Source organism: Tumidithrix elongata BACA0141 (genome assembly GCF_036349135.1).
Taxonomy (GTDB): Bacteria; Cyanobacteriota; Cyanobacteriia; order Pseudanabaenales; family Pseudanabaenaceae; genus Tumidithrix; species Tumidithrix elongata.
Map to the genome: position 1 here is coordinate 1 of NZ_JAZBJZ010000026.1, position 49,611 is coordinate 49,611.

The window sequence follows — 49,611 nt, forward strand, 5'->3', positions numbered from 1 at the left end:
CTTGTGGCTTTGAACCCCCTCGAAGCATTATTTCCTCTAAGTTGAGCAATTACCTGTTTTAAATGAGTTGTACGGACAAATGTTGGTCAACTCGACCGAACGATCGCTTCTAAAAACAAGTTCTTAATGGAACCTAAGAAAACTCTCAATTGTACTGTCTGCAACTGCCACAAATCAGCATAGATGGGATTCTTAAGTACTCCGCCAGATAATTGCATTCCATTCTATAAATGCAATATTGTTAAATTTATGGATGAGAATTGGAACTTCCGTAAATCAAACCTCTGGGAAGCGATCGCTAGGAGAATGGAAGCAACAACTTATTTCAAAGTAGGTGGCTGCGATCGGTGACTATTTTTTCTGGAAACTTAACGTCTTAAAATCTAAAGCCCCGAGTCTAGAGATCTTGATGTGATTGCTCAAGTACTTGGAAATTATTGGATAGCTTGACTTTTGTGACGCGATCTCCGAGGGATGGGCAGCGAGTAATTCGACGCGATCGTTAACTTTGATCGAACTATGTCTTAAAATGCAAGTTGCAAGCTACGCACATAAAAAGTATGGAGAATTAAATTTTGGGCATAGATCTGCGTAGTTATGTTTATTTGGACTATCTACAACGTCAACACGCCGCCTATCTTGGCACAGTGGCAATGGGCTTTTTGCCCCTGCCGGGCGATACTTCCCTTTGGATTGAGATTTCCCCAGGGATTGAAATTAACCGCATTACGGACGTGGCGCTAAAGTCCACATCGGTACGTCCTGGGGTGCAAATCGTCGAACGGTTATATGGTTTATTAGAAATTCACTCTAGTAGCCAAGGTGAGACCCAAGCCGCTGGTCAGGCGATTTTACAAATGCTGGGTGTGACGGCAGATATGCGGCTAAAACCCCGCGTTCTATCAAGTCAGATTATTCGCAACATTGACGCACACCAAACACAGTTGATCAACCGCTTTCGACGGGGACAAATGTTATTGGCAGGGCAAACCCTTTACATTTTAGAAGTAGAACCTGCTGCCTATGCCGCACTTGCTGCCAACGAAGCCGAGAAAGCCGCTCATATCAATATTCTAGAAGTGCAAGCCGTGGGAAGTTTTGGGCGTTTGTACCTAGGTGGCGAGGAGCAAGACATCATGGCTGGATATGCGGCGGCAATTCAAGCGATCGAAAATGTTTCAGGAAGAGAAAACCCTGGGATTGCGATCGCAGGACGAAAAGAATAATTCCCATTCTGGTAAAGGTTAATGCTTCACCCTACGTCAAAAGCCACGCATTGCGTGGCTTTTGAATGTTTTCTCGGTTATGGCTGTAGCCGGACTGAACTAAAACTTGGCTACCAAAAGCAGCGCTGCGATCGCTAGGCAGATAATTCCACCAACCAAAGACCAAAATGCTGGATGGCTCGAATGCTTTTTACCACTGTCTGTCGTAATCAGTTCTAAATCCATCCATGGGGCAACCCCACGACGGAACCAGCCCTTGGTTGTGGTCTGCGTTCCAATTAGATCTTTGACTTTATTCATGCCTGCCAAAAAGTTGCCAATGGGGCCCCAACGAGAGGCATACAACAGATAAATCATGCCTGTTTGGTCTTGCAGTTTCATATCAGAGCCAAATACATACCCTGCATCACCTCGCCCTATGACCTTGCCCTTAAGCGTCACAGGTTTTCCCCGCAATGGACTGGCATAGGGATCGGACATCAGCGTCATAATGTCTGATGTCGGAGCATTTTTAGAGCTGGGGAACATGACTGTACGCTTGACCAAAAGGGCAATGCCCAAACATAGGAGCGGAATTGCCACGAAGGCTTTGCCTGCATTCATGCCACCATGGGCAAGAATTGCACCCACAATCAAGCCCACGACAATCGCCAAAAATTCAGCACAATAGAAGAGGAGATCCGTAAAGAAACTGCCATACAGACGTTGCTTACTGAGTTGATTGCCTTCGGCGATTACCCGCCCCATATCAAACTCCATATCGAGTCCTAACTGCTCGGCATAGTTACTTAAAGCTCTCACCCGCTTACCCGTCAAAGGATGGGTCGAACTTAGTTCCAGCCACCATCCCCAAGGGTTGAACAAATCCCATAAAAACACGCGGCCTACTTTTTCAGGTTGCGAAGAAATGCGGTATGAAGAGCCAGTAGATACGGCAGCTTTGGCATCATAAATCCCCAATGCTCTTGTGCCTTGGATCAAGCGACTTGGTTCTTTGGCTTTCTCGCTTTCTTCGAGGATGCCATAGGCAATTTTGACCAAAGCCCGTGATAAAGCGTTAGGGTTACCCGTTGTTTCCGCCGCAAAATGATCGGCAAAGTATTCCCGCGTGCGAGACAAGTACAACAACAGATAGGTACCAACCAGATAAAACACATAGGCAGTCATCGCCACAACTGCAGCAGCAGACTCAGCTTTATCATCAAGCTTTCTACCAACTTCCCGAACGCCAATGTAAATCAAGTACATGATTTGAATCAACGTCGAAGCCATCGTCATGACTGCAAAATCCCAGTGGACGATATGACCTAGCTCGTGGGCATAAACCGTTGCAACTTCATCATCATCTAGGTAGGTGAATAATCCCGCACTAACCACAAGTCGGGCACTATCGGGTAAGGCTCCATAGGTAAAAGCTGTGGGGTTCTGATCGTCAATGATCCCAATGCGAGGTTGCTTAATTTTTTTCAAACTGCAAACGCGTCGAATCACATGGGCTGACTCTGGGCTACGTCTTTCCAGCTCCTCAATCGATACCCATTTGGTGTGATAGAGCCAGTTTTGCACCAAATCCATGATCCAAGGGGACACGAAAAAAGCGATCGCGTTAAAGGCGATCGTAATTACTAGAGCTATCCCCAGTCCTAAGGCAGGATTGCCACTTTTAACGATCAGCAAGAGTGCAGAACATAACGCCAGCACCATGCCAAAGAGCAAAGCGATCGTCACACCAGAGGCAAGAGCAAGATTTCCTGCGACTTTGGCGATCGCTAAAACGCCCCCTGCTTGTTGTGCGCGTCCTGCCTTATGCGGAAATTCTGATGGTTGTGTTGACATAAAAGTTATGGAAGCGAAGGTTAACTTTTGAATATGGACAACTAGCGGCGTTGCATAATTAGCTCGGTCTTACTACTATATAACTCCCTAAAAAATGCCTTGAAGTCCATTTTACTACTCGAAAATAATCGGCATAGATAATGCCAACAAAGCTTCAACATTTAGGTCACAATCTTGAGAGCTGAGCAATTTGTATGACACCTAACGCGGTTTGGACAATGGAAGGAAATATTTTATTTCCGACTCCAGTTTTTAGCTTTAAGTTACAGGATTATCAAGCGCTGAACCAGCAACTTTTAGAGACAATCTATCAACTCAAAGAAACCGAAAAAGGAGCAATGCGAACCTCTGCACCCTTGGGTTGGCAGAGCGAGACAAATTTATTCTCTTTACCGCAGCTACAGGGCTTCAAGCAACTCATCGATGCCGCTGTGTTAGAAACCGCTAAAGCCATTGGGTACGGTGAGGTAAAAATGCAAGCCGATCGCTGCTGGGCGAACGTCAACCCGCAATATGCGGGCAATGTCGTTCACGATCATGCCAACTGTCTGTTTAGCGGTGTTTACTACGTGCAAACGCCGCCCAACTCAGGCAACCTCACGTTTCACGATCCGCGCAATGCCAGAGTGTTTATGCAGCCCAGAGTCTCAAGCTACACGCCTTACATTGCCGATGCGATCGATATCGAAGTTCAACAAGGCGTAATTGTTATCTTTCCAAGTTGGCTTAAGCATGGGGTTGCACCCAATCTCAGCGACAGCGATCGCGTCAGCCTCAGCTTTAACTACATTTTTGTTCGTCCTTTATGAGCTGATTTCAGAAAAACTAGAAACGCCTTTGGGCGAGAGGAGAATCATCTGTTATTTCTGGAAATTGATTAGGGACGAGATTATTATTAGAGTCCTGAGTGAACTGGAATGTGGGGAAGGTAGGTGAAGGTGTGACTGGAGATGTAATATCTGAGGCTGGGATACTGATATTAAAGTTGCTAAAGTCACCTACAACCGTAAATGGAACTTCAGGAACATCCGCAACAGTGTAGATGCTGAAAATCGGATTTGTAACTCTAGCATTAGCTTGAAATGTGACAAGGCGATTATTGATATTGGCTGTACGTCCATCATTAAGCGCAATGGTGCCATTCGCGACAACGCTAATATCTGCAGGGCTAGCAATAGGAATGAAAGATCCGCACTGGCATGGGACGGACGCAGGAAATGTAAAGGTAAGATTGGCAGTTCCTAGGGGGGTGATGACACTATTGAAGGTAATCACTGGAAATGCGGCTTGGTTCTCAGGAATATTGAGCGTGAACGTTCCATTGGTGATTGGAATTACAACTTGTGGCGATGGCAATGCACTAAAAGCTGATTGCGGTACATTGAGCGAACCACTTTGAAACTTTGCTGTAATGTCAGTGACTGTGAAACTAGGTAACTCTTCAGGGAGAACAGGTTCTACCCCTTGAGTCACTCTGGCAAGTGCTTGCAAAAATGCTTGGTTGTTAACAAGTGTCGCATTTCTACCGTCATTGAGCGAAATACTGCCATTGATGTTATTGATATTTACACCAATTGGGGTATCAGTTAAATCAATCGTAATTCCAGGTTGCCAAACAGGAAGACTAGGAGTGCCAGTTACCGCAATTGTCCCAACTGGGGTAACAAAGGTTGGCGTAGTAACATAGGAGGCATTGAAGCCCTCAGTAGTATCATACCGAACGACAAATCCACCACCAGTGACTGGAACTGCTATGGTCTGGGCTTCAGCAGATGGCATTTGCATTACAGCCGCACCCGCAGCCGCTGCAACGGTCGAAATTTTGAGCATTAATGAATTAGACATCATTCCCTCTGTTAGAACGTAAAAGTAGTCCGTAAAGTGCCAACCGTGATCGTGTCACTACTACTGGTATGCACAGGGTTAAGCAAGAACAAGATCCCTGGGGTGATACTGATGTGATTAGAAACGCGAAAACGGTAAAAAAGCTCGACGTGGGTTGTACTAGCGGGTTGCGATCCAAAAACGCCACCTGTACCTGAGATTGCGCTGGGCAGATTTAAAGCGGGTATACCATTTAAGCTAATCGTGCTACTGGTAATTTTGGGTGGTTGCCCCACGTAAATTCCTGCTAAATCTCCTTGAGAAAACAGGTCAGGCATATTCAAATATACCATCCAGTTTGTGGTCTCAACTGTACCCGATAAGCCTGCTCCTAGTACATTGGTGGTCGTGTAGCCACCCCAAGTCCCAAGTGTGAGGTGACGACTAGCCCGCCACCCAAGATTCGCTCCAAACGCATTGGTAGATAGGCGAGAGCCCAGCGAACCAATAATGTTGTCACCCACGCCAGTGCCCAAGAGTGCGTTGGTAGAGTAGGCGTTGAGATAATAGAGCGTGACATCAAGGCGATCGACAGGAATCATCGCCAACTGTACGCCGATTGTAGAGGACCCATTAAATAAGCCGCCACTTTCTGTAGGATTTGCAGCACTGTTAAAGCCGTTCCCTGCCGAATAGACTGCCTGTAAGCTGACGCGATCGCTGATTTGCCAGTCAATGCCAAGCCCTGCCTGTGTACTACCAAGCCCAAGGATTGGGTTACGTTGGGCAAAAGCCGAAATTGCACCTTGCCCAGCACTTTCATAGCGATTTGGCCCTCGAAATACGGCGATCGGATTGACGCCCTGCGCGCCGACAATTACAGCAAGTTTATCGCCCACAAGGAAGCGATAAGACAGATCGCTCAACAGGATTCTATTACTGGTATCCGATTCGTAGCCTAAGCGGGTAAAGGTATCGTTGAGAAAGTACGGAGCATTGCTAAACCCTGCACCCGTATTGAGGTTTCCAGACTGCAAGCCTGTGATTAAATAACTGCGATCGCTAAACTGAGTCAGAAGCGTCAGTTGTAAATTGTAGCCATAGGTTAGAGCCGCAGCAGGATCGCGCGTCTCTTTAACCCCATCACGAGGATTTAAATCTGCCGTGTTGCCAAAGCGTCCCTGTAAGCCAAAAATGGCTTGCCCGAATAGTTTAGTCGTGGTGGAAAACTGTTGGGATTCAAGTTTCGCTGTCTTTGCTTCTAAGGCATCGACTCGTCCCCTGAGGGCTGCTAGCTCAGCAGCAAATTCTTCTTGCAGTTTTTGGAGGGCGGCGAGATCTTCCTTGCTGACTTTGTCTGCTAGTCCCGCCGAAATGATTTCGTTGATTTTATCTAAACAAGCATTCACCCCTGCGGCAAATTCATAACGAGACATGGCACGCTGACCGCGATAGGTGCGATCGGGGTAGCCTGCAATGCAGCCATACCGCTCAACTAGGGATTGCAAGGCTGTAAATGCCCAATCGGTTGGACGCACATCTGAGAACTGCGAGACCGAGGTGACATTCTGGGCTGTAGGCTGGGTTTTGTTTTGAGGGATATTGGTCGTTGGGTTGCTGCGATCGCGATAGTTAGAACGATTCAACTTTTGTTCATCGATCTCATCGAGCAGTTTCTGTGTTTCCGTTGGAGCTGCGATCGCTGAAGGAAGTGAGGATTTTATAACTGGATTTCCTGAAACTTCGTCGATCTCTACAGGGTTCTGAATAGGTGTTTGGGGCGATCGATCTGCGATCGTTAACGTAGGACTTGTTTTGAGATGAGGTTGAGGAGCTGTTTGTGAAATCAATCTAGAAGTAGTTGAAGGTGAGGCGATCGGTTCAGCCATGACTGCGCCGACACAAACCGTTGGTAGACCCAATAAAACTAGGTATAAAAAATTTTTCATAAATGCTCCTCACAGAAAGCAAACGGATTTTATGCCGTTTTCATACGGGCATCACAATATACCGCTTGTTGACGGTGAGCAAGCCTTATTTAGTCATTCAGGTTTTTACAGGTCGATTTACATCCAGACATTTACATCAATAATCTGGTGAATCTACGAGTTTATCTAAACCAGCGCAAGGATAACGAACTAACTACTACACTCACAGAGCTAAATGCCATTGCCAGTCCAGCAATCATGGGATTTAAAGAAATTCCCAAGCTGGGATATAGTACGCCTGCGGCGATCGGGATACTGAGCGTGTTGTAGGCAAATGCCCAGAATAGATTTTGACGAATTTTGCTAAATGTGGCACGACTGAGTTGAATCGCTACGACGACATCTTGAATTCCTTGATGCCGATCTTGGTTTGTTCCCTGTCGCATTAGCACGATATCAGCGGTTTCCATGGCTACATCTGTACCCGAACTCAGGGCGATCCCCACCGTGGCATTGGCGAGGGCAGGGGCATCATTGACGCCATCCCCCACCATAGCTATCCGCTGTCCTTGTTGCTGGAGTTGTTGAATCACTGCCGCTTTGCCATCGGGTTTCACCTCGGCGATCGCTTGGGATGGGTCAATGCCCAGTTGAGCCGCGATCGCTTGTGCTGTTTCCCTGCGATCTCCCGTCAGCATCCACACCTGTAAGCCCATATTCTGTAAGGTTTTTACCACTTCGGGTGCTTCAGGCTTAATTCGATCTTGAATGGCGATCATACCCGCAAAGGCAATGGGGGAATTCGATCCTGCTTGAACTGCCACGAATACGGGAGTTTTACCTGCTTGGGCAAAGCGATCGCCCAGTTCCAGAGCCATCTGTGGAATTTTGACGTTATGTTCGGTCAGCCAAGTTTGATTGCCGACATAGATTGTTTGTCCGTCGCTATTTTGCTCAGCGCGATCTTGCTTGAGAATCGCCTTAACCCCACTGCCCGTAAACGATTCTGAGGTTTGGGCTGGGAGTGTGTTTAACCCAAGGCTTTGGGCTTTTGCCAGAATTGCCGTTCCTAAAATGTGATTTGCGCCCGCTTCGGCACTGGCGGCAAGTTGGAGGAGTTGGCGATCGGCAGTCTCGTCTGCGAATGCACCCGTCCATCCGATCGCTAGTTCTTGAAACGGAAACTCTAGATCGGCGATCGCATCGGTTACTTCAGGTTTGCCCGTTGTGAGCGTACCTGTTTTATCAAACACCACGGCAGTGAGGCTATGTACCTTTTCTAGGCTAGCGCCACCCTTAATCAAAATGCCCCTTTCTGCGCCCATGCCCGTACCCACCATAATTGCGGTGGGCGTTGCAAGCCCCAAAGCACAGGGACAGGCTACCACCAAAACTGCGATCGCCAATTTAAGGCTAAAAATCAAGTCGCTATGCCAAATTCCCCACCAAAACAGGAAGGTCAGGGTCGCGATCGCCATTACCCCATAGGCAAAATATCCCGCAACCTTGTCCGCCAGTTGTTGAATCGGCGCTTTGCTAGCTTGAGCGGCCTCGACCAAGGCGACAATGCGGGCAAATGTCGTTTTTTCGCCCGTTTGCATCACCTCTACGGTGATTGCCCCCGTTAAATTGAGCGTTGCACCTGTGACCCTTGTGCCCACCTGCTTAGCGACAGGCAGAGACTCACCTGTCAGCATCGACTCGTCTACGCTAGAAACCCCTGCAATTACTACGCCATCCACAGGGACTTTTTCGCCCGGCAGCACCACAATCCGATCGCCTACCTGCAAATCTTCCACAGCGGTGGGCAGTTGCACGTTCCCCACCAGTAACCTCGCCGTTGGTGGCTGTAAATTCATTAAGGTGCGAATGGCGTCAGAAGCACGTCCCTTGGCTCGGGTCAGTAGCGACTGCCCCAGCAACACAAACCCCAACATCATCACGGGTTCTTCAAAAAAGCAGTGCCAGCCTAACTCAGGCTTAAACAGTGCCACCACACTGGCGATATAGGCAGAAATCGTCCCTAGACTCACCAAAGAGTTCATATTGGGCGATCGGTACCAAAGACACTTTGCCCCATCCCACCAGATCTCTCGCCCCAAGGTTAATAACGCCAAGGTTGCGATCGCCCAGTGAGCGTACATATTGCTGAGAATGGGCAGATGTAAAATTCCCATGGGACCTAAATGCCCCACCAATGCCAGACCGATCAAAGCGATCGGCGGAACCATGTCCCACTTTGCCAGATTTCGCTGAAAATTTAGCAGGATATTAGAAACCCGTGACTGCGAGGCTTCTACAGATGCCGCTAGAGATGCCTGTTGGGGCGTTGGTTTGGCTGCTTGGGGTTGCGCTGCAAACCCTGCTGATGCGATCGCTTTGACCAAATGCTCTACGAGTTCGGTGCGATCGATCTCACTTTCATAGACAACCGTTGCTCTCTCTGTGAGTAGGTTGACGCTCGCCGCACGCACACCCTCACAATCTGAGAGACGTTTTTCTACCACGGCGACACAACCTGCACATTTCATGCCCTGTACAGAGAGGGTTACTGAATTTGGGGCTGAGATGGTTTGAGTAACTGTCACAACTTTTGCACTCTATAAATCTTTGACTTTCATGAGGCTTTTGCTTTCATCATGGCATGGCTAACGAAAGTCTTCTCCTAAATCTGATTGAATGAGCGAGTTTAGGCTTACTTTCTACAAAGACTTCTATGGTGTTTGCGCGATCGGGTAGCCATACTAGTGAAATAATGGTAAATAGTATAAATTCTTGGTTTACTCCTGATAGCGTTGATGCATAGACAACTGCTAAACTTAGGCAAACTGAACTACATACGACTTATGTCAGTATAGTATCAACCCAGCAATTGAATATTCTCTTGAGACGTAAGACACAATGGCTCAAAATTAACTTAACCTTAATTTACCCATGTCCATTTCTGACAGCCAATTTTCAATCCATTTCTGGGGTGTAAGAGGAAGTATCGCAACTCCTGGAGTTAGCACGGTGCGCTATGGCGGTAATACGCCCTGTGTTGAGATGCGATGTCACGGTAAACGACTTATTTTTGACGGGGGAACGGGTTTAAGAGTATTAGGGCAACATTTGCTTAAGGAAATGCCCATTGATGCTCATTTGTTCTTTACGCATAGCCATTGGGATCACATACAAGGATTTCCCTTTTTTACCCCAGCTTTTATTAAGGGCAATACGTTTCATATCTATGGCAAGGTTGCACCCAACGGGCAAACCATGCAAGACCGTTTAGAAGAGCAGATGCTACATCCTAACTTCCCCGTGCCTCTCAGAATTATGGGTGCAGCCATGCATTTCCGTGATGTAGAAGTGCCTAGCAAAATCGATCTCGGCAATGGGGTAACGGTGGAGCCGGGCATGTTAAATCACCCAGGCGAAGCAACGGGTTATCGCGTGAGTTGGGGCAATGAGTCCGCTGTCTATGCGACCGATACAGAGCACTTTGCCGATCGCATTGATGAAAGCCTCGTTCACCTAGCGCGGGATGCTGATGTTTTGATTATTGATGCTACCTACAGCGACGAACAATATTGGTCGAAAACCTCTCCTAAGGTAGGTTGGGGGCATTCAACATGGCAAGAAGCTGTCAAATTAGCGGAAGCCGCAAACGTCAAAACCCTCGTGATTTTCCATCACGATCCCGTGCATAGCGATGATTATTTGGATGAGATCGGTCGTCAAGTGCAAGAAAAGTTTCCTAGTGCCGTGATGGCAAGAGAAGGTATGGCGATCTCAATTCCTACCCATAGCTCGATCGCAATTACCTAGGAATTTTGAATTCGGGTTAAGGACTTCGGAGCAAAGTAAGCCAACTTGTTAGAACCGAAAATTAGGGTTTCCAATAGATTCCAAATAAGCCATAGTCAAAAAAAGGTGCCATGGAAGCAATGCCTGTGATGTCTATATTGGCAAATAGGAAGGTGAGGACAACCCCACTATAGGCGTAGTAACTCTTGATGGAACGATCCGCGATCGCCGCTAGAGCGATCGTAAAAATTGGATAGGTATAGAAAGTCAGCCTTGGTAGTGTGCCTGTTGGACTCCAGCGATCTGCTTCAGGAGCCACGATAGCCACTGAGAGGAAGACGAGGGCTATGATGGCGATGGAAATGGTCAGGGGTAAGCGGCTATTCAGATCTTGCTTAGATCGATAACGGTTCCATAAATCCATCAAGTAAATGACTGCTGCTAAAGCACCAACAATCATGCCCCCATAGATTACTGCTTCTGCACCTCGCCAAATAAACTTGAGAAGCCAACCAATATCTAAACGAGCAAATTTTGTCAGCCATGCATGGATGCTCAGGGTAATAAAATCTATATTTTCTTGCCATCCAATGGTTCCTAAAACTAGTTTTAAAAATATCTCTGTCCAAATAATTGCAATCAAAATTTGTATGGTCAGAGTTACGATCGCTACTACCTTTTTTCTAAATATAAAGAGGGTCAATAAACAAGCGATGGTGAGGTGATAAATGTCATAAATTAGAGAGCCTGTGAGAATTAGCATGCTCATAAGCATTATCTTTGCAAGATTGTTGCTCTCGATAATTTCTAGTGTTGCCCATATCATGATTGCAGAAATAGCATAGGACGCTACGTACATACCTGACTGCCCAATAAAGCTTATAAAACCCCAACTGGAAGCACAGGATAGAATTGCGATCGCTGCACCTCGTTCGCTGAGCTTAAAGGTTAGGCAAGTTTTATACAATGCCGAACAGGCAAACAACCAAAACAATAAATTTAGCGAGAAACTGGCAATCCAACGATGTCCATCAAATCCAATTAAAGAGCTTAAATAACCAAAAAAGAATCTTCTGAGTGTTTTTGAATAACTAGCATCAAAATTGGGCTCCACAAAAATTCTTTCTAAGGCAGTAAAGTGATTGAGATCGCAGTTGACCATGAATTCTGGATGCTCGTGGGGGCAGGCAAATGGATAATTTACGGCAATGCCTGGGACATAGGTGTAGGGTGAGTTTGAGGAAATATGAGCCAGCGAGTTATATACAATCAATACACTTGTGAGAATGATTAAAGCTAGTTTTTGTCTAACCTTAAAGTAACTCACTAATTTGAACAGAATTAAGCCAATTACCGCAAAATAAATAACCCAGTTAAAAGGTTCTAAATTGCGTGAAATGGTTGCTGGAAATCTTAAGGTTAGGATGAATACAAGTAAGAAAATCTGCCAAAAATATTTTGTAAAGGGTTGGGTATTGAATTCAACTTTGATGAAGAAATACCAGATTGCTAAAACTAAGAAAGTGGGAATTAAATTTAATAGACCGACTTTTAAGGAAGTAAAGAGCGTCATCCAAACTGCTTGCAGGAGGGTAAACCCTAAAATGATTCCTAGGTCTTGGCTCAATTGTTGAATTGAGTGGGAACCTTGGAAATCATGGTTGAATTGCTCAAACCAAGTTTTTAAATTTTTAATAACCCCATCGATAAAGCGATGACCTTGGATATGCGTTCCGTTATAACGGAATTTTTGATTGAGGCTATCTTTTAAAAAATTGACTTCAGGGAAGAAAAATTCACGGCTCGGACTATTTGGGGGTGACTCTTCAGTGAAATCATCTGTGAAAATTGCATGGCAAGCAGCACACTCGTAAATTTTCTTGCCCTGTCTTTTTTTCTCGTATTTGACTTGCCCATGATTGACAAATTTTGTGTGACCACACAAAGGACATTCCATAATTTGTTTTAGCCGTTGTTTTGAAGTTCTTAGATTTACTTCCAATAGAGACCGATCGCACCGTAATCAAAAATTTGTGACATCGATGCTAAACCAGTCAAATCTAAATTAGAAATATAAAATGTGCCCACCGCAATAGCATAGGTATATTGTTTGAGCAACCAATTGGCGATCGCGGCGATGGCAATAATATTGACTGGATAAACAAAGGCTGCCAACCTCGGTTGCATACCCGTTCCGCTCCAAATATGTGCTTGCGGGGTGGTGAAAATTGTGGCTAAGAGCATCACAGTCGTCAGAGAAAGGCAGATCGAAAGCAATAATCGATGGGAACGATCGGGTTGTTTTAATTGCTTTCTAATTAAATAAACTACAAAAATTAGGGTTGCGATCGCGCCAACGATATAGCTTCCATAGATGTAAGATTGCATCCCTTTGGCAATAAAGTAAAAACCTTTGTACCAGTCAAATTTCCAGAAAATATCTAGCCAAGTTTGCAAGCTATAGGTCAGATTTTTGATGCCACTACTTTGACTTTCAACATTGCCGAGTGTACCCAAAAACTTCGCAAGAGATACTTCCTTCCACAGGATAACTAGGCAGATTTGCGTTGCCGCGATCGCGATCGCTAAGAACCTCTGGCGATAAACGATCAGCAGGATTGCGCTGACTAGGGTTAACGGATAGATCTCATAAGCAAGTCCACCAGAAATAATGATTAAAGCAAGAAGTGTAATTAGCGCGTTTTTTTGTCCTAGCGCCGTTTCGGAGTCAAGTACTTGACTTGCCGTTAGATTCTTTTCGATACTGCTCTCTTCGGGAGCAATGGCTTCGGGCTGGTTGATATGGATAATTTCTACGGTTGCCCAGATCGCGATCGCCGCAAAAGCATAGGCGGTGAGTTGGGGGGATGGTTGTCCGACAAAGCTGACAAACTCCCAGCCAGACGCACAGCAAAGCATAGCGGTTAAGGCAATTCGGCGATCAAGTCCTGTCAAAATGCAGGTTCTAAATAGGGCTGCACAGGCACCAAACCAAAGGAATAGATTGAGGCTGAAACTCGCAAACCAGCGATGTCCTTCTACGCCAACCAGAGAACTGACATAGCCGTAAAAAAATCTGCTCATGAAGACCGAGAAACTAGCATCGTAGTTCGGTTCCGTAAATATCCGTTCTGGTGAGATAAAGTGGCGCATATCGCAACTTACTGCCAAGTTGGGCATTTCATAGGGACATTCCCATGATTGGTTGTTTTCAACGCCAGGCGTGAAGTTGGAAGCGACGTGATGAATGGTACGAAAGGAATAGGTAAATGGAGAGTTGAGGGAAAGATGCCCGATCGCGTTAAAGCCAACGATCGCGATCGCCGCGATCGCAAAAACCAGTGATTGCTTAGCTTTAAAGTAATCAAAAATTTTCCGTAAGACCAATCCTGTCATGGCAAGATAGATCGTCCAATCGATCGGTTCTAAGAACTTCGTGAGGGTAATGGGAAGTCTTAGGGTCAGCACAAATCCCAAGCCAAAACATAACCAAAAGTATTTTGGATTGGCTACCACTTTGACGCAAAAATACCAAATTGCCAGAAATAAGGCTGTGGGGAGTAAATTTACCAATCCCACTTTCACTGAGGTAAACTGGCACATCCAGAGGCATTGTGCCAGTGTGGCTCCCAAGATTATGCCAATATCAAAAAGGAATCTAATCTTTGGGCTTTGAGTTAGCCCGATTCCACCGATCGATGCATTTGCATCAGACTTTGCTGTTGGATTGATTGGAGCCATTTCTAGTTAAAGACCTTCTTGCTTGGGTTTAAAATCTCGATCGCTCTACTTCTCCATCACGCTCGGCTCATCTTACTCGCACCTGCGTACTTGTAAAAGCGGATGTGATGGAGTGGGTTAACGCTGAATATCAGGAAAACTCCATTCGTAGTGATTGGGAAATAATAGGTTTGTGAATGAAAGCGAGATGCTGATGTCCAGCGATCGCACGTGATGCCACCAACCAACAGGTACAAAAATGACTTCCCCCGGCTCTAATAACACATCGAGTATTTTGACCTGTTTGAATAATGGATAGCGATCGTAATCAGGGTTGTCTAAATCAACTTCGCTAAAAACTCCCTTGTAGTTATAGATTAAATGGTTGTAATAGGGAGGGATCATCTTCCATTGTTTGCGTCCATAAACCTGTGCCATCATTAAATTGACGGGATCGTGATGCAGGGGTGTAATCGTACCCGCAGGCCCAAGCCAAAAGTAGGTTTTGCCTTTTGTATCGTTTGGATCGAGATATTCGGGAAAGAATTCAATCTGTTCGATCAGACTTCTCATTTCTTCGCGATCGAGATTGTGGTTGTTGGCAACCATATAAAAATCATTGGTTGAACTCGCACTGACGATCATGTCAACGTAGTCGCGCATGAGCAGATTCTTGCGATGGCGATCGACATTAATTTCATATAAGGCATCGGCATTTCTGTTGGTTTGTACTTCAATTTCGATGTCCCCATAGTTAGCCTTTAGGTATTCAGGACTCCATAGAGATAACGCCGGCCAGTTATCCATCAGTCCAGTCAAAATCACGGGGGTACTGGTGGCGTAATAATTTTCTAAAAACTCCTGTCGCGTGAGTTTGTCTCGACGCTCTATTTGCTGTTGTTTGGGCGATAGTTCCGCTAGCTTAATGCTGACATTGGCGTGAGATTCGAGCTTTCTAAGGGCGTCGGCAAAGTTTCTGCCTGCTTGAAAATAGGGATGAGTTATAACAATTTGTAACTCTTTACGCGCTGCAGTGGCATCAATGCCATGCTGAACTAGAGTTTGAATCAATGAATCATCATCCGCCCCTAACAGTTTATTCTCCACAATCCATCGTTTCCAGTCATCGGTCAGAGGCTTAGAGGTGACGACAAAGGGATTATATTTGAGGGGACTAAATTCTTGAGTGCTCAATTGATTGAAATAAGTCATAGTCTTTAGCGCTGCTAACTAACTGTTACTTTAATTCACTAATTCAAAAGATTTTGAAAAGATTATGTATATCAAAATCAAAGGTATTTTTATCCGAGTCATCCTACTGGTTCAGCTAGCAGTTTTGTTACTGGGCTACGGTTTTCTCGGCTATTACTTACGCTTTTTGTTTCGTGAGAGTCGTTTCCTTGACTGCCTGCTTTTGCTCAGTATATCCCTAGCAGCAACCTGGGCGATCGCCTTTAATCTAGGGGGCTTGATCGCAATAGCAGCAACGGCTCTAATCGCTTTTCTCTATGGTGGGCTTGTTCCTAGTGCGATCGCGACGGGTGCTGCCAGTGCATTTCTGGTTTTTTGCCTTTGGGGAGACGATTATGAGGAGCCCGATCGCAAAGATGAAAACTTAAATAAGCTCGATTGGTTGGTAACAATCATCACGATCGCTTTTGCCGCCATATTTGCCCTACTCCTGGTTGATTCTGCCCCGACGGTCTGGATTTCCTATCTATTGGCTGGAGGCGTGGCAGGGGCTGCTGCTACGGTGGGGTTGCAGACAAAATCTGTAAATTTATCTAGATGGAAAACGGTTGTGCTTTTGCTGGTTTTGGCTGTGGTTGGCCTCGCGATCGGTGGAATTTTTGACTCATTTTGGTTTTCTGTTAGTTTCCGCCGATTTTCCTAAAAACACAAAAATCCTAAAAAAATCTATACATATTAGCAAGACAGTGTTAACTTTGCTGAGTTGTGTGGGTAGCATCATGGCGAAGGGCTAGCCACACGAAGGTAGCCAACATATTTTAATTAGCAGTCTTGCTTTACTTTTTGTTAGCAGATCTCCTAAACACTGACAAACAATAACGGGTTAATCAACGGGTTAAAGGCATGTCAAACCGCAATCAGAGAAGCATCAATCAATTTTTTGCCAACTTTATTGCAAAACTCAGAAAGTGGTTGATCAAAATTGGCAGCCCATTTCGTATTAGTCGCCGATTTGTCCGCAGTCTTTTAAATCAAAGCAAGCGCGGTACGGCGGGTTTTGTGTTACCTACCACAATCATCGTTACCCTTTTGGTAACTTTGCTGGTAACCGTGATGATTGCCAGATCTTCAGATCGTGCCAAAAGTGCTGCCAGCGCTCGTGTTGACGAAGTATTTAGAAGTGCAGCCACTCCAGCTCTAGATCGTGCTAGAGCCAAGCTCGCCCAGTTGATTGCTGACCCTAACCTGCCGCGATCGACGCCCTCAGATACGGATTTTTACAACCAGATTAACGGTAACCCCACCTATACCTTTGGGGACGAAATTCGCTTACAGATATACGACGATATCGATAAATCAGGTGCCATTAATTCCACCGCTGGTGGACGCAGTGTAACTTCTATTCCACCTAGCGAAACTGCCAATACAGTTTGGAAATTCCCGATTGATACGGATGGCAACGGTAAGTTTGACACCTATGGACTTTATAGCATTCTATTCCGCACGCCCGCAGGTGGTGCGTATCCCCCATCACGCTCGGTTAGTTATCTAGAGGCTCGCTCTAGACCTATGGATACGGGCGCAGTTAGTGGTGCTTGTGTGGCGGCCGCAGCTGCGGGGCAGGCTGGTGGTGGTGGTGGTTGGGAAACCCAAGGTAGCCAAATCAAAAAGAGCTTCTTTATCTATGCGGTGACTATTCCCATCACGCAGATCCCAGGTGTTTCGACTTCGATTTCCACAAATCCTGCTTTCGATCCTGCGCGATATGAGGCGATCGCCAGCGACCTTAACATCAACCAATCATTTAATGCAGTTGAGTTACAGCAAGACCGCTCGCGCAAACCTCTTAATAACAACGCAGTTTGGTTTGATGGTGACCTTGAGCTAGCCCGTAGTACTACATTTCGCCTCAACGGTCGCGTTGTCACTAACGGTAATCTTTTGGCTGGTGCTTATACATCCAGTTCTACGGCTGTTAACAATACAACCGATGCAACGGGTAGCGTCAATTTTTATCAGGTCAGCGACCCAGGATCCTGTAATTACAACGAGCAGAATGCCAAAGTTACGGTAGGGGGAAATGTCGCCGTAGGTGACGCCCTTAGCAGCAACACCGCTTTAAATGGCGTAAACTACCATCTGTTTAAAGGTGTTCCGGGTTCGACAGTCAATCCTTCTACATTCAGCCCTAGGGTTATTACGGGTGGTCAAGTGACCGTTAGTGGTACGGGTACAGTTTCAGCCACCAATGCACTTCAAACGGTAACCAATGTCGGGCAAGAAGTGGCATTTAATGATGCCGCACTAAATCAGCGCCTCAATGTCCTCATCCAAGGGGCTTTCTTACGGTGGCCTACCGCCACGACACCCCCACAGAGTTGGCCTTTGCCAACTACAGGGGTACCAAATGACCCCCGTTCAGTGGTTCAGGCAGTTGAAGCTCGCTTAAATACCCAATCCCTCACTTTGGGCGCATCTACAGGTACGCTCACCACGGCATCTTCATCTCAAATCGTTGATGCCTATAACACGGAGTATGAGGCATATTTTAAAACCCTCGTTCGCAAAGTTCCATTTAAAGAGGTCAACTTTAACGATCTCACGGGTGCAGGATTAGATAATGCGCTAAAAAATCCTTCGGGGGGTAATTTTGCGGCTGCTACGATTTTTAGCGGGACGGGTTCAAATGGCAAAATTATTACCACGCCTGACTTTGTTTTAGTCCCTCCTCTAGTTTGGCGACTCCCACTGGATACGAGTGGTGCTGCCTATACAACTGCACCTGGTTCCTATGTAGATAATGCCAAGGGCTTACCTGCGGGGAATACAACAACCGATCTACAGCTCCGAATTACTGGAACCAATCTCTCCCTCCCTGCTACACAACCTGCACAGCAAAAAGTCGATCAAAAAGAGAATCTCATTGGCGATCGCATTTTGGTTGGGAATAACCTCCCTGCCCTGTGGTTAAACGGAAACTCTCTGATCGCCGATCAGGCAACTCCTCACTACATTGCCAATACACCATCGGGTATCCAGTGGGATACGACTGGTGCGGGCAATAACGATCGCTATCGCAACACTCAAATTAGTACGATCGTTGACTTGGGTGATGTGAGTCGTGATGGTTACTGGGAGGTCAGCGCCGCCGCCAGCCCTGTAACCGCTACTTCTCCCAATACGACTACTCCAACCCTTGGTGGCTTACGCGTGATCACAGGTGCAGGGATCTACGAGCGCAAGAACTCATTTTTGCCTGCCCCGCCTCGGTTGTCTGCTACAACCAATTCCGTTTTGGATGTTATCGAAAACTCGATCAAATCGATTACTACAGGGGTAGATGAGTCTAAGTTCCCCGTGGTTTGGTCGGACAAAATGCCCATGTCTCCTGGGGATGTTTTACCTGACGGTACACCTCTGGCATCTGCGTCAACCACGATCCTGACACCCAGCGTCGAAAATGCTACCAATGCCAACAGGAACCTTAAAGGCGATTTGCGCATGCGTGCCTCTGTTGCCTATCACTACAAATTTACCAATGGGACGACGCAAAACCCAGTGGCTTGTATTGCCAACTACTATGACCCTACCAATAGCACCACAGCACGAAATCTAAGTGGTTTGCCCGATGTTAGCGGTGTTGTCGATTTACCTACTGGCTCTCCTCCTACCTTTGACGGTACGCCAGATATGATGGCTGATGGTAAGGCGCTTAACCCTGTATTTAATTCAAATGCAGGGAAATCAATTAACGGCATTGTCTATCCGCCCCCAGCTACTACGATTGCAGGTTTGGGCATTAATACGGGTGATGCCATCAAACTGGACTCCACCAATGCAGCTTTTATCGGTGCTGAGCCTGCATCAGGTGCTTGGGCTGTAAAAGATCAGTTGATCTACGAAGCAAACTTGGTCTTTCCCGATGGACGGTTTGTGAATGCTCCGCTCAGAAGAGCCTTAACTCGTTTGAGTTCAGCAGGTGGGATTGCGAACTTGACCCTAGCGGATGAGTCAGCGATTCATGCCGCCCAGTGTGGTTTGCAGGTTTTAGGCTACGATTCTGCTGCTTTGGTTTCGAGCAGGACGACGACTCCCGTTGCAGGCATTTCGCTACCCCATGGAGCGATTAAAGAATCTTCCTTTTTAGATGCTCGTGAGGTCAAGTCGATGACCCGCAACGAAAAGACTATCAAAGCGGTGGGGCCAGACGGTATAGGAGGCACTGCTGACGATACGGCTACCAACGATCTCGAAATCGAGCAACGCCAACCTCTTGAAATTAGAGTAACTGACCTCGATCTCAACCTGTTGCGTGGTGCTGTGGCAACGGGTGCGGTCAATAGTGCGTCACCCGGAGGGGTTCCCACGGACTATATGCTGCCCTATAGTGGCTTGGTCTATGCCAGTCGCGATGATGCGCTCTCCGATTTGAGCGATACTTCTACCTCGCTGACTCTCCGCCAAAGACTTAGTCCTACAGACTTTTTGCTCGACCCGACCCGTCGTCCTAATGGCATTCGATTGATTAACGGACGCAGATTGTGGCGAGGCACGGGTACGACGCAACCTTCACTCACAACTCCCCCACAGTCAGATACTAAGTTTGGCGAAAAAGGTATTGTGATGGTTACCAATACCCCCGTTTATATCAAGGGTGACTTTAACCTCCATATTAGAGGCACGACTTCTGTAGAGGAGTTTAATACGGCTCTGGCATCTGACTGGTCAAACTTTTATACGCGCAATGGTGGAACTACGAAAGCAGCGGGTGCAAACCTCAACCCTAACTTTGCCTGCCGTCCTGGCTCTAGTTCTACTTGCACCCTTGGTGATGAATGGCGATCGGCAACGATTATTTCAGATTCAACCACGATCGTTTCTGCACCCGCTAGCATTGGTTCTGGCTCTGGCTCCAATGATGGTTTCCGCGATCAGGGTGATTACGATCTCAGAAATAACATTGACACCTCTGTAGACAACTCGATCAGACCTGTGGGAATTAGCTCCTACAGCCTTGCCAGAAAGCGCAGTGGATTTTACAACAATAACTTTATTACCAGTGCCAACTGGATGGATGGCAGCGGTCTCGCCTCTGGCAGTCCTTACCCCAACAACAATCGCAATACCTATCTGGCAAATGGCGTTACTCCCGTTCAGCGCCGTCTCGCCTTCTCAGAATATGGCATGGAAATTTGCCGTAAGCTGCCTGTTTACACCTGTCAACCCTCAGATTGGCAAAAGCTCCGCGCTGGCACGACTACGCTACCAACTGCGGCTGGTACGCCCGTAGGTGCGCCACGCTATATCGCCCCGACAGATAACCGCTTTGCCCGTCGTATGTCTTTCTTGCGCTATGACGACATCTATGGTGATGGCAACGAGTCTCTGGTTATGGTGCGGCAGTGTAATGTGCCTGGTAGTACAACTGCGCCATCGTTCGATACTGGCGGGGTACTTATGGATAACATCCGCGACGATCTAAATGTTTGGCCGATGCCCCTTGGCGTTGTGGACGGTAATCTACTTACAGGCTACACCTATCCCCAAGTGATGGCGAACACCACTGTCAATACGAGTACGCCTTTCTCGACCAATAACGCCAATACGCGCTATATGTACGGCGATGTCGGTTGCCCTCCTCCCCCTCCGCCTAGTTCGCCCACAATTGATATTGTGAGTGACGCTAACGTGGTTGAAGGTAGATACCGCAATATTCCTATCTTTAGTGGCGATCCGAGTACCAATTTAGTGGGACCATTGCCTCAGCCTGTATTTAGTGGAACTAGTGGCACTACCAACAGCACAGGTAATAGTACTGGTACTGGTCTACCCTCCACAACTGCACTGGCTCGTACCTATAACTCAAATGTAACTGCCGTAGACGATACTAACCCACCACAGAATGTTGGAACGCAGGCTGCTAACCTCGCCAGCAATTTTCTTTATACCTCCCCAGCCTCTAGCAATGCTACAACTGCGCCTAATCCTAACTATGCACTGAATTCTGCTGGAACCGCAACTGTACAAAGTCCTGCTGTTTACAGGCGTTTTGATTTTGTCGTTCGGGTGAATAACTGGGGTACTAGAGATACATCCCAGCCAATTCAAGTTCAAGTTGATACGGTGAGTAGTACATCACCAACCAGTAGTGGTGCCACGGGTATCACGGTTGGTGGCAACCCAGCTACCCCGGGTGCTTGGAATGGTGTGGCAGTATTCCCCGCGCTCAACCCACCCACGCTAGTTCCAGCGAACACAACTGGAGTTGACTATCTCAACACGGTGTTTAGTGCCAAAACCGCCACCGATAATGCAGGTTGCCCTGCCTATGGCACGCCGATTCCCTTTGGTACTGTGCCCCTGCCCAGCGGTACGCCATCGCCATCGGCTCCAACGATTACCTTCGATACGACCAATGCTAACTCTACCTGTACGGTTACAGTCTTGGTGGTTAGAGACAGTGCTGATGAAGTCGATGATGAGCGCTTTGGTCTCAGAGTCTTTAACGCTGGTCCTCCCAATAAAGCCACCATCCTCCAACAACCGCCTACAACTGGTTTTGGGCTTGGTTCATCTACCGATCTGCGTCTTGGCAGAATCAGGACACGCGCTCAGCAGCAATATCAACCGCCGACACCTCCTACCGCTTGTCCTACGGGCAATGTTGGTGGTAATGCCGGTGCCAATGGTTACCCCGGAGACGACGCGGCACAGGGAGCCGATATCCTTGCGGTTGCACCGACACCATGTCCAACACCAACACCAACACCAACACCAACACCAACACCAACACCTACGCCTACACCAGCACCTACACCTACACCTACTCCAACGCCTACACCTACTCCAACGCCTACACCTACACCTAAGGGTGGTTCGTTGACGCCACCAGTCTTTGCGCTCGTGCCCACACCAAGAACGCCTATGGCAGCTATGTTGCCTTTGGTGGGTGATTCGGGTCATGCTGGGGTCGTGAATGCAGCGACAAGTGCATCCCATGTGGCAGCCGCCTATCCATCCAATCTAGATGCAGCTAGCACTGCCACATACACGCAGTTTAACGGTACAAGTAATGCCGTTTATGGCGGTACGAGTCCAGCCAATGCGCCTCCATTTACGACGACCCTGCCTCTAATTAATGCAGGCCAAGGGGTGGTATCGCCCGGTGGTGGTACGCCGCCCACAGGTACTGCACCCATCTTTAACCCCTCAGCGGATGGTGTGATGCCGATGCTGCCTGGTATGGATAACCGCAGGCCGAGAACTTTTTCTTCCGGTCCTCAAAATGGTTCGCTGTGGTACAGGGTTACAAACAATGTTGGTGACACTATAGGACGAGCCGAACGCCTTCAATATGGAGAAGACAAAAACCTCTGGATTGCCTCTAACTACAGCCTCGGTCGTTCTGGATTGGTCAATGGCTCTCTATTCTTACCTACCCCATGGAGTCCTAGTCGTCTGGTTTTACCCCAAACGGCTTGCATAAGTACTCAGACTGCGGATGGTGGTAGACTTGCTAACCCTGCGGTGGTTGATTGCTTAAAAGGTGCCAACATGACAACACCCACCAATAACACGCTCGTGGGTACGGCAACGTCGGGCGTGATCAACCTCAACCTACCGATCAATACGAACCAAGAAGCAGCATCGAATTATCTAGCTTGCAACTGGCAAGGTTATAGCGATACGAATACGTTACTTGCAAATACGGGTGGTATCAGGCGATATCAGGCTGAGACGAGCTTCTTAAGAGGTGTAACAGCCAGCGATCTTTGTCCTACGGCTGTCAGTGGTAGTGCGCCAGTGACGCCTCGCGATGTCATTAATGACGCCTATACCAAGTTCGCGGCTCTAACCCGTACATCTCTGCTTGGTTCTGGCCCTGCGATTACGCTTACAGCTTCGCAAGCGGTTAATGTGATCGATGCCATACCTGCTGGTGCGGGTCAACCTGCCGTACCCAATAATACAACCCTCACGCTGGTTGCCAGTACTACGGTTCCCGACCCGATTTTTGTGATTCGTCTCAGACCCTTTAGCGCGACTACGACCAGCTCATCGCTTGATGCCCCTCTCAGTGTGGCAGAGGGTACGCTCGACGGCTTGCGTGTCGTGTTGAATGGCGTCGATCCGAACAGAGTCTTTTGGCTAGTGCCTCCGGGTGACTCTACGGCTACGCCGAAATTCTCGACCCTGACGATTCAGTCGATCGCCACGACTCCCGTGGCAAGACGAGATAGCCTGATTGTGGGTAACTTTATCTCCAAGTTTACGAGCAATGCTGGTACGGCACTGACGCCGGGGCAAGGGGTAAATGGCACATCAACCTTAATGCTGATTAAGGACAACTTCTCAGACTGCGAACAGCCAACTCCGCTTGCTGGGCTGAGTATTCCTACTTCGCTGCGTCCGTTTGCTACCCCAGACTTTACCAATACCTATACGCCTAGTGGTGCGGGACCTGGTGGCAATGCGATCGACAGATGTATCTCGTTGCGAGGTGTGCGGTTCTTAGGCTTTGAGGCAGTTCGACCTGATATCTCTACCTTTGACTTTAATCGCAATGGTTCAACTGCTGATACCAGCGATCTAATGAAAAATGTCGTGGTTACGGCTATGACAACGGTCGATCAGCCCCTTGTCGTCCCTGTCCTACAGTTTCATGCTCCTGAGACGGTGCCTACTAACTCTTCGGTTATGCCGCAGCCAAATACGGCGGCTGGCACTACAGGATTTATTAATGGTCCCGCAGGCAAGTGGACAGAACGAGCTGCAAACACCGTCGTTAATGCCTACTTTGTTTCAGGCAATGTGCCCTCGCGATCGTTCTTGAGCTATAGCACCAGTGGTCTACCCCTGCCATCAGCTTCCCCTGTTACCTCAAATACCTATGCAACGGCGGCTCCTGTCACGCTGACGGGCAGAGGTGATAGCGGCGGAGGTTTGCATAACTTCATTCGCTTTATCGAAAACTGGGCTGGGACAGTTGGAGGTGCAACGACGCCTAGTAACACAATCAGTATTGCTGGCGGGTTTATTCAAAATGGTCGAAGCGCTTTTGCAACCGCACCATTCTCTAGTACAGCACCCTACAGAGATATGAACGATCTCTACTCTAGTGGAGATCTCTCTACCATATTTGTCGATCCTGCGCTGATCAACTCGCCACTGAGTACCTATAAACGTTTTTATATGTCTTATACCGAGTCAGCTCAGGCGCACTATGCACCACCTACTAGGTCTTGGGGGTATGATGTCGGAATTTTGACGCAGGCACCTGACTTGTTTGCCTTGAGGTTCTCAACTGCGGTATCGCAAGCCAATGAGTTCCTTAGAGAGGTCGATCGCGCCGATCCTTGGGTACAAACGCTGCTCTGCGCTACCCAGCCAGCATCCTTGACCGCAGCTAATCGTAATGGTGCAGGCGTTGCTGAAAATGTTTACTCTGCCTTTGCAATTCCTGATAAACGGCAACGTCCGACAACCTGTCAAACGACTACACCGCCTATTCCTACTCCATAATGCTTTGCCTTCCTCTGGCTGATGCTGGGGGAAGGTATTGATATTAAGCTACATATGCAGAATATCTAAAAAATTGCTATAACTGTGGAAAAACTACCAATCTTTGTTTTGACCAACTACTCTTAATCTGGTGTCCCGCTATGAAGACTACTTATAATCTGAGCAAATGCAATCAACCTGCTTTAGTTTGCCTAGCCAAAAAAGTCTCAAGTAGGCAAGCCCAAAAGATTTCTAATCAAGCAGGTTTTTCGATCGTTGAGTCTCTTGTGGCAGTTGTGGTTGTCAGCATTTTATTGGCGGCAATGGCTCCATTTTTAGCGTTTACAGCGAATGCGCGGGTTCAAGCGAGACGTATCGATCAAGCCACCCAAGCTGCCCGTGCTTATATCGAAGGTGTGAGAGCAGGTGCAATTCCCGTACCCAGTCAGTTTAATAACGCTCAATTTAATAACCCTGCTACCTACCCTAATCTCAATGTCGGCGTTTTGACCGCTTTACCGACGGATCCAGGTACTTTGATTTCCACAGATGGAAAACCATTTAGCACTTCTAACCCCCAACATTTTGTGATTCAGCCCTTCCGCAGTGCTTGTATAACACCGCCTTCGGCGGCGACTTGCGATAATACGAGCACTGGTGCAGCAGCGATTAGAGTGCAAGGCTATCGAATTGGGGTAAGAGTGTATCGAGCCGATGCCTTTAACAGTTCGACAGGGGCGCTAGGGTCGGGTTCGACGGTTGTAACCCTGCTGGCGCCGGTCAATGCATCAACTGGTGCGAGTTATATTCAGTCGGGTCTTTCGGGTACACTAGGCTCTCAATCGCGTCCGCTTGTGGTTATGCAATCAGACGTTACAGCAAATAGTGTTGGGGGGTCTACAAGTACGAGTTATACCGACTATGTAAATCGATTTGGCAATTGATGGTTTAGACCTTTCTAGCTCGTAAATCCGTTATTGAAATCTATGGTTAAGTCTATGCAAAAACAGCTAAATAACTTCTTCCGTCGTTTCCTTAACAGACGCTACAGGCTAAGAGGTCAGGTTCGAGGGTTTACCCTTTTGGAACTCTTGATCGCAATGGTCATGGGGGTTTTGATTGTGGGCACATTGATGACCTTTGTGTTTAGCGTTGCTGACACCGATCGCCAAGAAGCTGCCAAAGCCGCAAGCCAAGAAGAAATACAAGCTGCCCTTGATTACATCGCCGATGATATGCGCGAGGCAGTTTATATCTATGACGCCAATGGGCTTAACTCGGCTTCTGCCGCAGTTCCTGGAATTAGAGATTCCTTGCCAGCGTTTGCTAACACTCCAACCGCAGATAGTGGCGAACCTGTGCTCGTGTTTTGGAAACGCTATGTTTACAAGAGCACAGACACAGTTACTACGCCAAATGGTCAACGCCTAGTGGCATGCTTACCTCATGCCGTATCAACACCAACGGCTAACTGTACTGCAAGCGATATCTTTCGCTACTCTTTGGTGGCTTATTACATTGTTAAAAGTCCTAACAATGCTGCTCTTGCTAGACCTTGGTCAAATTCTGCCCGAATTGTCAGGTTTGAGCTTAAAGATGGAATTAGTACGGGTACTGGCGGCAGATTGCCATGCGTAGAGACCGTTGTAGCTAGTTGTCCTGCTGTTACAACTGTAAGCGCTATTGACTATTACGTTACTCCTGACACTGCGTTTAAACTCTTTAGTTTAAGCGGTAGTGGTACGGTTTCCGATCAGATGAATGCTTGGTCGGCTGGGGGCGCTTGGAGTGCTGGTAGCGGATTTACACTCGTAGATTTTATTGATGACACGGCTTATAATGCTACGCCTTACACCCCCCCTGTGATTATTCAAGACAATACGATTGTGAATGCAAACAATAGTAGCCCTGCCACGGCAACGGGTTGTAATGGTGATAATGGTACCGGCTCGAATATTACTGGGTCGCAACGCGTACCTGGCACATTTAATACAACAAGTCCAGCGGCTAGCCTGACTAGCTTTTATGCCTGTGTCAACTCTACTAACTCCGTAGCTCGCATCTATATTCGTGGGAATGCTTTAGTCAGACTCAATGACAATCGTGCGATCAAGTTTCCCAACGCAAACAATACGCCTTTTTTACCTACGGCAAATATACAAGTGTATGCGCGTGGTGTGCTAATTCCGGGCTAAACGTAATGGAGATTTTATGAAGAAGTTTTTCTCATTCAGATTTTGGAAGTTTAGATTTGGGCGTTCGTTAAAACGTAAATATCCTAACTGGTCGCTTAGCAGGGCTGTATTTGGGTTTACTTTGATCGAACTACTTGTGGTTATGTCAATTGTGGCTGTGCTTGCTGCGATCGCAGGTCCCTCGTGGCTAGGTACGCTAAATCGCCAAAGACTAGGCGAATCGCAAAACCAAGTTTATCGGGCGATCAAAACTGCCCAAGCCAATGCCAAGCGAGATAAAATGCTTTGGCAGACTAGTTTTCGAGATTCTCCAATAGATGGTAAAACAGCTCAGATTGCTGTCCATAAGGCTTTTCCTTCGGGTTATACAGCAACTGCGGCTGATATCAACGGCTTGCCTTGGGAATCGGTGGTCTCTAATGTAGTCATCAATACGGATGTCAATTTCACCACTGCTCAAAAAGTAACGAGTCCAACGACTTACTATTACCTTCGGTTTGATGCTAAAGGTCAGGCTAATGAGTTGGGCAGAGTCACCTTATCCTATGGAGATCAGTCTGGAGCAAGAGCCTGTGTGATTGTGAGTACTCTGATTGGTGCAGTTAGAACTGATTCCGATACGAACTGTAACAAGCTAGTTGTACCCTAGTGTTCATCGACGATTCCTTGCAGGATGCATACTGCCGCGTCCGTCAGCAGTTTGACTACAGTCCCTATCCGCGTGTCGCGATCGCTACTTCAGTCAAAGCGCTTACACACTTATTGTTTCCTGCTTCGCTGACGACGGCAAATTACCTGCGCGATCGCTGTATCGTCTACTCAGAGGGTAAACAGATCTTAGATGTTGGCTGTGGCAGTGGTGTGACTTCGTTGGTTTTGGCTGAGGCTAACCCAGGGGCAAAAATTGTGGGAATTGATATTTCCCAAGCCTCGATTGAGATGGCAAGGCAACGCCTGCAATATCATGGCTTTGACCATGCCGAGTTTCATGTGATGGGGTTCGAGGAGTTACCCCAACTCAATCAGAAGTTTGACTACATTAACTGTGACGAAACCCTTTACCTCCTGCCCGATCAGGTTGAAGGATTAAAGGCAATGCGATCGGTTTTGCAGCCAGATGGAATGCTCAAGGCAAATCTTCATAGTTTTTATCAGCGCATTGAGTTTTTTCGGGCTCAAAAACTATCAAAACTGCTGGGTTTAATGGATCGAACGCCCACAGATCGTGAGTATTCGATCATGAAAAGCGTGATGGCTTCTCTGCAAGATACGGTGCTATTAAAGTCTGGGACTTGGCTGCCTGCTCCCAATCATGATGATGAGTTTATGCAGGCAAATTACTTTTTGCAATCAGACAAAGGCTTTACGATTCCTGAGATGTTTAGCTTGCTCCAACAGTCAGATTTGCAGTTCGTTAGCATGGTGAATTGGAAAGGTTGGGATCTAGCAACGCTCTTCGTTGAGAACCAAACGGTTCACCCCACTGAGGCGCAAAAAATCCCAGAATATTTGGCACAATTCCTTGCAAATGCAACGACCGAGCAGAAATTACACTTTTACGAGTTACTAAACCCCATCCATCGCTTGCTAGATTTTTGGTGTGGGTTAGTGCAACCATCCACAACTACCAACGCTTCCCCCGACCAGTGGCAGCGAGAAGATTGGGGTCGTGCTACAGCCCATCTCCATCCTGTCTTAAAAAATCAGGTTCTCAGCGAAAAAATAGAGCGATCGCTCGCCTATCTTCAGCCCTTTGACATCATCGAGCAAGGTAGCTCCAAACCTCAACATTCTATAAACACAGCGATTTGCTTAAAGCTTTTATGGGATGGTGCCAAGACCATGGGGGATTTGGTGGCAGCATGGGGCAAAATCAAGCCGAAAATTAACCTAAGAATGCGATCGGCAATCTGTGCCAATTTAGAGGTAGGTGATTTGTTACCTGAAGCGATCTCGGAACTAGAAGCTTTCACGGAGGTTCAACAAACCCTAATCGATCTGGAATCAGACAAATTCGTTTTATTAGAATTGCGATGAACTACAGAATAAAGCCTAGCCCCAAGCAAATCCCACTCCAAAAATGTAGCCCCACGGCAATAAATTTACAATTTTGGACTCGTTCGGGATAGTCGTGATACTCGTTTACCAAAGTACAGAGCTTCCAAGTTGCAGGCAGGCTGGTAATCACCAAAGCTGTCCAAATTGGAAAGGCTCCCAGACCGATACAAATTAAGGTTGTGACGTAAATACTGGCGCATACCCAAGGGAGTAGTTTTGCCGAATTTCCTGTACCCAATCGGACAATCGGCGATCGCTTCCCAGCGGCAATATCATCGGCAACCTGATGAAAGTGGGAGCAAAATAAAATCAAACTGGTGGCAACCCCGACCACAATCGAGGCAACTAAAGCCCTAACTGACCAGGTTTGGGTTTGGCTATAGTAAGCCGCCGAAACTGCCAGAGGTCCAAAACAAAAAAAGCAGATTGCCTCACCCCACCCCTGATAGCCAAATCGGAAAGGGGGACCTTGATAGCTATAACCCAAGATGCAACAGAGCGCAATTAGGATGAGGATCGATCCATCCTGTTGCCATAAAGAAATCCCCAAAACGCCGCCGATTCCTAAGAGCAAACAAATCGTGCCGATCGCGAAAATTACATTTTTTTTGCCCGTAAGGTTAACTAAGGAATGCGCCTTGTTTTTATCAATGCCCGTCTCTGAATCAAAAACGTCATTGCATAGGTTTTCCCAAACCAGAAGAAGTATGGCGGAGAGTAAAAAAGTGATAAAGACAACCCAGTTAATTTTTCCTGTTTCACCAAATGCAACCGCCGTACCCGTGGTAATCGGGATGATGGAGACGCTATACATCGGGGGCTTAATTGCCGCTAACCAAAGCTTACGTGGCGAAGGACTGGAGATGGATTGATTGGATAAAGGTTCAACGCTTTGCAGCATAAGGGATTCAGTGAAACAGATCTGGGCTAAATCATTGTATCAAGCTGCTAGGCATACACAGGCTGGAATCCGCAGATTGTAATAACCTGTTAAGAAATCCTTACTTAATTATCGTTCTGTTGAAATAAATTGATACTTAAGCCAGAACGTTAGAAAATTGTTAAGCTTTGCAAAGTAGAATAATAACAATAGATATAAACTAACTGGATAACATATGCGAGTTGCGATCGCTGGAGGCGGGTTGGCAGGACTAGCCTGCGCCAAGTATTTAGTCGATCGGGGGCATACTCCCATCGTTTTTGAGCGTGGAGATACGCTTGGGGGATTGGTTGCTGCTTGGAAAGACCAAGATGGGGATTGGGTCGAAACTGGCTTACATGCCTTTTTTGGTGCCTATCCAAATATGCTGCAATTACTAAAAGAACTAAATATTGAAGATCGGTTGCAATGGAAGCAACATACGCTCATCTTTAACCAACCTGAAAAGCCTGGTACGCTGTCTCGCTTTGACGTGCCCAACATCCCTGCTCCCTTTAACGTCATTGTGTCGATTTTGCGGAACAACGACCTGTTGACATGGCAGCAAAAGATTCGGTTTGCCATTGGGCTGTTTCCTGCGATCGTGCGCGGCAATAAATACGTTCAGGACATGGACAAATTTAGCCTCTCAGAATGGCTAAAACAACATGGCATCGACGAAAAAATTAGTAGCGATATTTTTGTTGCCGCTTCTAAAGCGCTTACCTTTATCGATCCTGATGAGGTCTCGGCGACAGTTATTCTCACTGCGCTTAACAAATTCCTGCAAGAACGTTACGGTTCAAAAATTGCCTTTCTCGATGGCGCACCTCCTGAGCGTCTATGTCAGCCGATCGCCGACTATGTGATTGCCCATGGTGGCGAAGTAAGGGTAAATGCCCCACTTAAACAAATTGTGCTGAATCCAGATGGTACAGTCAGCCACTTTGCCATTCGAGGTCTCAATGGTACGCCAGACTACGACATCACCGCTGATGCTTATGTGTCTGCCATGTCCGTAGATGCTTTCAAGTTGTTGATGCCCGAACCTTGGAAGCAGATTGATAGCTTTTACAAGTTACAGGAACTAGAAGGCGTACCTGTGATCAACGTTCAAATCTGGTTTGATCGCAAGCTGACCCATGTCGATCAATTATTGTTTTCGCGATCGCCTTTGTTGAGTGTCTATGCCGATATGAGCAATACCTGCCGCGAATATGCTGACAGCAACAAGTCAATGCTAGAGTTAGTATTGGCACCAGCAGCAGATTGGATCGACAGACCTGAGCAAGAAATCATTGAGGCAACGATCGCAGAGCTGGCAAAGCTTTTTCCCGATCAAATTCCTCAGCCTGCTAAAGTCTTGAAAGCAAAGGTTGTTAAAACGCCTCGCTCCGTTTACAAAGCGATCCCTGGGCGCGAGCAATATAAACCTAGCCAAAGCACCCCAATAGCCAATTTCTTTTTGTCTGGAAGTTATACCAAGCAAGAGTATCTTGGCAGTATGGAAGGGGCTGTACTTTCTGGTAAGCTGACAGCACAGCGTATTCACCAATCATCTGCAAACTTAACTACGGGACCATCAGTTCAAGACTTTGATCAAACCTCTAAACAGACCCCTAAGCAAGCAACTCAGCCTTCATCAGACCAGTCCATCGCTGCTAAAGCCCCTGTCTAATCCCATGGGAATGCGTCACCCAGTCTCTCTGGCTGAAGCCTACGAAATCTGCCGTTGTATTACCGCAAAATATGCCAAGACTTTCTACCTTGGCACGATGTTAATGTCGGAAGCAAAACAACGGGCGATTTGGGCAGTTTATGCTTGGTGTCGTCGTACCGATGAGCTTGTAGATGGAATTCAAGCGGATACAACCACAGATCAAACGCTGGTAGATTGGGAATCGCAGCTAGAAATGGCATTTCAAGGAGACCCTTCAAACGCTCCTGATGTCGCCTTAGCCGATACGATTAAAAACTACCCAATTCAAATCCAGCCATTTAAAGACATGATCGCGGGTATGCGGATGGACTTGAGCTGCGATCGCTACGATACTTTTGATGACTTACATTTATATTGTTATCGTGTTGCTGGCACTGTGGGGTTAATGTCGGCAGCGGTGATGGGGTTTGAAACCGCAGATGCCAGCGTCATTGCTACTGCCACCGAGGCGGCGATCGCTTTAGGCATTGCTATGCAGCTTACGAATATTTTGCGAGATATCGGCGAAGATGCGCAACGGGGACGGATTTATCTACCCCTAGAAGATCTTTCCTATTTTGACTACACCGAAAAAGACTTACTCAATGGTGTGATTGACGAGCGCTGGGTCGAACTGATGCGGTTCCAGATTCAACGTGCCCGAGAATTTTATGCCCAAGCGGAACAGGGAATCTCAGCCTTATGTCGGGATGCAAGATGGCCAGTATGGGCTTCGTTGATGTTATATCGCAATATTTTGTCAGCGATCGAAAAAAATCACTATGAAGTATTTAAACGCCGAGCCTTTGTTTCTACCTCTAACAAGGTTGTAACCATTCCTTGGGCTTGGTTGAGAGCGCAGATATAGTCAAGCTAAAAAAGTTATCGGTTACATGTTATCCGTATTACAGTGGTTTTCGAGCAAACGTATCACAAGATTGGGTCGCAGGGTGTATCCCCGCATTGGGTTTTAGGATTCTGACTGTAGTGCTTTTGAAACTAATTGTCTGTAAGTTATCCGTATTCGTAGAATTGACATTGAGAACGGATAACCCTCTCTGCTCAATTTGCGACTTTCTCGTCAACAATCATGAACGAAATTACATTCTCTAATCCTTTGTGAAGATGGAGTTCTTTCTGTTGGTTAGAAAACTTAGAATTGGAAATAATCATATCTGGTTGAAGTTCAACTGCTTTCGCTAACAGCTCCTCGCCACTAAAGGCTTTCGCGACTTTATAGCCTTTAGATTGCAAAAGCTCAGACAATGTACTCACAGTATTGAGATTGTCATCGACAACTAACACCTTTTTTTGTGAAGTTCCCTCTGAGAGTAAAGACTCGACCTCAGCTAATAGCAACTCCGAGTTAATCGGTTTGTTGACATAGCGATCGACACCCAAATGGTAGCCTCTTTCTGCCCCATCCAAAATGGAAACGATAATGATGGGAATATCCATGGTTACAGGATCTTTCTTTAACATGGAAGCTAAAGCATAACCATCAATTTCTGGCATTAACACATCCAATGTAATCAGATCGGGCTTAGATTTTTTGACCTGCTCGATCGCATCTGCCCCATCGCAAGCTTCTCTAACAAAATATCCTTTTGACTCCAGTTCTTGCCTTAGCAATTTACGAATATTGGCATCATCATCAACCACAAGAATGGTTTTACGATGTTCGGATAAAGACATGATACCGGTGTCTAAAGATGCTGGCTGTAACTGCATCACTAAAGCGTCAACATTGAGTGCTTTCACCTGAAACTCTGAGCTGAGCTCTGCAGAGGAGTCAATTTGCAGAGGAGGAACTTGAAGTTCGATGGTTGCTGTTGGAAGGCTTCCACTCTGTTCTTGCTGAATTGGTAGCGTGAAAGAAAAGGTACTTCCTTTACCTAGTTCGCTTTCCACCCAGATCGTACCTCCATGGTGTTCTACGATCTCTTTGGAAATTGGTAAGCCTAAACCTGTTCCTTTGGGTTTATCCGTGAGGGTATCGCCGACCTGCTTGAACTTTTCAAAAACTTTGGGTCTATCTTCCTCAGAAATACCCATGCCTTGGTCAATCACACTTACGGTAATATAGCGATCAGTCTGTTTGACCCTGCAAGTGATAGAACCTCGTTCTTGAAACTTGACAGCATTAGAGATCAAATTAATTACAACTTGAATTAATCTGTCTTTATCACCTGTCATCATAGGTAAGTCTGCTTGAATATCTTTGATGGGTTCTAACCCTTTTTGCTCAAACAGGGCTGAAGTTGCAGCTATAGCGCGATCGATAACTTCTGAAATCAACATGGGTTCCATTTTCCAGTCGATCTTGCCAGCTTCCATTTTGGCAATATCCAAAACTTCGTTGATCAACTTGGTTAAACGCATCCCTTCAGAAACAATAATTTCGATATTCTCTCCAACCTGACGAACTGCCCGTTGCGTTTTTTTGTCATCGGTTTGAATGAGCGGAAATATTGTATCGTCAAGCTTCTTTTGAATGAGTTTGGCAAATCCCAACACAGATGTAAGTGGGGTACGTAGTTCGTGGGAAACCGTCGAGATAAAGTCGGTTTTCATGCGATCGACTTCTTTTTCAGCAGTGATGTCACGAATAATAATAATTGAGCCCAAATAAACAATGGTAGGTTCTAGATCCGACTGTTCTGGGCTAGGGGGATCTTCGCGAAAAATGGAAGTGGCAACTGCTTTCCCCAAGCGTTTGTCAGGCAGAGGAATTTCGGCAGTAAATACACGTTTGGGATTGTTTTTAGTATTTTCAACAATGACCGTTGCTTCAGACTTCAAGATATCCTCGCAAGATTTACCCAAAATTTCTGCTTTGGTTAAACCCATCATGTTGCAAAGAGCAGGGTTAAATTGGGAGATCTTCCCATCTAGATCGACAACAACCAAGCCATCCACCATGTTGTCAATAATGGCTTTTAACTCACCCGTGCGTTGATTGACTTTTTGTTCGAGCGTACGGCTATAGTCTGCCAACTGTTCGCCAGATTGCCGCAACTGTCCAGTCATTTGATTAAAAGCTTTTGCCAGTGCCCCAATTTCGTCCTCAGTTAACACGGGCGCCTGATTGCTCAAGTCACCTTTAGATACCAACATGGCTGTGTCGGCGATCGCCAAAATTGGTTGGGTGATCCGACGAGACAATAGATACACTGCCACGAGAAGCAAGAAAACTGAACTTAGCCCCAGCAACAAAATTTCTTTAGCGAGGCGATCGGCAGGAGCAAACGCTTCTTCCTGACTCATTTCAGCAATCATTGCCAGGTTGAGTTCTTCGATCCAGTTATAAATCCCAATGACAGGTACATTCTTATAGTTATTAAATAGACCGCTATGGTCTTTCCCCTTTAAAGCGAGATCGATACCCTCACTTTTCACACCATCCGTGAATTGCGTCTTGTCCGAAACTTCTCCACCACCTGAGATAAATGCACTTCTTGACTCTAAGTTGCCCACAAGATAGGTTTCACCGCTCGAACCCATACCTTTATTCTGGCGAATTAGCACATCGACATCTTGAAGATTGAGATCGACAGCTACATAGGCTAATTTACTCTTTTCCCGATCGACAATGGAGGTAGCATAGGTAATCATGGGCTTACCTGATTGCGTTGAGGTGTAAAAATTTGGCTTCACCAAATCTTTATCTGTAGCAATGAAAAGTGTCGTTGTATTCCCTAAAGGTTGATATTTCCCAACCTTTGTTTTATCGGTCGAGTAGATGATGATGCCCGCGTTGCTTAAAACTGAAATCTGATCGATTTGATTTTTTACACGAACAATGCTTGAAAGGCTATTATCTAAGCCTTTATATGCTTGTTGATATTCAGGATCTTCAGGCTTTTTTTTAAGTAGGATTTCAACCTGACTTCTGACTTCAGACAGTTCGCTGATCAAGACAACGTCATTACGGCGATTATCAAACCATTGAATGACTTGATATTCTTTAAGCGAGTTTGCCACATCAAGGCGATCGAAGATCGATTGCTTTAATGCGGTTCTGCCACGAACATTCGTAGTAATGGCTACGATCAGAACGGTTATACTCGAAACTAGAAAGAAAGAGCCAACTAGCTTAACAAGTAAGCTTTTGTTCAAGAATTTCATGCACTACCTCTGACCTACATTGCCTAGATATGAAGGCTCACATTGCAGAATGTTACTTCCAATCTGAAAATATCTGTTTAATATCAGCGATCGCCTTGTCGGCTGCTTGTTCAGGAGTTTTTCCATCAACATCGATGCTTCTAATCGCTTTCCCCCATATATTCTGTGATTGTACCTCAGTGTAGGCTGGATTAACCACTTGGTAAAATGGTCTTGTATTTTTCAACTGTTTGACAGCTACCGAAATATGTGGATCTTTTACGTCATTCCAAAAAGGATCGCTTAGCTGTTTTGTCATAACAGGGAAAAATCTACCCTGAGATCCCTTAACAAACTCTGACAAATTATCGGGGTTGATCAAAAAAGACAAGAAGTTTTTTGCAATTTCCTTATTGGTTGAAGCTTCAAATAAACAGGCTTGTTTAACGGCAACGAGATAGGTCAGAGGTTTTCCATCAACCCGATTTGGCCACTCGACAGTTGCCATTTTGTTAAAGTAAGTTTCTTTGTCTTGGCGCTGTGAGCCTGGGATTGACAACGAGGGATTAGGCGTCATCACCGTTTTGCGGCTAAGAAACTCAATATTGTTATCGGGATCTGCCCAATCAATTGCTTTAGGAGGTACTAATCCATCTTTATAGAAATTAGAATACTGAGTTAAAGCCGCAACGATCGCTTTGCGCGTCTCTGGTGCATCAAGTTGCAATCTCCCGTCTTTATCAATTAATTGCACATTGTACGCTTCTAGAAATTCTTCAAATTGATAAAAGGTGTCTGTGGCAGTTACAGACATGGGCATTCCCATAGCATAGAGCTCACTTTTGCCCTTTTGGCGAAGGGCTGTCTGACTATCACCCCAAAATTTCCAAAAGGCATTCCAATCTTTGGGAATCTTTTCGCTACTTGAGCCACTTTCTTCTAAAAGATCCTTCCAGTAGTGAATATACGTTGTGTTTTGAGAAATAGGGATAGCGTAAAAACTACGCTTCTTAGTCGTATTATTTTCGTAACTTACGGCTTGTAAAGCGCTTGGCTCATACAGATCTTTGGCTGGCTGAATTACATCTGAGACATCGGCAAGCTTGTTTTGCCATGCCAGTCTGGGCATAAGACTAAAATCACCACTATAGCTATACAGAATATCGGGCGGATTGTCGCGCTCGATCGCATTCTTAACTTCACGAGCTAGATCCTTTTCACTGTAAATTGTCAGATTTGCTCGTTTGCCTGACTGCTTTTCCCATGCAGCAACAATTTTTCGAATGGTAGCGGTTTCTTCAGGGAAATATCCCTCATTCCACCAAATTCGGAAAGAGGTATCTCGATTTGGATTTGGTGGGTTGGTTGACGTTTGATTTGTGCAAGTGATCAACCCAAAGGTAATCAGGAATAACAGCAGGACTGTAAGTATGCGATGACGCATGGTTAATTATCTTTTACCTCATCGTAATATTTTTCGTTAAGGAGCCATGGTCTGTCTGACATCACTGGCAATCTATCAACCTAGATTCTCTCTAGTAAATTTATGCTTTTGCTCATGTTCTGTCAAAAAGTTAATTAAAAATTTACAAGTGAGATTTACTAAGCTTTATTAACTATATCAAGAACTATAACTTATCTCGATCTTGGCAGAAATTATGTTAGCTATTGCCAGACTAGTATCCAGGATCTAAATATCCAATCTCTAACATGTAGTGTTTATTGGACATCTAAGCAACACTTGCGCTATTTGACTGATGCCTTCAAATTTAGCTTTGTGCCACCCTAGTCTCGTAATGATGACACCATAGATACCAACTGCTAACCTTAAATATAAATAGACCTAATGTTCTCAAATCAATGGGATTTACATGGTTAGCTTTTGCCATCTCACTTTAAACTAATGAGGCTGGCTCTTCGTGAACTCAATTAGTCGCTAAGAGCAATACCCACCCAGATAATTCCTGTGTAAGCTGTGGGGCATGAATATGAATAATCGTTCGTAACCTTAAGTAAATTAAGATTAAAAATCTCAAGGACTTCAAACATGGATTATCCCAGAATGTTTCGTATGAGCCAAAGGTTTGAGGATCGCATTCTAACAGATATACCCGAAACCATACGAAAAGAGATCGACCGTCTAAACCCCAGTGAATTAATTCGACCTAATCAATCTGTGGCTGTAGCGGTAGGCAGTCGAGGCATTGATAACCATGGGTTGATTGTTAAATCGGTAATCGATGAATTGCTAGCATTAGATGCTAAGCCTTTTATCGTCACTGCTATGGGAAGCCATGGCGGAGCTACTGACGAAGGCCAAGCAGCGATCTTGGCAGGCTATGGGATTACAGAAGAAACAATGGGTGTACCCGTGCGATCGTCCATGGATGTGATTCAGATTGGTACGACTGATTTTGGTATGCCAGTATTTTTTGGTCGTATCGCTTCTGAAGCAGACCATATTGTATTAGTTAATCGCATTAAGCCCCACACAAGATTTGCGGGTGAGATCGAAAGTGGCATGTTAAAGATGATGGCGATCGGTTTAGGCAAACGCATAGGTGCCGAGACCTATCACCGTAACTTTGTGCATTACTCCTTCGATCGCGTGGTCAGAAGTGTATATAAAATCGTCATGCAAGAGATGCCGATCGCCTTTGGGATCGGCATTATCGAAAATGGCTATCAGCAGACTGCGGAAATTAAAGCGATCGGTCGAGATAATATCGAACAGGAGGAACGAGAGCTTTTACGCATGTCCAGAGCTTGGTGTCCAAAACTACCCTTTGATGATGTAGATTTACTCATCATTGATGAAATCGGTAAAGACATCAGTGGTGCAGGGATGGATACAAGCGTTACAGGGCTGAAAAAAATATTTTGTCCTGAGCTAGTGCACTCGTTACCGCGTGTGAATAAGATTTTTGTGAGAGACTTGAGTAAGGGCACGGGTGGCAATGCCATGGGGCTGGGGCTTGCAGATTTCACAACAAAACGACTTGTCGATAAAATTGACTTTAACTCTTTCTATACCAATGCACTCACAGCACAGAACCTACGGGGGGCTAAAATACCCATGTTCTTTAAGACGGATAAAGAGGTGTTAGACGCTGCATTTAAATCCTTTGGCTTAATTGAGCCCAGAAATGCCAAAATACTTTGGATCAAAAACACCTTGCAGATCTCTGAGGTAGAAGCTTCCATTTCTTATCGAGATAGAGCGAGAACTAGGCCAGATATTACATTATTGAGTGAACCTCGTTTTCTTGAGTTTTTGCCAGATGGAAACCTTCCAGATTTTGTGTTGTCTGGAGAAGCAGCCTATCAAACTGTTTAAATACTTGCAATGCTCGTCTCTTAAACCAATCACTTAATATTTAGCAATTTTAGCAATGGATAACCTCATTCAGCTTTACGGCACTCTGATTGGTTGGGTACTTTTAGGCTTTGCTCTAGGTCGCTACCTTTTGCCCAAAAAGACCTCACTATATATCGGTAAATTTCTATTTTGGTTTGGTGTACCCCTGCTAATTGTTGCCTCTTTGCGGGGACGTGATTTGTCTGGGGGGGTGTTGGTTGCTCCAGTCACTGCGTGGATTGCTATTTTAGTTGGTGCTGCATTTGCCTGGATCTGGATTGATTTGGGTGTTACAGATGAAAGGCTGAAGTCCTTTTCCAGTGGTATCAAGTTTGTCGATCGCTCAGGTGGTGAGCTTGCGGTTGAAGATGGGACTGCTGTTCGAGCTAGCTCATGGAGTAATAGCACGCAGGGTAGCTTTCTCTTAGCGATGATGGTTGGCAATACAGGCTATATGGGCTACCCAGTAATTTTATCTGTCGTAGGCAAGGAATACTTTGCTTACGCTGTTTTCTACGATCTTTTAGGTTCGACACTAGGTGCCTATGGTTTGGGCGTTGCCCTCGCTGCCTACTATGGTACGAGTGCTAATGCCCAAGATCAGAAAAAATGGTGGGTAAACATTTTCGATCGCCTTCTTCGCAATCCCGCACTTTGGAGTTTAGTTCTTGGTTTATCGATTAGTAATGTTAAATTACCTGAAATTGTCGAGCAGGTGATTAAAACCATATCGATCCCGATTGTGCCATTATCCCTAGTGATGATTGGCTTGCAGTTGAGCCAATTACCCTCTATTCGTAAGTGGGGACAAGCTGTAACTTGTTTAATTATTAAGATGCTGTTAGTGCCCCTAGTCGTTGGTACAGGGTTAATGTTTTTTGGGGTTACGGGCGCACCAAGGCTAGCAATGGTGCTACAGATGGCTATGCCTCCTGCATTTGCCACCTTAGTAATTGCGCAAGCCTATAACCTAGACAAAGATTTGGCTGTGACATCACTAGCTTTTGGTTCTGTGGGGCTGCTATTTACCCTACCTGTCTGGATCTGGCTATTTAGTTAAGATGATTGATTTGAAGGGCTGAGAGGGCTGACCAACGCTTATCAATGGTTGGAGTGGTTTCTGAAGATTGATTTACTTCTGGAGCATCAGGCGCAATTTTAGGGAAAGGGATTGCTAAACAAAATTGTTCGTAGAGCCATGTTGCAGGGTCAAAGTAACCGTTAGGGGGTAGGCTTTCAACCAAGTCATCAATCGGTATTTCCTTTTCTTTCGTATGTTTTTCCACAGGAAGTGGAGCGGCCAACCAAATTAGTTCGGAAGCATCGATTGTGAGGCGATGATTAAACTGCACTAGGGTGCGATCGCAGGTCAATGTCATAATTGCCCATCCCGTTGCCTTAACTTCTAGACAAGAGCCTAGGTGTTTAACGGTTAAAACTCCTTGAGCAGGGGTAAGGGTTTCTAGCCCGTCAATAAATTCTTTAAATTCGATCGCCTCGGTTGCATCTACTGCCTTTGCCAACTGAGGAATATAAATTTTATCCATAGGTTTGAGTTCTCTAATTTTGAACGAGTCGCACAATTAGATGCCGATGGGGTTCCTTGCCTTGACTCAAGGTTTCTATATCTGAAAATCCTTTCAAGAACATATGCACTTGTCTGCGTTCTGCCGATGAAAGATTTTTGATCGCATATTCTTGTTGGGTTTCTCTGACGCGATCGGCAGCTTGTTCGGCCAACTGTTGCAACTCAACTTGTCGCTTTGCTCGATAACCATTAAGTTCGATTGTATAAAAGCAATGGTCTTCCTCCGACGGTAAATGCATGTTTAACGTCGTATTGGTGAGATATTGCATGGCATCAAGCGTGCTGCCATCCATGCCAATCAGGGCTTGGATTTGATGAGGGCGGAGCGAACTATGGTCAATTTCCAACCAATAGTTAGGCGTATTCACTTCAGGATCGCTATTGGCTTTCAACTCTGCACGCACGGTGCAAAGATAACCCATTAGCTCTAGCAAATGGGTCAGCCACTTTACACCTACTTCAGCTTGGCTCATAGATTGACTCTTGTCTACTTCTTAACTCCGCTCGGAACCATAAAGACCATTATTTCTTCAGTCTTTCTTCTTTAGTCTTTCTTCTTTTTCTTAGAAGAACCTGGCTCAAAGGGCAATGGCGATTTTCCTTCAGCTTTATTCTCAGCTTTAGGATCTACCTTCTTTGCATCTACCTTAGGTTCGGCTTTATTATCTTTGGCTTTAAAAGGCATTTTGCTAGGTTCGGCTTTGCTTGGAGCAATAGCTTTACTAGGCTCAGCTCTTTTAGTCGGTTGAGCGGAAGATGCCGAAGTATCCACTAACTTTTGTAGATTTTCTGGGAGAGGCTCTTTTGACACGATAAAGGCTTGCACAGTCTGAAAGACGTTAGCAATCAGCATATATAGCAAAACCCCTGAAGGCAAAGGAAAGAATAAAAACATGCCAGAAAAAATGACTGGTGTAATTTTATTCATGGTTTCTTGCTGTTGCTGGCTATCAGAGTTAGCCTTTTGTCCAGAGGAATTGCCGCCAGAGATGGCTTGATTGATATAGAGGCTCAAGCCAAAACCAAGGATCATGACCATGATGTCCCAGTTGATGCTGCCATCAGGATTTGTAGCGCCAACCTTACCTAAAGCTTGGATAAATAAGAAACCCTTGCTAGATGCTAGACCGGGTACGGTAGCTTGAACGGTAACGTCTCCTGGTTGTAGGGCAGTAATCACACCATCAGGCGACACCTCAGCCAGACCTTGACCTTTGGTGATCTGCCATTTGGGGGTTAGATCGGTGTCTGGAAATTTTGCATTGAGTATATCAAAACTTTCCTTTTGGATGGTTTGAAGTTTGATCGCTTCCTTTGCACCTACGGCAAGATTTGTACCAGATGGCGCAATTGCTTGTACGGGGTAATGAACTTTATCTGCAAAGTAAACATTTTGAGTGGGTGAAACAAAAGGTTGCGACTCAACAATTTGTTCGGGTGGTGAAATCTGAAAATTGAGCGTGTAGTTAATGTCTGCAAAAGGCGATCCCCTTAGAGTGGCAAATAGGGCAAACAGGATAGGTAGCTGAAGAATCGCAGGAAGGCAACCAGAGAGTGGATTACCAAACTCCTTAAAGTTTGCCGAGTTTACCTTGCCCATTTCTTCCTGTTGTTTTGCAGGATCGCTCTTATAGCGCTCTTGGACTTCCTTAATCCGTTGTTGCATGATCGGGTTAGCGATCTTCATGCGGCGCATACTTCTTAGTTGATTTGCGCTCACAGGAAAGAGTGCAAGTCGAACAACCAATGTGAGTGCAACAATTGCCAACCCATAACTAGGCACAATGCCATAGAAAAAGTCTAGGAACGGCAACATGACACTGTTTGACAGGAAACCTACACCAAAATCCATGCTTTAACCTTTTCTTTTAACTTTTAACTTTTAACTTTCTATGCTTTATGCCCTGGGACAATGCCTGTATACATTCTTGTATACAGTTTGGGAACTAAGTTGCACCCCCGACGCCTCCAGTGACTTCTCTCGCCTTAAGGCTGAGCTTTGACTCTATATAGTCATAGACTTCACGAAACTTTGGGACGGACCTTAGCTCTAACCGCGAACCATCCTTTAAGGTAAGTACCATATCACCCCAAGAACCTAATCCACGAGGAACCGTGACGATTTTCGTAATCTCAGCATAAACAATATCTGTGCGATTGCGCCCAAACCAACCTCCAGTCACGGTGATTCGACGATTTGTAATTCTATACCTTAGCCAAATTGCTCTGACTACAGCGCCAATCGTAATGGGAATAGTAATTACAAATACACTGAGCAGCAACCCAATGATCAGGTCTCCAATATGCGGGGCACCTTCGTAATAAACTTCTTCGTTAATTGCCATGCAAAACTTTAGCCTTGACTAATAATGTTATTAAATCATCCCAAAGTTGCTTAAAAGTTGGACTCCCCTGTAGGGTGGAAACCGTTACAACTATCTGCAAACCTTGCCTTAATTGTGACAGAAGTTGACGAAAAATTGCACGTAGCTGGCGCTTAATTCGGTTACGGGTTACCGCCAGTTTGCTAACCTTTTTACTGATCACAATGCCAATCTGTATGTCAGTGCCAGACTTTTCACTTGTTTTATTCAAGTCGTAAACGCGTAAGCGCAGGTGCTGACCACTGTAGCGATCGCCTTTAGCATAAACTTCAGCAAAGTCTTGCCTTCGCCTCAGACGATTTTGAGCAGGCAGCACGGTATTGGCAAAAGATAGGTGTGAAACGAAGTAAGCAATATGAGGTGAGTCGGCACATGACTGACAGGATGCAGGATCGAGCAGTAGATGTGGAATGAGATAACAACTCAGTATTCTCAGAGTGTTTTAGGCATTTTTGAAGCTATTTTTCAGACCGTTGCTTAAACAAGCCTTTGAAACAGAGCTTCTAAAAGGGTCTTTTAAACCGTGGTGAGACGTACACGACCCTTACGGCGACGAGCTTTAATCACGTTTTGACCTGTGGGGCTCTTCATTCTGGCACGAAACCCAGAGGTGCGTCTTTTTTTACGGGAAGTACCGCCTAGAGTGCGTTTGGTCATAGCAGTTAATTATTTGGTTTCAAATCGTGTCTTTTTCACAGGCTTCTAAGTATAACACCTGTGTTTAGGCTAAGTACAATTTTATTGAGAAAGCAGAACAATTCCAAATTTGGAGAGACTCACCAAGTAACAGGTTTAAAACTATAGCGATCCTATATTGTTTGTGGGCGTAGCACAGGCTTTCAGCCTATGCAGACAAGAGCCCTGCACTACAAATTAATTACAACTCTCTTGTGCGTTAAATTTCTTCCCAAAAATCAATAGTTAATAGTGAGTCAATATCGTGGCTAAATTGCCATGCGTCGGGAAATGTAAAATTACGATACTCTTGGCAAGTATTTTTTAGCGCCGATCGCCACGCACTACTAAAAGCCTCTTCCCAGATTGCCTTTAGGCTTGGAGACTGTTCGAATATGTCTTCTAGTTGCGATCGCTGTTCTCTAATCGTGATTTCCCAACCATTGAAGCATTCGGGCAGATTGACATACGTCCGCTTGAGTAAATGCTCTAGCAATGTTCTCAATCTGCTTTTTAGCTCTCGTCTATCCCTGCCTGCCAAACCTTCTAACTCCTCAATTAGATTGACAATATCAAGATTGTGAAAATCGCCAGACTTTAATTGCGCGATCGCCTGCTCTAACCAGAGATTAAGATCGCGCTCATAAAGTGAGATTTTAGAGGGTTCAGACGCAATTACTTGTGTCATGGGTTTGAGAAATTAGCTTGAGAAATTAGCGAATGTACTCTTTTAAGACGCTATTGCGATTGGGGTGGCGCAACTTGCGCAGTGCCTTTGCCTCAATTTGGCGAATGCGTTCGCGTGTAACGTTAAAGATCTGTCCGATTTCTTCAAGGGTTTTCATGCGCCCGTCGTCTAGCCCATAGCGCAAACGCAGTACATCGCGTTCTCTGGGGCTAAGCGTGCCTAAAACACTTTCAAGATCTTCTCGCAGCAAACTCTTGGCAACTTGGTCGTCTGGGGTTTCTCCGTCTGACTCAATAAAATCACCTAAACGCGAGTCTTCTTCTTTACCAATGGGAGTTTCTAAAGAAATTGGCAATTGAGCCGATTTGGCGATAAAGCGCAATTTCTCAATGGTCATTTCCATGCGCGTGGCGATTTCCTCTTCGGTAGGCTTGCGCCCCATTTCTTGAGAAAGTAGTTTTGTGGTTTTTTTGATCCGCGAAATGGTTTCGTATAGGTGAACGGGTAAGCGGATCGTGCGAGACTGATCGGCGATCGCACGGGTAATTGCCTGCCGAATCCACCAAGTTGCATAGGTTGAGAATTTATAGCCCTTCTCATGGTCAAACTTTTCGGCAGCACGGATCAGACCAAGGCTACCTTCTTGAATCAGATCTTGAAATGACAGACCGCGATTCATGTATTTCTTGGCGATCGAGACAACCAGACGCAGGTTTGACTGCACCATCTTGTCTTTAGCTCGTCTGCCAGAGTGCAAACGTTGACGAAATGCTCCTAGGGACATTTCCATGCGCTCTGCCCATTCTGATTCTTTGACATCATCAGGGGGACAGTCGTGCTGGTTGGCAATCTCTTCGCGTTTTTGCTCAAGCTCTAGCAAATCGGCAATTTTACGGGCAAGCTCAATTTCTTCATCCGCTCTGAGTAGGCGAATGCGACCAATTTCTTGAAGATATAGCCGAATTGAATCTTCGGTAAAATGCTTTTTCTTGGTCTGACTGGCGCGTGTCTTTTTAGCGCCCTTTGTTTTGGCTAACTTACCACCATCTTCGTCATCGGAAGCAATATCTAAAGGGTCTGCTGAGTCTAGATCGTCACTTCTGTCATCATCCTCTAGATCAATGTCTTCTTCTTCACTGTCCTCAATTTGATCGGTAGGCAACATGACCTCAGGGAGTAAGTTGATGGCTTTGCTCATGCCAGATTCCTCAGATTCCGTACTTGTCTAAACTGCAATGCTTTGTAATCTATGTATGTGGGAAGATGCAGCCACGATACCTAGCTGTATATGCTACAGGAAGGTGTGTCTGAGAACCAAAGCCATAGGGCTTAATTCTAACTTCAAAGTCAGCGTTTCATTCAGTGCTTTTGGACAGCAATGCAGGCAACGCTTCCCTATTCTGGCACATCCACAAATGTAACAAGATTGATTGTAGCCTTTCTAACACAAAAGTGAGGCTCTATGACATGCTGTCTTACAACTTTTTACTCGAATGACACCGAAACCAGATAGATTGATTAAGTATTGTTAAGCTGATTGAATTATGTTGCGTAAAGTGTCGTTAGCCTCAGTGCTCCTCTTGGTTGGAGCTTCGCTGAGTTTGGTCGGATTTTTTGCCTACGCTCAAGGTAACTCAACCTTAAACTTGGTTGGTTTCTTTTATGGCATCCCGATTTTGTTAGGGGGAGCGGCGCTAAAGTCATCTGAGGTGAAGCCAGTGAAGGTTTTATCTCCTGCCTCTGCCGCTGTTGTGAAACTGAGAGAAACACAGGCAACCTCAACCCAAAATCAAGTGCGCAAGGATGTAACGCGCTATCGCTATGGCATTGAGGCGCATTTAGATCAGGTGTTAGACAAATTGGGCTTGAGTCCTACCGATGAGGAGCGTCCAGTTTTATCAGGTCTGTATGAAGAAATTTCTGCTTCTGAGGCAACTCAGGGTGCTTATAGTTTGGTTTTACGATTTAACTCGCCGCTAATTGGCTGGGATACTTGGCAACAAAAACAGGAAAAATTTACGCGATTTTTTGGTCCAGGGGTTGTCGCTCATGTCCTACAGCCTGAAGATCGTGTGGTCGATTTATATCTGACCGCACTTACTGGAGAGTCTGCTAAAGAGATCGAAGCAAAAGTTTAAATTGGGATTATGGCACTGGTTTCTTTGGCAGCATTGGTTGCAGGTGCAAGATCTGGGAAACTTGTAAGTTTTCCGACTGACACTGTGCCGGCTTTAGCTGCGATCGCTAGCAGAACCGACGAGATTTTTGCGCTCAAGCAACGTCCCAAAGACAAGCCACTGATTTTAATGGCAGCGAGACTGGACGAGCTATTGAGGTTTGTCGATACCGAACATGCTGCCTTACCGCTTTGGCGTAAAGTGGCGAAACAATACTTACCAGGGGCTTTAACCTTGGTTTTGCCTGCAAATTTTCTAGGTCGTCAACTAAATCCTGGCTTTGATACAATTGGGGTGCGCATCCCCGAGCACCCGATCGCTCTGGCTCTGTTACAACAAACAGGAGCCTTATTAACGACGAGCGCTAATCAAAGCGGACAACCACCGATGCGAAAGATGTTAGAGATTTCTAACTATTTTCCTGAAGTACTGGTTTTAGGCGATCGCTTTGAGCATGGGCTAGGTAAGGAAGAAAATCTTGAAATCGCAACAGGAAGCGGATCCCCCTCCACGGTGGCAGAGTGGACTGACACAGGTTGGCAAATCAGACGACAGGGTTCGGTAAAGCTTTCTGAAACTAATTGAATTAATTTTGGTTGAAATCATTTATGGCAACCGTTAGGACGTCTATTGTGATAATTACCTTGCGTAGCAAGGCTTCTAGAAAAGCTAATAACTAATAGCTGAATGCTGACCGCTATAGCTGGGCTAGAAGTTGAAAAATCGCTCGATAGGTTTTGACAAAATCTTTTGCTAAGGCATAGAGTACTCAGAAATTAATTTTTTGAAGCTTCAGAAAGTTCATTTTTGAATTTCGCCTGTATGATGTCATGCAAAGATTCTTGATTTTGAATCCGCAGTTTTGGAGCATGTCAATTTGTCAAACTTTTGGGAAAACGGAGAACTTTGATGCGATGCCCTAAAGATAAACAGGTTCAACTTGTGGCAAGTCAGCTCAGTCAGGGTCTATCTGTTTGTCATTGTTCGACCTGTGAAGGCAATTGGATCCCATGCGTCGAGTACGAACAATGGCAGGCACAACAATTGATCGCTCGACAAGAATCTGCGGATTCGCCCATGACAGAACCAGCGTTTCTCGATGAATCGCTGAATTTTGCCCCTGCCGCAACGGATGCAAAAGCGGGTTTATGCCCAGAATGTGGGAGTTACTTGGCAAGGACGAAAATAAGTCTCAAGCAACCTTTTTATCTGGAGCGTTGTCCCGTTTGCAGTGGAATTTGGTGTGACAAGGGCGAATGGGAAGTTTTAGAAAAGTTAGATTTAACAACAAAAATTCCTCAGCTTTTTTCGAGCCAATGGCAAGCACAAATGCGTGAGAAGGTGCAACTCGAACAGGAACGACAGGCAGTGATTGAAAAGTTAGGGACAGAATTAGCACAACGAACTTTCGATCTGGCAGATGCCCTAGAAAAGCATGAGAATGGCAGCTTTGCGATCGCTTATGTAATCCGCCGCTTCGACAAGAACTCGGATAAAGACGCCAAGGGCAATGCCTGAGCGATTCCACTAAATTTCGTCTACTGCGTCCCTCCTGCCAAATTTCGCAATCGTGAGATCGCATCCAAATAGCTAGGCATGGGTTCCTCACCAACCGCACAGGCTTCTCGGTCTACAGAAATTGGATCTTCACCCCAAAACACTTTGCCAAAAGCGATCGCCCTGCCTTTGTCAGGTTTCCAATCAGGACTGAAATATTTGAGATCGCCATCTACAACAGCACCGTCAAATAAATAGCCGATGCTAAAGTAAACATCCTGCAAAATTAGCGGAACCGAAGGACGATGCAATTGTCCCCGCGAATGTGCACTTCTGGCTTTGTAATGCGATCGGGGAAATAGCCCATAAAGATTTTTTAAAGAAGCGGAAACCAGCGGTTCGCCCTTGAGATGCGTGCGTTTGAGCGCACCAACCGTAATGCGGCAGTCAACCTCTTGCAATAGAGCAGGGGCAAACATGCTTTTAAATCGAACGGGCTGGGGCGATCGATTCACATATTCAGCGAGGGGTAAGGTGTCAGCATCGAGCAACTGCATTCCCTCATCGAGGAGTTCATCTAAACCATGGTGTCGAGCAATCTCAGAGAGGCTGACGGGCGAACATACACCCTCTACGATCAGAATCTCAGCCTTGGGGCTGGCTAGCCTTAATCCTTTTAGAACTGCATCCAAGACCTGCATGCTTACGGTTACGGGTGGCTTGACAGGATAGCCGAGATTGGGTTTCACCAAAATCCGTTTTGCCGCGATCGCATGGGCTGGCGGTTGATAGATAAACGCATTGGTGTCTGCGATTTGAACTTCAGAATTTCCCTGACCTAGCATTCCCTTATCCCAGAATTAGACTTGTATCGAGGCGGGATCGGCTAATTGCCAAAGTTGAATTTCGTAGCAAAGATGTTGCTTGAATAACGATGAAGCGGCTTCACCCTCAGCAACGAGTTTCTTGAAGCGATCGCCAAATAAACGATTGAGCAATGCGTATATTGGAGGAACGGCGATCTGGACTAGATTTGCTAGATAGTGAATCGTTGATAGACCAAAAATCTGGAAGTTATGCACGCAAATATCGATGGTTGGCGCAATATGTGCCGAAATATCCTCAGACTTAACCAATGTGAACCCCGCTCGTTCCATTGCTGTTTTTAAGTCGGCTACAACATGGCAGTTTGAGAACATTAGACTTGTTTGGAAATAATAGATAATAACAAAACAGTTAGAAGGCGAGATG

35 protein-coding genes and 1 pseudogene are annotated in these 49,611 nt (G+C 45.8%); 16 read left to right on the forward strand and 20 right to left on the reverse strand.

Annotation, left to right across the window (positions count from 1 at the left end):
• Positions 1 to 575: 575 nt before the first annotated feature.
• On the forward strand, positions 576 to 1,226 hold the full coding sequence (locus V2H45_RS08595) for a hypothetical protein (RefSeq protein WP_330483222.1): 651 nt from the start codon (positions 576 to 578) through the stop codon (positions 1,224 to 1,226).
• A gap of 99 nt (positions 1,227 to 1,325) precedes the next feature.
• On the opposite strand, the gene V2H45_RS08600 is transcribed toward V2H45_RS08595, so the two are convergent.
• Positions 1,326 to 3,062: a zinc metalloprotease HtpX gene (locus V2H45_RS08600; RefSeq protein ID WP_330483223.1), complete on the reverse strand. Its 1,737-nt coding sequence runs from the start codon at positions 3,060 to 3,062 to the stop codon at positions 1,326 to 1,328.
• 194 nt (positions 3,063 to 3,256) lie between these two features.
• On the opposite strand from V2H45_RS08600, the gene V2H45_RS08605 reads away from it, so the two are divergent.
• Positions 3,257 to 3,871: a TIGR02466 family protein gene (locus V2H45_RS08605; protein WP_330483224.1), complete on the forward strand. Its 615-nt coding sequence runs from the start codon at positions 3,257 to 3,259 to the stop codon at positions 3,869 to 3,871.
• Positions 3,872 to 3,887: 16 nt separating this feature from the next.
• Here V2H45_RS08605 and V2H45_RS08610 read toward each other — a convergent pair whose 3' ends face one another.
• The 3 genes from V2H45_RS08610 to V2H45_RS08620 form a co-directional block, all read right to left on the reverse strand.
• On the reverse strand, positions 3,888 to 4,907 hold the full coding sequence (locus tag V2H45_RS08610) for a hypothetical protein (protein WP_330483225.1): 1,020 nt from the start codon (positions 4,905 to 4,907) through the stop codon (positions 3,888 to 3,890).
• Between the two features lie 11 nt (positions 4,908 to 4,918).
• Positions 4,919 to 6,835, reverse strand: coding sequence for an iron uptake porin (locus V2H45_RS08615; RefSeq protein ID WP_330483226.1), 1,917 nt, complete (start codon positions 6,833 to 6,835; stop codon positions 4,919 to 4,921).
• Positions 6,836 to 6,996: 161 nt separating this feature from the next.
• Positions 6,997 to 9,402 (reverse strand): heavy metal translocating P-type ATPase, encoded by a 2,406-nt coding sequence (locus V2H45_RS08620; protein WP_330483227.1) that lies wholly within the window; start codon positions 9,400 to 9,402, stop codon positions 6,997 to 6,999.
• Positions 9,403 to 9,748: 346 nt separating this feature from the next.
• Between V2H45_RS08620 and V2H45_RS08625 the strand changes: the two genes are divergently transcribed.
• A complete protein-coding gene (locus V2H45_RS08625) occupies positions 9,749 to 10,624 on the forward strand; it encodes an MBL fold metallo-hydrolase (RefSeq protein WP_330483228.1) in 876 nt (291 codons plus the stop codon).
• 61 nt (positions 10,625 to 10,685) lie between these two features.
• Here the strand turns inward: V2H45_RS08625 and V2H45_RS08630 are convergent, their stop codons facing one another.
• From V2H45_RS08630 to V2H45_RS08640, 3 genes are all read right to left on the reverse strand, one after another.
• Positions 10,686 to 12,560, reverse strand: a complete 1,875-nt coding sequence (locus V2H45_RS08630; protein WP_330483229.1) for a hypothetical protein — start codon at positions 12,558 to 12,560, stop codon at positions 10,686 to 10,688.
• A 35-nt stretch (positions 12,561 to 12,595) separates the two neighbouring features.
• Positions 12,596 to 14,344, reverse strand: coding sequence for a hypothetical protein (locus V2H45_RS08635; RefSeq protein WP_330483230.1), 1,749 nt, complete (start codon positions 14,342 to 14,344; stop codon positions 12,596 to 12,598).
• Positions 14,345 to 14,461: 117 nt separating this feature from the next.
• Positions 14,462 to 15,535: a cupin-like domain-containing protein gene (locus V2H45_RS08640; protein ID WP_330483231.1), complete on the reverse strand. Its 1,074-nt coding sequence runs from the start codon at positions 15,533 to 15,535 to the stop codon at positions 14,462 to 14,464.
• Positions 15,536 to 15,599: 64 nt separating this feature from the next.
• Here V2H45_RS08640 and V2H45_RS08645 point away from each other — a divergent pair, with 64 nt between their 5' ends.
• The 6 genes from V2H45_RS08645 (at position 15,600) to V2H45_RS08670 (ending at position 29,247) form a co-directional block, all read left to right on the forward strand.
• Positions 15,600 to 16,217 (forward strand): hypothetical protein, encoded by a 618-nt coding sequence (locus V2H45_RS08645; protein ID WP_330483232.1) that lies wholly within the window; start codon positions 15,600 to 15,602, stop codon positions 16,215 to 16,217.
• Between the two features lie 200 nt (positions 16,218 to 16,417).
• Positions 16,418 to 25,036 (forward strand): hormogonium polysaccharide biosynthesis protein HpsA, encoded by an 8,619-nt coding sequence (gene hpsA / locus V2H45_RS08650; protein WP_330483233.1) that lies wholly within the window; start codon positions 16,418 to 16,420, stop codon positions 25,034 to 25,036.
• A gap of 140 nt (positions 25,037 to 25,176) precedes the next feature.
• Positions 25,177 to 25,959 (forward strand): prepilin-type N-terminal cleavage/methylation domain-containing protein, encoded by a 783-nt coding sequence (locus tag V2H45_RS08655; protein ID WP_330483234.1) that lies wholly within the window; start codon positions 25,177 to 25,179, stop codon positions 25,957 to 25,959.
• Between the two features lie 54 nt (positions 25,960 to 26,013).
• Positions 26,014 to 27,210: a hormogonium polysaccharide secretion pseudopilin HpsC gene (hpsC, locus tag V2H45_RS08660; RefSeq protein WP_330483235.1), complete on the forward strand. Its 1,197-nt coding sequence runs from the start codon at positions 26,014 to 26,016 to the stop codon at positions 27,208 to 27,210.
• 16 nt (positions 27,211 to 27,226) lie between these two features.
• Positions 27,227 to 27,859, forward strand: coding sequence for a pilus assembly FimT family protein (locus V2H45_RS08665; protein WP_330483236.1), 633 nt, complete (start codon positions 27,227 to 27,229; stop codon positions 27,857 to 27,859).
• Positions 27,859 to 29,247: a class I SAM-dependent methyltransferase gene (locus tag V2H45_RS08670; protein ID WP_330483237.1), complete on the forward strand. Its 1,389-nt coding sequence runs from the start codon at positions 27,859 to 27,861 to the stop codon at positions 29,245 to 29,247. Before V2H45_RS08665 ends, V2H45_RS08670 begins: the two co-directional genes overlap by 1 nt.
• A 1-nt stretch (position 29,248) precedes the next feature.
• Here the strand turns inward: V2H45_RS08670 and menA are convergent, their stop codons facing one another.
• The gene (menA, locus tag V2H45_RS08675; RefSeq protein ID WP_330483238.1) at positions 29,249 to 30,169 is read right to left on the reverse strand and encodes a 2-carboxy-1,4-naphthoquinone phytyltransferase; all 921 of its coding nucleotides are present in this window, start codon (positions 30,167 to 30,169) and stop codon (positions 29,249 to 29,251) included.
• A gap of 214 nt (positions 30,170 to 30,383) precedes the next feature.
• Between menA and pds the strand changes: the two genes are divergently transcribed.
• Together pds and V2H45_RS08685 are read left to right on the forward strand one after the other, a co-directional pair.
• Positions 30,384 to 31,865 (forward strand): 15-cis-phytoene desaturase, encoded by a 1,482-nt coding sequence (gene pds, locus V2H45_RS08680; RefSeq protein WP_330483239.1) that lies wholly within the window; start codon positions 30,384 to 30,386, stop codon positions 31,863 to 31,865.
• Positions 31,866 to 31,875: 10 nt separating this feature from the next.
• Complete coding sequence (locus V2H45_RS08685; protein WP_408648757.1) at positions 31,876 to 32,754, forward strand: phytoene synthase; 879 nt, start codon at positions 31,876 to 31,878, stop codon at positions 32,752 to 32,754.
• A gap of 194 nt (positions 32,755 to 32,948) precedes the next feature.
• Here the strand turns inward: V2H45_RS08685 and V2H45_RS08690 are convergent, their stop codons facing one another.
• Together V2H45_RS08690 and V2H45_RS08695 are read right to left on the reverse strand one after the other, a co-directional pair.
• The gene (locus V2H45_RS08690; protein WP_330483241.1) at positions 32,949 to 36,014 is read right to left on the reverse strand and encodes a response regulator; all 3,066 of its coding nucleotides are present in this window, start codon (positions 36,012 to 36,014) and stop codon (positions 32,949 to 32,951) included.
• Between the two features lie 52 nt (positions 36,015 to 36,066).
• A complete protein-coding gene (locus V2H45_RS08695; RefSeq protein ID WP_330483242.1) occupies positions 36,067 to 37,437 on the reverse strand; it encodes a sugar ABC transporter substrate-binding protein in 1,371 nt (456 codons plus the stop codon).
• Between the two features lie 603 nt (positions 37,438 to 38,040).
• On the opposite strand from V2H45_RS08695, the gene V2H45_RS08700 reads away from it, so the two are divergent.
• Together V2H45_RS08700 and V2H45_RS08705 are read left to right on the forward strand one after the other, a co-directional pair.
• The gene (locus tag V2H45_RS08700) at positions 38,041 to 39,330 is read left to right on the forward strand and encodes a nickel pincer cofactor-dependent isomerase, group 22 (protein WP_330483243.1); all 1,290 of its coding nucleotides are present in this window, start codon (positions 38,041 to 38,043) and stop codon (positions 39,328 to 39,330) included.
• Positions 39,331 to 39,385: 55 nt separating this feature from the next.
• Positions 39,386 to 40,411 carry an AEC family transporter gene (locus V2H45_RS08705; RefSeq protein WP_330483244.1) on the forward strand — a complete coding sequence of 342 codons (1,026 nt, stop codon included), beginning with the start codon at positions 39,386 to 39,388 and terminating at the stop codon, positions 40,409 to 40,411.
• Here the strand turns inward: V2H45_RS08705 and V2H45_RS08710 are convergent.
• The 8 genes from V2H45_RS08710 to rpoD all read right to left on the reverse strand — a co-directional run bounded on the left by V2H45_RS08710 (position 40,404) and on the right by rpoD (position 45,884).
• Positions 40,404 to 40,898, reverse strand: coding sequence for a YceD family protein (locus V2H45_RS08710; RefSeq protein ID WP_330483245.1), 495 nt, complete (start codon positions 40,896 to 40,898; stop codon positions 40,404 to 40,406). The two genes, V2H45_RS08705 and V2H45_RS08710, sit on opposite strands and share 8 nt — an antisense overlap.
• Positions 40,899 to 40,911: 13 nt before the next feature.
• Positions 40,912 to 41,412, reverse strand: coding sequence for a Jag family protein (locus V2H45_RS08715; RefSeq protein WP_330483246.1), 501 nt, complete (start codon positions 41,410 to 41,412; stop codon positions 40,912 to 40,914).
• Between the two features lie 71 nt (positions 41,413 to 41,483).
• The gene (gene yidC / locus V2H45_RS08720; protein WP_330483247.1) at positions 41,484 to 42,791 is read right to left on the reverse strand and encodes a membrane protein insertase YidC; all 1,308 of its coding nucleotides are present in this window, start codon (positions 42,789 to 42,791) and stop codon (positions 41,484 to 41,486) included.
• A 94-nt stretch (positions 42,792 to 42,885) separates the two neighbouring features.
• On the reverse strand, positions 42,886 to 43,284 hold the full coding sequence (locus V2H45_RS08725; protein WP_330483248.1) for a PH domain-containing protein: 399 nt from the start codon (positions 43,282 to 43,284) through the stop codon (positions 42,886 to 42,888).
• Positions 43,274 to 43,639: a ribonuclease P protein component gene (gene rnpA, locus V2H45_RS08730; protein ID WP_330483249.1), complete on the reverse strand. Its 366-nt coding sequence runs from the start codon at positions 43,637 to 43,639 to the stop codon at positions 43,274 to 43,276. The genes V2H45_RS08725 and rnpA overlap by 11 nt, the downstream gene beginning before the upstream one ends.
• A gap of 200 nt (positions 43,640 to 43,839) precedes the next feature.
• Positions 43,840 to 43,980 (reverse strand): 50S ribosomal protein L34, encoded by a 141-nt coding sequence (rpmH, locus tag V2H45_RS08735; RefSeq protein ID WP_330483250.1) that lies wholly within the window; start codon positions 43,978 to 43,980, stop codon positions 43,840 to 43,842.
• Positions 43,981 to 44,218: 238 nt separating this feature from the next.
• Positions 44,219 to 44,686: a DUF29 domain-containing protein gene (locus tag V2H45_RS08740; protein WP_330483251.1), complete on the reverse strand. Its 468-nt coding sequence runs from the start codon at positions 44,684 to 44,686 to the stop codon at positions 44,219 to 44,221.
• A gap of 25 nt (positions 44,687 to 44,711) precedes the next feature.
• Positions 44,712 to 45,884, reverse strand: a complete 1,173-nt coding sequence (rpoD, locus tag V2H45_RS08745) for an RNA polymerase sigma factor RpoD (RefSeq protein WP_330483252.1) — start codon at positions 45,882 to 45,884, stop codon at positions 44,712 to 44,714.
• A 346-nt stretch (positions 45,885 to 46,230) separates the two neighbouring features.
• On the opposite strand from rpoD, the gene V2H45_RS08750 reads away from it, so the two are divergent.
• The 3 genes from V2H45_RS08750 (at position 46,231) to V2H45_RS08760 (ending at position 48,381) form a co-directional block, all read left to right on the forward strand.
• Positions 46,231 to 46,824: a DUF2854 domain-containing protein gene (locus V2H45_RS08750; RefSeq protein ID WP_330483253.1), complete on the forward strand. Its 594-nt coding sequence runs from the start codon at positions 46,231 to 46,233 to the stop codon at positions 46,822 to 46,824.
• Positions 46,825 to 46,833: 9 nt separating this feature from the next.
• Positions 46,834 to 47,448 carry an L-threonylcarbamoyladenylate synthase gene (locus V2H45_RS08755; protein ID WP_330483254.1) on the forward strand — a complete coding sequence of 205 codons (615 nt, stop codon included), beginning with the start codon at positions 46,834 to 46,836 and terminating at the stop codon, positions 47,446 to 47,448.
• Between the two features lie 324 nt (positions 47,449 to 47,772).
• Positions 47,773 to 48,381, forward strand: a complete 609-nt coding sequence (locus tag V2H45_RS08760; protein ID WP_330483255.1) for a TFIIB-type zinc ribbon-containing protein — start codon at positions 47,773 to 47,775, stop codon at positions 48,379 to 48,381.
• Between the two features lie 20 nt (positions 48,382 to 48,401).
• Here the strand turns inward: V2H45_RS08760 and V2H45_RS08765 are convergent, their stop codons facing one another.
• Both V2H45_RS08765 and V2H45_RS08770 read right to left on the reverse strand, forming a co-directional pair.
• Positions 48,402 to 49,205: a DUF362 domain-containing protein gene (locus tag V2H45_RS08765; RefSeq protein ID WP_330483256.1), complete on the reverse strand. Its 804-nt coding sequence runs from the start codon at positions 49,203 to 49,205 to the stop codon at positions 48,402 to 48,404.
• Between the two features lie 15 nt (positions 49,206 to 49,220).
• A pseudogene (locus V2H45_RS08770) lies at positions 49,221 to 49,611 on the reverse strand (hypothetical protein); the annotation flags it as partial.

What these genes read in the sequence shown, in the direction of transcription:
- V2H45_RS08600 (WP_330483223.1), bottom strand. Translation starts at nt 3,062, where the DNA reads ATGTCAACACAACCATCAGAATTTCCGCATAAGGCAGGACGCGCACAA.
- V2H45_RS08605 (WP_330483224.1), top strand. Translation starts at nt 3,257, where the DNA reads ATGACACCTAACGCGGTTTGGACAATGGAAGGAAATATTTTATTTCCG.
- V2H45_RS08610 (WP_330483225.1), bottom strand. Translation starts at nt 4,907, where the DNA reads ATGTCTAATTCATTAATGCTCAAAATTTCGACCGTTGCAGCGGCTGCG.
- V2H45_RS08615 (WP_330483226.1), bottom strand. Translation starts at nt 6,835, where the DNA reads ATGAAAAATTTTTTATACCTAGTTTTATTGGGTCTACCAACGGTTTGT.
- V2H45_RS08625 (WP_330483228.1), top strand. Translation starts at nt 9,749, where the DNA reads ATGTCCATTTCTGACAGCCAATTTTCAATCCATTTCTGGGGTGTAAGA.
- V2H45_RS08630 (WP_330483229.1), bottom strand. Translation starts at nt 12,560, where the DNA reads ATGGAATGTCCTTTGTGTGGTCACACAAAATTTGTCAATCATGGGCAA.
- V2H45_RS08635 (WP_330483230.1), bottom strand. Translation starts at nt 14,344, where the DNA reads ATGGCTCCAATCAATCCAACAGCAAAGTCTGATGCAAATGCATCGATC.
- V2H45_RS08640 (WP_330483231.1), bottom strand. Translation starts at nt 15,535, where the DNA reads ATGACTTATTTCAATCAATTGAGCACTCAAGAATTTAGTCCCCTCAAA.
- V2H45_RS08645 (WP_330483232.1), top strand. Translation starts at nt 15,600, where the DNA reads ATGTATATCAAAATCAAAGGTATTTTTATCCGAGTCATCCTACTGGTT.
- hpsA (WP_330483233.1), top strand. Translation starts at nt 16,418, where the DNA reads ATGTCAAACCGCAATCAGAGAAGCATCAATCAATTTTTTGCCAACTTT.
- V2H45_RS08655 (WP_330483234.1), top strand. Translation starts at nt 25,177, where the DNA reads ATGAAGACTACTTATAATCTGAGCAAATGCAATCAACCTGCTTTAGTT.
- hpsC (WP_330483235.1), top strand. Translation starts at nt 26,014, where the DNA reads ATGCAAAAACAGCTAAATAACTTCTTCCGTCGTTTCCTTAACAGACGC.
- V2H45_RS08665 (WP_330483236.1), top strand. Translation starts at nt 27,227, where the DNA reads ATGAAGAAGTTTTTCTCATTCAGATTTTGGAAGTTTAGATTTGGGCGT.
- menA (WP_330483238.1), bottom strand. Translation starts at nt 30,169, where the DNA reads ATGCTGCAAAGCGTTGAACCTTTATCCAATCAATCCATCTCCAGTCCT.
- pds (WP_330483239.1), top strand. Translation starts at nt 30,384, where the DNA reads ATGCGAGTTGCGATCGCTGGAGGCGGGTTGGCAGGACTAGCCTGCGCC.
- V2H45_RS08685 (WP_408648757.1), top strand. Translation starts at nt 31,876, where the DNA reads ATGCGTCACCCAGTCTCTCTGGCTGAAGCCTACGAAATCTGCCGTTGT.
- V2H45_RS08690 (WP_330483241.1), bottom strand. Translation starts at nt 36,014, where the DNA reads ATGAAATTCTTGAACAAAAGCTTACTTGTTAAGCTAGTTGGCTCTTTC.
- V2H45_RS08695 (WP_330483242.1), bottom strand. Translation starts at nt 37,437, where the DNA reads ATGCGTCATCGCATACTTACAGTCCTGCTGTTATTCCTGATTACCTTT.
- V2H45_RS08700 (WP_330483243.1), top strand. Translation starts at nt 38,041, where the DNA reads ATGGATTATCCCAGAATGTTTCGTATGAGCCAAAGGTTTGAGGATCGC.
- V2H45_RS08705 (WP_330483244.1), top strand. Translation starts at nt 39,386, where the DNA reads ATGGATAACCTCATTCAGCTTTACGGCACTCTGATTGGTTGGGTACTT.
- V2H45_RS08710 (WP_330483245.1), bottom strand. Translation starts at nt 40,898, where the DNA reads ATGGATAAAATTTATATTCCTCAGTTGGCAAAGGCAGTAGATGCAACC.
- V2H45_RS08715 (WP_330483246.1), bottom strand. Translation starts at nt 41,412, where the DNA reads ATGAGCCAAGCTGAAGTAGGTGTAAAGTGGCTGACCCATTTGCTAGAG.
- yidC (WP_330483247.1), bottom strand. Translation starts at nt 42,791, where the DNA reads ATGGATTTTGGTGTAGGTTTCCTGTCAAACAGTGTCATGTTGCCGTTC.
- V2H45_RS08725 (WP_330483248.1), bottom strand. Translation starts at nt 43,284, where the DNA reads ATGGCAATTAACGAAGAAGTTTATTACGAAGGTGCCCCGCATATTGGA.
- rpmH (WP_330483250.1), bottom strand. Translation starts at nt 43,980, where the DNA reads ATGACCAAACGCACTCTAGGCGGTACTTCCCGTAAAAAAAGACGCACC.
- V2H45_RS08740 (WP_330483251.1), bottom strand. Translation starts at nt 44,686, where the DNA reads ATGACACAAGTAATTGCGTCTGAACCCTCTAAAATCTCACTTTATGAG.
- rpoD (WP_330483252.1), bottom strand. Translation starts at nt 45,884, where the DNA reads ATGAGCAAAGCCATCAACTTACTCCCTGAGGTCATGTTGCCTACCGAT.
- V2H45_RS08750 (WP_330483253.1), top strand. Translation starts at nt 46,231, where the DNA reads ATGTTGCGTAAAGTGTCGTTAGCCTCAGTGCTCCTCTTGGTTGGAGCT.
- V2H45_RS08755 (WP_330483254.1), top strand. Translation starts at nt 46,834, where the DNA reads ATGGCACTGGTTTCTTTGGCAGCATTGGTTGCAGGTGCAAGATCTGGG.
- V2H45_RS08760 (WP_330483255.1), top strand. Translation starts at nt 47,773, where the DNA reads ATGCGATGCCCTAAAGATAAACAGGTTCAACTTGTGGCAAGTCAGCTC.
- V2H45_RS08765 (WP_330483256.1), bottom strand. Translation starts at nt 49,205, where the DNA reads ATGCTAGGTCAGGGAAATTCTGAAGTTCAAATCGCAGACACCAATGCG.